Below are 57,671 nucleotides of genomic sequence, written 5' to 3' on the forward strand. Positions count from 1 at the left end.
CAATGAAATTTACGGACAAATCCGTCGCGTAAGTGTCTACTTTCTTGACATAGGTCCATGGTGATCGTTAGAATTTGAAAAGCCCTCTTTTGCTCCAAATAAGGCTGCTGGTGATCGTTAGAAAATGAGCGCGTGTTAGTTATTTGGTTCGTTGGTTCGTTGGTTCGTTGGTTGGTTGGTTGGTAAACCCGAAAAAACGCAAATCCATTGGGATTGTGCGTTCGTGGGATAATCGCGCTGCTTTGCCAACTTATGACCAACGTATGGTCATTGAGAGGACATCGAAAGGACATTGAAAGGAAATGGATTAATGATTATATCAAGAGTGAACCCAGACAGATTGCTCCGTACGCCGGGACGGAGAATATGCTTATGAAACTGCCATGCTATCCTTAATCCGGCGAGGATACTGGCTTTCTGACCTTTTTCATGCGAGAGTTGATTAGCGTTTCCTCTGTTATAACGATTTTCTGCGGAATTTTGTATGGAGGGAGTTTATCTTGGCAATAGACCCAAATGGCTCTGCGAAGCTCAGTCAAAGAACAGGGGCTGGAGATTCGGACTATGGCCTTCACCTGCTGGCCTGTAATTCCGCTCACCTCGCCCGTGACCACCGCAGCCTCAATGCAATCCATCATTTCGAGCACATTCTCCACTTCAGCAGGGTACACTTTCCAGCCGCCTACGTTAATGATCTCGGAACGACGACCCAGTATGCGGATATATCCTTGCTCTATAACTGCCTCGTCTCCTGTTCGCAGCCATCCATCTTCAGTAAAAGGAGAAGGGGCATTCAGATAACCTATCATCGCCGTTGCGGTGTGAATCTGCAACTCTCCGTCCACAACCCGGTACTTCACCTCTTCATCCTGAATGGAAAATAACAGCGATCCCGGTTCTTTGGAGCGTGTCGGCAAAATGCCTACTTCGGACATGCCGTAAGCCTGAATCGTTCTAATCCTTGGGAACCGCCGAGTCCAGGCAGCCAGAACCGATTCTGGCATCACTTCCGAACCATAGGAGACAACTTCCAGACTCGACAGATCATAAGTCTCATCTTGTTTTCCCAGAAGCAGCAGATTCATAAATGTCGGGGAGACCGGCAGTGCCTGTACACGATGTTTTTGAATGGTACGACACACTTCGTCCGGAGTACGATTCGCCAATATACATAGGCAGCCCCCGCTGGACAAAGATTGCAGCATCGTGTTCACCCCGCCGATGTGATCAAACATCATGAAAGGTATCGTTCGCAGGGAACGCACCTGACGCCGAAAGGAGTGTAATAGCAGATCTGCCCGGTGCACGGTTGCTTTGCTTACCCCTGTAGATCCTGAGGAGAACAGCACTAGACCGCCCAGCTGCTCCTTTCCCAATTCAGTCAAAATGGGTGGTGTCACGCCTTCGCTATGAGGTTCGTACATTTGTTTTACGACGAGCCGGTCTGCATTTCTTTCTAGTCGTACAGCCACATGTGCCAGCTTCACGTACTCATTCCGTTTGGCCTCGACCAGATTCCGATCCATGGGCAGCACGATACAGCTCTCTTTAAGCAATGCGAGCAATGCCGCAGCTGCATAAGGAGAATAATCCTCTTCCAATGTGACAACCTGCCTGGATATCCCCTCTCTTGCGATCCATTCTTCCATGAGAAAAATCTGGTCAACTAGCCAGTCGTAGCTGTACTCCTGATCTTCCCAAATGAATGCAGGCTGCTGTCCATGAGTGGCAAATCGCTCCAGCAAAAAGTCAATCATCACCTCCACCCTCCCCATCACTGCCCAGGGTCTGCTGCTGTGCAAGATAATTCACCAGCGAGCCTACGGTCTGATACGGACTTTCAGGCAAGGAAGCAGCGGCAATCTCATCGAGAGCGTTGCCCATACCTGTTCCCCAATGCTCTTCCATCCCCTGCTCGACCACAGCTAGCAAAGACACCAGTTCCAGTGAATTCAGTCGTCCGTCCCGACCATATAGTGGAGCGTTACCGCCCTCATCCAAGGCAATGAAGGTGTTATGATACGCATTCAATTCCCGGCAGCTATCCAGTACGATGCGCAGCAGGGCTGCCTTGTGTTCATTTTCATTGTCTAGAACTGTTCGGGATTGCCGTGGATATGTGGAAGCTTGAGGCAATACTCGTCTTAACGACTCATACCAGCGCCATTCATCTGTGACCAGCTCTTGCACTACGCCTGATAACTGTGCTTGCCACCCTTCACGCCGCTTCATCCGTCCCACCTGAAGCAGGCTATTGGCCTTTTCCCACCGGAGAATGATGTTCTCATATTCCCTGGCATATTGGTCAAGCGGCGCACCCAGCCACTCAGCAGACTCCTTGAGCAAATCCCGGAAATAATATCGACTCCACCGCATATCAAAAAGCAGACCCGAAATTCGGGCTTCGTTCTCTGCATTCCCTCCTGTATTTCCTTCCAGCACATTGACCAGACTTGTAGATACGGCATGTCCAAAATAAAAACGCCGGGTTCCCTCCGTGACCGTTCTACCTGTCAAAAATTCATGGACCTGAGTAGTCAGTGCTTGAGCGAGCATCTCCCGGTAACCCTGTGAATTCAGCAGCACTTTGGCCTGAATGTCCGTTGTTCCGTAGGTTCGCAGCGTCTCCTTCCGTTTAACACCCGCAAGTTCAGGAATGGTCTGATGCCCTCTCCAAAAATCATGGAAAGCTGCATGCTCCACTTTGCCTTTAAACTTGTAAAAAACAGGGTCGTAAACATACATATGCTCTTCATCCATACCATACACGGCAAGCCAATGATCCATCAGGTAATGTCTTGATCCTTCTTTGACATGTTTGTTAATGTATTCAGGGTTGCGATAATCGTCACAATAAGGCAGATGGTAGCTGGTGCCTGTCGCCAAAAAAAGTCTGCCCGCTTCAAGCTGTCGCCGAATCTGTACTTTCCCTTCCTCAAAGCTACCCAGCTCCCGCTGGTCAGTGATCTTCCAGATCGGTTCCTCATAATCCAGTTTGTGAAAATAAGTCTTTACCAAGCCGTTATCTTCGCATGACGGCAGGGTATATAATCGGCTGGCAGCCAGCATGGCAAGACTTGACACGGAGCCCTGCCGCTCGAGCACTTCATGAATCAAAGGGAAGTTGCATGGATAATAGTAAGGGATGTCCAGTGTTGGAGCGAAGGAATGGATTATCATCTGAGGGAGCCTCCTGTTTCTGCTTTGGCAGATGTACTGCCCCAAGCCTGAATATGATAGTGGAGAGACATGTCTTCGGTTGCACGAAATACTCGATTGGCTATGGGATTGCCATTCTGATCGGTCTCAAATTGCCGGAAACCACGTGTAAAACGGAAGGCGAAGCCACTGTCTCTCGGAATACGATAACGACCTTCGTAGTGACCATCACCTGTATGCATGAGCTTCATACCCATCCCGCCGTAGATGAATTCTTCCCATTGCTCCGATAATGTGAATGTTGATGTGAACTTTGCCTGCATACAGACTTGTACAACGGGAGCAAGCTCAGGTATAACACTGTAATCTCGTGTAGCCGTCAGCTCACCGACCTGCAACGTGATCGTTGCATTCCCTGTGGTATGAGGAATCAGCGTACCATCTGCAAGAACCTGAAGAACTTCGGGATGACTTGAAACATATTCTCCGCTAAGCTTTGTCAAAATCAGACCATTATCACAATAAAGCCGAGCCTGAACCTTTACCTGCATCCCGCCTTTCAGTCCCACGACATTTCTGCCATACAGCTCCATTGAGACCGGTTTCCCTTCTTGACCGAACATGTACAACAGGGGCAATTGCACACGCGCTCCCCAATCCGCTTCCTGATGGCATGCATCCGGCTGTTCGAAGTAAGCCAGCTTTTTCACATCTGCTCCCCGATCCTGCATCTCCTGTACGACTTTTCTTACCTGTTCAGGCAAGAACAACCCTTCGGTATCTCCGATATCCACCCACATTTTCACATCCGGAATGATATCCGGCAGTCGGTATGTGTTTTTCTCCCGCAGTCCAAACTCTGCTTGTTCATCCAATTGCACATCCACAAAGTACGGAGACATCATAATCAGCTTGCCAAATACATCGGGATGACGCATTCCGATATGCAATGTGCATAATGCAGCTGCCGAGGAACCAAGTAATCCCGTGTTATCTCTATCTCTCTGTGTCCGGTATTGCCGATCAATCATCGGTTTAAGCTCATGAATGATAAAATGCTCGTATTCCTTTCCTGAGCCTCCTATGCCGGTAATTTCCTTCCCAGCGTCAACGTGGTGGTAGAACTCGTTGCGGGTAACCGGACGCACATGTGCGATGGCAACGATAATGATGGGTTCAATCCGGCCAGCAGAGATAAGTTCATCTGCTGCCAGGTCAAGTTGCCACGTTTCGTTCCCCAGACGGGATGGCCCAAAAACCCGTTGTCCTGCATGAACGTACAGCACCGGGTAATACCGTTCAGTCTGCTCCTTATACCCTGGCGGAAGATATACGTAGATGTTGCGCCTGTTGCCAAGCTGCGATGCCTGAATGTTTTCCAGACACTCCATAATCGATCCTGATCTCATTGCCATCAACCGCCTTTCTTTTCCATCAAACAAAGTAAATAAGCAAACTTCCCCCGGATCCTGCTGTGGATCGCAGGTAACAACAAACAACCCCGCCTCAGGAGAGACGGGGTTGTCCCGGATAAGTCAGCCGAATGGCAAGCTGATCCGGAATGCATGGCCCTTAATTTGATTGAATCTGCGAATAGTTTAAATCGAGTGGCATACTTTTGTAAATATAAAAATAGAAAAAAAATACTTAGAAAAAAGTTATTGACACAAAACCCAAATTTTCTTAAGATAGCGATGTGATCATAACTCGAGGGCTATGCTTTTAAACCCCAGCGGTTTAGGACAACCCCGGTAACTCCCCAAGGAGATACCGGGGTTGTCTGCGTTTGCTCCTGGAAGGAGGAATCCAAACAATTCAGTGAATAAATCTGCACTATTGTAAGCGCTACAATTCAAAGCCAGTTGGTTGTTTATCAAAACTACTACATTCACGAAGGGTGGATCACCATGTTTCAAATGGCCAAACGCGCAATCCTCAGCACCACACTGACCCTCGGCTTGCTTGCCGGCAGCGCCCTGCCGTTCTTGCCAGCTTCCGCTGTTTACGCCGATCCGGATACCGCTGTAACCAACAAGCAGAGCTTCAGTACAGATGTGATCTACCAAGTGTTTACGGATCGCTTTTTGGACGGCAATCCCTCCAACAACCCTACCGGAGCCGCTTATGATGCCACATGCAGCAATTTGAAGCTCTACTGCGGCGGAGACTGGCAAGGGTTAATCAACAAAATCAACGATAACTATTTCAGTGATCTGGGTGTCACAGCGTTGTGGATCTCCCAGCCTGTCGAAAATATTTTTGCAACGATCAACTATAGCGGTGTAACCAACACAGCCTACCACGGCTACTGGGCTCGGGACTTCAAAAAGACCAATCCATACTTCGGCACGATGGCGGATTTTCAGAACCTGATTACGACGGCTCATGCCAAAGGCATCAAGATTGTCATTGACTTTGCACCGAACCACACCTCTCCAGCGATGGAAACGGACACGTCTTTTGCCGAAAATGGCAGATTGTACGATAACGGTACACTGGTGGGCGGTTATACCAATGATACCAACGGGTATTTCCATCACAATGGCGGCTCCGACTTCTCTTCCCTGGAGAACGGCATCTACAAGAACCTGTACGACCTGGCGGATTTCAACCACAATAACGCGACCATTGACAAATACTTCAAAGATGCAATCAAACTGTGGCTTGATATGGGCGTTGACGGCATTCGGGTGGATGCGGTGAAGCATATGCCTCTCGGTTGGCAAAAGAGCTGGATGTCATCCATTTATGCACACAAACCGGTATTCACTTTTGGTGAATGGTTCCTGGGATCGGCTGCATCCGATGCAGATAACACGGATTTTGCCAATAAATCTGGTATGAGCCTGCTTGATTTCCGCTTTAACTCCGCTGTGCGTAATGTGTTCCGAGATAACACATCCAACATGTACGCGCTGGATTCCATGATTAACAGTACCGCTACAGATTACAATCAAGTGGGCGATCAGGTAACGTTCATCGACAACCATGATATGGATCGTTTCAAAACAAATGCAGTTAACAATCGCCGCCTGGAACAAGCTTTGGCCTTTACATTGACTTCACGTGGTGTGCCTGCCATCTACTACGGTACAGAACAGTATCTGACGGGAAATGGCGATCCGGATAACCGGGCCAAAATGCCTTCGTTCTCCAAAACTACGACAGCATTTAACGTGATCAGCAAACTGGCTCCTCTGCGCAAATCCAATCCGGCCATTGCCTACGGTTCCACACAACAGCGCTGGATTAACAATGATGTATATGTTTATGAGCGCAAATTCGGCAAGAGTGTAGCCGTTGTTGCTGTGAATCGCAATCTTTCCACATCAGCAAGCATTGCAGGATTGAGTACTTCGCTGCCTACAGGCTCATACACGGATGTACTTGGCGGCGTGTTGAACGGAAACAACATCACGTCTAGTAACGGCAGCATCAACACCTTCACCCTTGCTGCGGGCGCAACGGCAGTATGGCAATATACCACAGCCGAAACGACACCTACCATCGGTCATGTCGGTCCGGTCATGGGTAAACCAGGCAATGTCGTCACGATTGACGGCCGCGGATTTGGCTCCACGAAAGGCACGGTATACTTCGGCACTACAGCCGTTACTGGAGCAGCCATCACATCATGGGAAGATACACAGATTAAAGTAACCATCCCTTCCGTTGCCGCTGGCAACTATGCGGTCAAAGTCGCTGCTAATGGGGTAAACAGCAATGCGTATAACAACTTCACCATCCTGACCGGCGATCAGGTTACGGTTCGCTTCGTTGTAAACAATGCCTCCACAACACTTGGACAGAACCTTTATCTGACAGGCAACGTAGCAGAGCTTGGCAACTGGAGCACCGGATCGACCGCCATCGGACCCGTGTTTAACCAAGTGATTCATGCGTACCCAACCTGGTACTACGATGTCAGCGTACCGGCAGGCAAACAGCTGGAGTTCAAGTTTTTCAAGAAAAACGGCTCAACCATTACATGGGAAGGCGGCTCCAACCACACATTTACCGCACCAGCGAGCGGAACAGCCACCGTTACGGTAAACTGGCAGTAAGAGCTTCATATCATGAATACACAAGCTAACCCGGAGTACGCAAATGCAGCGTATATTCCGGGTTTTGCTGTGTGATCCGGATTTTGCGGTAAACCCGTGATTTGCTGTGTGACGGACAAGCTTGGAGCCTTGGCTATATGTTTAGCTATGTGCTTGTCTCCATGCTTGTCCATCCTGATACGCCAAACTCATTGCAGCTCAGTGACAACGGATGTTTCCTCACATCCGTGTTGAACGATCCCTCTTCTTCTGTATGAAAATCTAAGTATAGGTTCGAATGGACTTCAAGGCTGTGATTGCAACGATCCCCGTTGCAAGGAGTAAGACACCTACGCTTTCCAAAACCGTAGCTGCACCCCATTGATCGGCTAAGATTGAGACTACGGTCAGGCCAAGGATCGGCGCTGTACTTGTGATGGTTCCAACAACACCGTAAACACTCCCTTGCATCTCATCGGGTACGGCGGTGCGTAACATAATCTGGGTTAGCATCGTGCAGCAGGCAAACATGGCTCCTCCGCCTATGATAAGTGGCAAGGCCATAACAGGCGAGGATACATGGGCTAGAAGCATATAGACTGGCCCCAACACCAGCAGACCAATAAAGACCCATCTCCCGCGATGTTTCAGTCGTTTCCCCGAAGCGATCAGCACCCCTGATCCAATCATATACCCCAGAGGAATACACATTTCAATCAAACCAAATTGAACCGGATTCGCCTTCCATACGTTAACAGCCATCACCTGAATGAGCATCATGGCCGACATGAAAAACAGCAATAAGAGCGGATTAAGCAATACAATCGAACGAATGAGCGGACTGCGATAGATGTAAGCAAATGAACTTCGCCATGCCTGTGCAAAAGATTTCGAGTCACCGCTGGCACGCATCACCTGCGGAAAACGCCCTGCCAGTAACACACAGACTGCAGACAATAGGAAAGTTGCCCCCGTAATCAGGATGGCGACAAAACCGCCAAACGCAGCTACAGCGACCCCGGCAGCAGCCAAACCACTGATACGAGCCAGATTGTCCACCAGATGAATGGTACCCGTTGCCTGCTGGATGTGCTGCTTGCCGACCATGCTCGCAACGGAAGCGTGAAATGCGGGTGCTTGAAAAAGACTCGAAAACATCGATAAAGAGAGCAATAACAGCAAAACAGGAAAAGGTGCTTGCCAGCTGAATAGACTAACTGCAATCAGCAGGGCGATGACACCGCGAAGCACGTCCGAAGCCAACATTAGCTTCCTTCTATCAAACCGATCGGCTACCGTGCCCGCTACCGATCCAAATAAAAAGCTGACTGCCATATTACAGATCTGCACAGCAGCCATGCTCTTGGCGCTGCCAGTCGTCTGAAGTACCCATAGACTGATGGCAATGCTATTAAAGCAGTCGCCAAAGACAGATATGCCATACCCATACAGGATTCTCCGAAACGTCTTGTTACGCGACAGGGTTCCAGGTACTTCACTGCTTTGCAAAACAGCTTGTCCCCCTGGATAGGCTGCAGCCTCAGGTTCACTGGAAGGGTTCATCCCCATACAACACGTTCCTCCTTTTTCTTCATTAGAAGCCCTAACCCTGTAAGCACAAGCAGGCACTTCCGAAGCATTGCCAGTCAACAAAGACATGACGTTGCGGAAGTGCCTGCTTGAAGTAGCGCAAGTGTGGCTCATCTCTCCCATACTGCGACTGACTATGCTGTTGAAGGCACGGTGTCATCTTACCCTTTGTATGCTATGAAGTGATGTTGATCTCTGGAGGTCATAGAGAGATGTTAACCTTTGGACGCACCTGTCGTCAGACCCTGCACGAGGAATCGCTGCAGGAATACAAACAGCAGAGTAATAGGAATGGCGATCAATACCGCGCCCGCAGCAAACATTGTGAAGTTACTGTCCTGATACCGATTGACCAGATCCCACATCCCCACGGCCAGAGTCCAGTTCTCCTTGGTACGCAGCACCAGCCGGGCAAAAATAAAATCCATCCATGCCCCTGTGAAACTGGTTAATGCGACGTACGTCAGCATCGGTTTGGATAATGGCAGAATGATGCTGGTGAACACACGCAGATGGCTTGCACCATCGATGCGAGCCGCTTCATCCAGGCTGCGCGGGATCGTGTCAAAGAAACCTTTGACGATGAATCCGCCCAGCACTGCGCCTGAGGAATAGACCAGAATAAGCGCAGCATGCGTGTCGAGCAGCTTGATTTGCAGCAAAATAATATAGATGGCAATCATGCTCATGAAACTTGGAAACATGCCCAGAATGAGCATGGTGGACAGAATCGTTTTACGCCCCCGAAAACGGAACCGCGACAATGCATACATCCCCAGCGTTACCATTAATGTTGAAAAAATCATCGTAAAGAAGGCAATCTTCAGTGTATTCATATACCATCTGCCATACATAAAAGACGGATTGTTAAACAGCTCTCCATAATGGGACAACGTGAAACTTTCCGGCCATAAGCGTTCACTGAACAATGCGGCGCCAGGACGCAAGGACGATAGAAAAATCCACAATACCGGATAGACAGACACAACAGCAATAATGAGCAAAAGCACGTAACTAAGCGCCAAACGAATCGGATTGTTGCGTTTCTTCATTGGATCATGTCCTCCTCCTTGAATGATTTGGAGCGGCGGAAGTTCCAGATGGAGAAGGTGGCGATAATCAGGAAGATGATGATACCTACCGCGGAGGCCATATTGAATTTGTTATTGTCGAGCGTGAGCTTGTAGAGCCAGGTTACCAGCAAATCCGTTGCCCCTGCGTACTGGTAGTCGCCGCGAAGCGGGTTACCGTTCGTTAACAGGAAAATCACGTTGAAGTTGTTGAAATTTCCGGCAAACTGCATGATTAGCACCGGCGTTGTGGCAAATAAAATGAACGGCATCGTAATAATTTTGAACTTCTGGAATGCAGAAGCGCCATCTACTTCGGCTGCCTCATACAGATCACGCGGAATAGCCGTAAGCACACCCAAGATTAATACCATGCTGACCGGGATACCAATCCACATGTTGACGACAATGACAGTAACCTTAGCCCAGAACGGGTCTGTCAGCCACGGTAATCCTTCAAGCCCGAATGCTCGCATATACGTATTGATCGGTCCAAATTGACCGTTGAACAGATTGCGCATCAGCAGCAGCGAGATAATCTGTGGAATGGCATAAGGTAAAATAAAAATCGTGCGCCACAGCTTTTTGAAGCGAATGCCCTGCTGTTCGATCAGCAAAGCCACCAGTACCCCGCCAAAATAGGTGGTGACGGTCGCCAAAACGGCCCAGATGACTGTCCAGGTCAGCACGCCGTAGAACGTCTGACTCCATGATTTGAGCTGAATCAAATCCGTAAATGTTTTGAATCCTACCCAGTCCACCAGTTTCGCTGGCGGGATATGATCCGGTGCAGAATAGTTGGTAAACGCAATCGTAACGGTGAACAGAATCGGCATGATGGTAAAAAACAGAATACCGATTGCCGGGATCGACAAGAACAGATACGGAAAGTTCTTGTCCATGACATGACGTATCGTCGCCGCAGCTCCAAGCGTCGGTTTCCCCTGTTCTCTTGCAAGTCCGGTCAGATACGCATCCCGAATGTTCAGGATGTACACAAGTACAAACACAAAAAAAACCAACAGCACAATAATTCCGTCCAGCAGCAAAAAGATGGAATGGTCTCCCTTTTGAAGCACCGTTGAACCATTTACTTTCACAAACCGCTGTGTGTTCTCCCCCAGTGTCCATATTCCCCATACTGCCTGGGATAGCCGTGGAAGCAGGTATGCAAGCCCTGCTCCCTCCAGTAGCAACAGAACAATTCCTTTAATCCATTGCCGATTATATAACTGTCCAAGACCTTGCAGTATGATGGAGCATATGGCTGCTGTCATCCGGTGCTGCTTTTCCCTGTTCGGCTGGGCAGATACCGGCACATGCTGTTGTGGCATATGCTCTCTCCTCTCCATTTGGTATGATTCGTCGCTTCATCATTATTTCGTTGATTCGTTGTTATTGCACGGTTGCCAGACTCTCCTTAATCTGCTTAACAGCGTTGTCGAGTGAAGCTTTTACATCCTTGCCGCTATCCCAAATGTCGGTAATGGCTGACGAAATCGGTCCCCATACACTGTCCATGGCTGGAAGCGAAGGCATCGGTGTAGAGTTGTTGAATTGTTCAAGGAAAGCTTTGTTGATCGGGTCTTCCTGTACTTTGGCGTCCGCTGCCACATTTTTGTTCGCTGGAAGCGTGCCGTTCATATCAAAGTTCTCCATCTGGGCTTCTTCGTTCGAGAGGAACGCGGCCAGCAGCTTGGAAGCATTCGGGTACTGGGTAAATGCATTGACGTAATAGGCTTTTACACCAGAGAAAGAGGTCATTGGCTTGCCATCCATAGCTGGAAGCGGAGCGACTCCAAAATCAATCCCGGCGTTGCGATAGTCGGCAATGGTCCAAGGTCCGTTAATATCCATCGCCAGTTTGCCGCTGGAGAACAGTCCTTTTTTGATATCATAGTTCACATCACCCATCTTGAGCGGTAACACCTCAGCCTTCAGCTTTTGAAGAAATTCCCCACCCTTCCGGGCCCCTTCGTTGTTCAGACCGAGATCACTACGATCCATCCCGTTATCGCCGAATATATATCCACCCTGGGAAGCCAGGAAGGCATAGTTATAATAGAATTGCTGGAGCTCCCACATCAGTGCATACCGATTAGACTTGGTATTGTTGAACGTTTTGGCAAAATCGATGATTTCATCAAAGTTTTTCGGTGCTTCGGGGTACAATGTTTTGTTGTAAAAGAGGGCGTATGTTTCGACGCTGTATGGATATCCGTACAAAATGTCTTTGAACGTCACCGCCTTCAGCGCATTCTCGCTGGTATTGGCTGTAGTTTCGGCTTCAAAGATATCATTGGGCAAAATAAGTCCTGCTTCCGAGGCGCTGCCAATCTTGTCATGCGGGAACACAACAACGTCCGCGGCAAGCCCGGCGGGGCCATCCGTCGTTAGCTTGGTTACCTGGTCTGTTGGCGGAAGCTCCTCCATTTTGACCATGACACCATATTTTCCCTCGAATTTTTTGACTCTCTGCTCGATAAAGCTGCTCTGGTTTTTATCCTCCCAGATCACCAGTGTTGCGCCCTCCTCGGGCTGGAGATTCTCAGCGGTCAGCTGAACCGTGTCCTCCGGACTATCACTTGGCGTTGCCGGAGAAGAACTGCCACCTCCCCCAGTGGAGCATGCAGCCAATGTAAACGCCATTCCGATGGACAATACTGCGCCTTGCCATTTTCTCATGTAAAATGTCCCCTTTCCCTCTGCGTGATGCAACTCAATTTTCGCGCTTTTCACCCTATAAAATGTGTAGATTGTCAGGAGTTTGTATTCCATGTGAATTACTGTACAAACGTTTGCTCAAAATGGAAGACAAGATCGCTTCGATATCCAGTATGTAGGGGGAAACAAGCCCATAATGAAGTATTTACAATGATGTAAGCGCTATAATATCTTCCACATCATACAACACTGAACTTTCTTTGTACAAACGTTTGCACAAGCTATATTTCTTCAAATTTAACCATATCCTGAATTTTAATCACAGTAATTTCCTGTTTCCTTGATCTACCTCTTTCTTCCTTTATTTTGCTCCACTTGCATTCTGGTTCATTTCGTAAACAATTGATTTCCAGTACCCTTTGCATTACCATAGGAGAATGTTGAAATGATTGAATCAGAAGGGGTTTTTTACATGATTACGATCAAAGATATTGCCAAATTGGCGGGTGTTTCCCCTTCTACAGTGTCACGGGTGATTTCGGGTCATCCCAGAATCAGTACGGAAACATCTCTTAAAGTTAAACAAATTATGAAAGAGCTCAATTATCATCCCAATATGATGGCAAAGAGCCTTGTGTCCAAAACAACGCAAACGCTTGGAATTATGCTGCCTCGTCCTGCGGAGGAACTTTTTCAAAATTACTTCTTTGGAGAATTGCTGCGCGGTATTATTACCTATGCGACTCGTAACAACTATGAATTGCTGCTGTCTACCGAGACGTCCTCCGACGATGAGTTACAGGCTATTTCCCGTCTTGTGCATGGGCGCAGGGTCGATGGTATCTTGCTGCTAGGTTCGAAACGAGACGACCCGATCATCTCTTTTCTGGAAGAGGAAAAATTCCCCTTTGTGCTGATTGGCCGAAGTGAAACCCATCCAAATGCTCCGATGGTGGACAACGATAATGTACAGACCGCTTATGATGCAACCCAGCATCTTATCGCTCAAGGTCATACTCGCATCGGATTTGTAAGCGGCCCGCCGGATATTACGTTATCGCATGATCGCATGCGCGGATATCGGAAGGCTCTTGATGAATCTGGACTAACCGCCACGAACGACTGGATCGTGGAGGGTGAATTTCTGCAGGAAAGCGGCTTCCGCGCTATGTCCTTGTTCATGTCGCTACCCGACAGGCCTACTGCCATCGTCGTTATTGATGATAATGTGGCTTTTGGTGTGTTAAGAGCACTTGCAGAACTTGGATATCGAGTGCCCGAGGATATCAGTGTAGTTAGTTTTAACAATATCGCTTTGTCCGAACTTGCTTCGCCTCCGCTCAGTTCCATTGATATTGGAACCTATCAGCTCGGGTATACCGCAGTTCAGGTTCTGTTAAAAATTCTCGGCAACGAGCCTCTCGCTCAGAACCCTGTTATTATTCCGCATCGCCTGATCGTACGTGAATCATCTCTATATTCGAAGGTTAAGCCTTTCCTGAGTTAAGCGCTCTACCTTATATTTTAAAAATGCAAACGTTTGTCTAAAACGCCCTTTCTTCAGAACTTGAATGTTGTAAAAGGAATCCTTGAGCGCATGCCAGAGATAACAAATGGCGATGCATTACCAATGACAAAAACAAAGAAGCCGTAATTATACGGCTTCTTTGGTGATCTTATAATATCTTATTTATCGTCTTATATTGACGACTCACGAATCATCGTCCTGTTTGACGATTGAATCAGAAAGAAAAGCAAATTAATAAGAACTCCAGCCTGCGTCAGCGGTAATTACGGTACCATTTACAAAACTGGATTCGTCCGATCCGAGGAACAAAGCCACTTTGGCAATCTCTTCACTCGTTCCTACCCGTGGGTTGATGGCCATCCCCTGTTGCTGTCGTCCCGCACCGAACGGGTTAATGCCCGTCATGGATGCCCCGATGTTGGTTGCAACCGCTCCGGGTGCAATCGCATTACAACGAATGCCTTGCTCGGCATACATGTATCCTGTATTTTTGGTAAAACCCACCACAGCATGTTTGGAAGCGGTATAAGCGGCTCCTGCCCGTCCACCGTGCAAGCCACCTGCTGAAGCAATATTTACAATAACGCCTTGCTGTTTCTCCAGGAAAATTGGCAGTACTTTGCGTGTTGTGCGCATAACACTTGTTGTGTTCACGGCAAAAACCTTGTCCCACCGCTCATCGCTAATATCCGCAGCCGGCTCCATCCCATCCATAATCCCCGCATTGTTGACCAGAATGTCTACTGTACCGTATTGGCTCACCGTTTGATCAATAAGTTGCTGGACGTCTTCCTCTTTCGCAACATTCGCCAGAAGAACGAATGCTTCCCCACCCTTTGCCTCGATCTCTTGCACGACTGCCTGGGCAGCTTCTTTGTTGATATCGGAAACAACGACTTTGGCTCCTTCTTGCGCATACAATGTGGCAATGGCTTTCCCCATTCCCGATCCTGCACCTGTGACAATGGCCACTTTATTTTGAAGTTTCATTGATTTACGCCTCCTTCAATGTATTCGTTTGCATAGAGATAACAAACAAATGTTTATTATCTCTTATCCTTAGTATAATAAGTCATAGCTTTTCGATACAATCAGTAAAAACCTGTCCAAATGTACGTTAAACAACAAGATCTCTCCTGTTTGTACGTTATCTTTTATAAATATCATCAGGGAGGAATTCCAATGCCCGAAACATCGGACACGATGGATCGAAGAATCCGCAAATCCAAAGCTGCGCTGAAGGAAGCCCTCCTTCATTTGATGCAAAAACGTAATTTTAAGGAAATCTCCATCTCGGATATTGTGCAGCAAGCTGATCTGAATCGGGGAACCTTTTACAGACATTATCAATACAAGGAAGACCTGTTCAACGAAATCCTGCATGATGTGACTCAGGATCTGGTGTCCTCATTCCGCAAGCCGTACGAGGGGATGCAAGAATTCGAGGTGGGGCAGATGCCCTCTTCTGCCATTATGATCTTCGAACATGTGCATCAGCACGCCCAATTTTACACACTCGTAGTGCAATCCGAAGCTTCATCCAGCTTTCAGCGTATGATCTGTGATGTACTGCGTGATCTGTCTTTGCAGGACCTGAATCATGTATTCCCTCCACATATTAACCCGGAACTGCTCGCAAGTTATCAGTCCCATGCCATATTTGGCATGATCATGGAGTGGATCAGACAGGATTTCAAACACAGTCCCCATTACATGGCGGAAGAGTTGTTCAAAATTATTCATTACACCCCCTCACAACGATTGCAAAACTGAATAATTTCTCAAAATATGGGTATAATAAAAAGAGTCCTTATTCAACTATTTACACATTAACTAGTAAATTCAAATTAGAAGCAGGAGGAATGATGATGAAATCTTTCAAGTATCGTCTTGAGCAAAAGGAACCCCGTACCGGTCCCGGCGGTATCACTCGCGGAGCCTCGGTCCATGATTTCCCCGCATCCATAGGTATCGCTGGAGTGTCCATGCGCCTTGCGCCAGGCGGCATGCGTGAACTGCACTGGCATGCAAATGCGGCCGAGTGGGCATATGTTATTAGTGGTTCCTGCCGCACAACCGTTATTCATCCGGACGGACATTCATATACCGATACCTTTGAACCCGGAGATGTATGGTATTTCCCGCGTGGATATGGTCATTCCATTCAGGGTCTCGGACCGGACGAGTGCCACTTTATTTTGATTTTTGATAATGGGGATTTCTCGGAGGATCACACGTTCAGTATTACCGACTTTCTGACTCAGACACCAGACGCCATTGTTGCCCAGAACCTTGGCATCTCCCTCGAGCAAGCAGCCAAGCTCAATCAGGGGGAAGCCTATTTTGCCAAAGGTCCGGTACCCGATGACAGCTCCTCCTCAGCAACTTATCGTCGTAATTCTGAGCTGACCACCCCACACCGTTATCCATTACACGCCAAACAGCCGCGGCGGGCACCAGGCGGCGGTACCCAGCGTACGGTAACCGTGGAAGACTTCCCGATCTCCACTACGATGGCGGGTTCTCTGATCGAGCTTCAACCAGGCGCTCTGCGGGAACTACACTGGCACCCCAATGCGGATGAGTGGCAGTACTATATCAGCGGCACTGCAGAAATGACCGTATTTCTGGCCGAAGGGCAGGCTGTTACTGAACAGTTCGAAGCAGGAGACATTGGTTACGCCCCGATGGGTGCGGGGCATTACATCAAAAATACGGGTGATGACGTCTGCCGTGTACTGATTGGATTTAACAGTGGACACTATGAAGCCATTGACCTGAGTGAGTGGATTTCAGGCAATCCGGTAGACGTGCTCTCCACGAACCTGGGCATTTCCCGCGGGGAGGCAGAACAGCTCCCTGACGATACGTTGTTTATTGCCCCGGATCAGATCAAGGGAAAATAACGAAGAAGACTATAAGTGAGTGTGCAAGGTTCATTCCAGAAGATTAGCTCAGTTAAGGGAATGGTAACTTAAACTTAAGCGAGATTGAGCGAACCTGATGTTTACCTGAAAATGGAGGACAGATGCCTATGCATTCCGTACATGACTCGTCTTCCGCGAAAGTTAACAACGAGAGTATTGGACATACCCTAGAACGTCTGGAGCCGGGACTTTCCCGGCTTTTGTTATCATCTGTGCTGGTGCTGCTTGCTGGTTTTATCGATTCAATCGGGTATCTGGGAATGGGTAAAATTTATTTATCCTTTATGAGTGGCAACAGTACCAAGCTGGGTATCGCGCTTTTTGAGGCAAATTACGGGGTGTGGGCTACAACCGGCACAGTCATTTTGTTATTCATTGCAGGAGCCTTTGTCGGCACGTTCATTACAGAATGTTGGAGCAGGAAACACATGACGCTGATATTAACCGTCGAATGCATCTTGTTTCTCTTCGCCGTTGTACTACTCTTGCAGTCCCACAAACCATATATCATGTTCCCGATTGCTATGGCGATGGGCATGCAAAATACAATGCACCAGATGGTCGCCCATGCAGATGTAGGCAAAGGTTTTGTTTCGGGTACGCTATTTGGTATTGGTCAAGCCCTGGCCAAAGCTGTACGTGGTAAAGCTCCGGCGTCCGAGTGGGCCGTGCTGGCACTGTCCTGGTTTATTTTTGTCATTGGTGCGGCACTGGGCGCCTTGATGCTTGCCTATGGCGGTCTGTTCCTGTCGCTCCTTGCGGCTCTGTTGTTTCTTGTCCTGGTTATCCCCTATGTAGTCTATATGCAGCGTACAAAAAACGGTTGACCCCGAATCTGCGGGTCAACCGTTTTTTTGAGTTCTTTAATATAAATAATGATAACTACAAACCAAGCTACGGATCACAAACCAAGCTTCTGTCCTTTTTCCAGCCGCTGAATCTGTTGTTCCCCGGTCTCTGCCAGTTCACGGAACTGACCGATCGTCTCGCGCATTCTTGGCAACGCCTCCTGTTTGTAGACCGAGATGGAGTCGAGCGCAGACAGCACATCCGTAAAGGCTTGCTTCATCGTATCCACCGAAATACTTGCTTCGTAAGCCTGCTTCTGGATCGCTGTTCCCTGATCTTTCAGCATTTTGGATGTGCCAGCGATCAGATCATTCGTGGTACGGTTAAGCAATTCGATTTTCTGCAAGACGATCTTCTGGTTGTATAGTGCACTGGCAACGGTGACTGCAATCTTCAGCGCGGAGATCGTCACATTTTTCGCCCGATCCACACCGCGAATGAGTTCCTTGTTGTTGCGAATGACCACTTCAATCGCCATAATCCCCTGCTGGTTTACGACCAGCATCTGTTGCAGATCCATGACTCGCTGACGCAGTGGGAACAATACTTCTTCGGTAATAAAACGAACCTTCTCGTGGTCTTCACCGCGAACCTTGGCTGTCTCAATCTGTGTATCGATAGACTCATCCATCAACATGCCGAGCTGGATCTCCTTCTGCAGCCGCTTGGTCAGTTCGCGCAGGCTCTGCTGCTCGATCTCAAGCGTGGTGTTGTCATTGCGCAGCGTGGCGCGGCCCTTGTCGAGTGAAACGACAATGTCGGCGATGACAACGTCGGCTTTCTGGTACTTGAGGAAATACGCGCGCAGCGGATTAAACAGCTTGCCCAGAAAGCCTGTTTTGGCGAAATCGACCACGCTCGGGTCGAGATCCTTCAGTTGCATGTGCAGCTCGGTCAAGCCTTTGGCGACCTGACCGCCCTCGTCTCCGGTCTTGGACAGATGTCCAACGGAGACTTGAAGCAACGCGTTTTTCTCGGAAGAGGATCGCATGGTGTTCATGCCGAAACCGTCAATGGATTGCAAAATTTCTTTGCGCTTCTCCAAGGATTCGAGGTCCAGGTTCATGATCATATCCACATTCGAAGTTGCTACCTGTTGCAGTTCCGCGACCTCAGCCGGCACCGGTTTGATCTCTTCTTCAATCACCTTTTGAATTTCCTTCTGGCTAGGTATTTCCATCGTAAACGACATCCGCTGTTCCCCCTTTTAGTTACATCCGTACATGCTTACATCTGAACGTTAATATAAACTTACATCTGTACGTTAAACAGGTTTCCGATTTTGTAGACGACATCGTCAGTGTCCGCGTTAATGCTGGCTGCCTCGTTAATGCTGGAGATGCTCTCCAGCGCTTTGATGTCGGCGTTATATCCGATGGTGTAGATCGGTACTTTGTACGTTTCCACCAAGTCTCGAATATCCTTAAGCGAATGTCCTTCGTTCGTCTCCCCATCACTCAGGACAAAGATCAGCGGTTTCACGTTAGGGTTTGCCGCTTTGTAATCCTCCAGCATCTTCATCGCAACCACGATGCCGTCAAATGTCGCTGTCCCCCCGCTAGCTTGCAGGCTATCCACCGTTCCGACAAACATGGATTGCTGGTTCGTATCATATTTGGCAATCGGCAGGTTCACGGTTACATCGCTGGAGTAAGAAACCAAGCCAATGCTGTTGTCGGTACCCAGATACTTCTGGCCTTTGCGCAACGATTCTTTAAGACGGTTGAGTGGTTCCCCCGCCATACTTCCGGATACATCCGTAACAAATACCGCGGCGATTGGATTATTGCCGTTTTTCTTCTCTTTCCAAACTTTCTGCGCAGACAGTAATGTATTGCCATCCACCGTAGCCAGCTCGGATTTGTAATCTTGCAGACCGTTGAATCCAAATTCCACTGCCTTTTTCTGATACTGATCTTGCGTGACAAAATCGGCAAACTTCTGGATAATCTCCTGTTTGTTCTGCGGCAATTGACCAAGGGCATACAGCGGGCTGTCATGCCTTACGCCAAATGGGGTAAACACATATCCGCTCTTCAGATCGGCTGTATTCACATAGGTCTGATACTCCAGTACAAAAGCATCGAGTCTGCCCGACTTGGCCGCTTCCCGCATCTGAATCGTGGTGGACGCTGTGAATGGCACATTCGCCTGGAATTTCTCAAAGCCTTGAATGGCTTTGTCACCCAAAGGATTCGCGCTGTCATACGTATTTAATGCGGTAACCAGGAAGTTCAGTCCTGTGGAGCTGGCAAATGGATCGGTATATCCCATCGTAAGCTCGTTATTCGCAATGGCCTCGGTTATCGTTTTTACATTCACGGAACCGTAGGTGTTCACCAGTGCATCATATTTGGCTTTGGAGATGACAATGCCCGGTACGTTGCCTACGAGCCGTTTCGAGATGAGCTTGGTCTTCACTCCACTGGCTTCCACCATCTCGCCCCACAGCTCATTGGAAGGCGTGAACGCATCTGGAACATATTTGCCGGACTTGATGTAATCCGTGGCTGTACCAGAAGCAATGTTGCGGATTTTGACCGATATTTGTTTGCCGCCGGCTGTAATCTTTGCTTGGTTAAAGGCCTCTGCGACCTCGGTTAACCATCCATCTACTCCGCTGCCTGATTTCTCGGTGGAGGAGAAGATTTCAACGAAATCATTGGTGGTGTTCTCCACCGCAACCTGGAATTTTGATATATCTGGCAAGGATTCTGCGACATCTACGGGATCAAGGTCAATCTGTCCTTTGACCGGTTCTGCTGTAGCTGGTGCAATGTCCGCGTACAATTTGCCAAGTTCCTTACCTGCATTTTCGGTTGTGACCTGTGTGGTAGACTTGCCAAAGTTCGATGTCAGTGTGATTCCTGCATAAACGAGACCAAACACAAGTACCAGCATGATGATCGATATGAGAAAAAACTTTCCTTTCTTTGCCATAGGTGCAACCCCTCACTGTCTATATAATTTGGTGTGCTTGATTAACTCATCAATCTCCTGCATACAAGGCATCCGTTCAATATCTCCGGCTTCAACACTGTCCAGGCGCGATATCTCCAGCAATAGTTGATCCAGCTTCAGTAAAATCTCTTCATTTGTGTGAAGGGAATCCTTCACATAGGTCAGATAATCGTTGTAAACTTTCGTTTTTTCCTGAAAAAGCTTCTGCGGAATCGTGGAGGATTTGGCTTTCAACATGCTCGCATAATCGGCTTCATCAAAGACGTTCAGTCGATTCAATATGCTGCGGATGTTCAGATATAACAGCTTCTCTACCTCTTCCGTGACCATAGCGAATTTCTTAAAGCTCAGCTCGCCGGGATCAAACCGTTGATGAAGCACGTTCATCAGGGTCTCTTTCTTCTTTTTCATCCGGTTCAGTTGGGACAAGCCGAGCGTAATATCTTCTTCAAGGATTTTGATGCGTCTGTAAAAAGATAAAGCTTCCACATAATCTTCATGGGTTTCGATCTGTCTCACAGGTAAAACCACTGGCTGTTTGAACAATAAATTGTAACTGCCATAGAAGAGTGCAAGCACGCTACCAAAGAGCACCGTGACGGAAAGTGCTGTCTGGAATGCACTCTCTCCGAATCCCATTCCGGCAAAACCGGGTGAGAAGGCCAGAACATTCACCGCCACGATGCCGAGGATGAGTCCAAAGAATTGTATGTACCTGGTCATGGTCGATTCTAAGGCCTCCTTTCATGTTAGATAATAGAACTTCCTGTCGTTTATTTCCTGTCATCCTTATTGTTATTGTACATGATGTGAACGCTCTCAGGTGGATAGGATTGGAAAATAGATAGGGTATTTACGTTAATATTAGAATGGTTATTGATTAGATTGAAATGATGGTTACGTGATCTTTGACTGGTGTTTGAGAATTCTTGACTGGTACATGTTGAACTCTTGATTGGTTTTTGAGTAAAACCTCGCGCTGGTAAGGGTATTCCATAGGTTATGGATGCCGGAACAGTAGTCATAATAGTAATATACGTGGCTTGAGCTTATCCCATTATCCTTTTCAGGGACAACACAGAACGAGCTTTGCAACTTGGTAGATCAGAAGAACTGCTGTACAGCCAGGAATTCCAGAGGCGCGTTCGTGGTAAATGAAATGTTATCCGGTAATACGTGGAAGATGGGGTTGCGTGTCATTTTTTATATAAGACTTGTCTTGGCAGGCTGAAGTAGAGGAGCTGGGAGAAGGGAATTTAATGAAGGAATCGCACACCAAAAAGACGAAACGGCGAATACCTCCCATTTCGTCTTTGTTACGTTAATATGCGTCGCATCCATATCCGAATTCACTCACCAGGCATCAGGCTAACGATCACAGATGACGCTATTTGGTGTTTTTTAGCCCGACTCCATACGTAACGATCATGAGGAAAGCTATATTCACATTTGAGATGTGATTTCGTTAATTTTGACCCGTTTTGGCTGAAATAACGTCGCTGGTGATCGTTAGAATTCTCAACATGCCTAAATCGCTCAAATAAGCTCCGTACGGATCGTTAGAATTTCGAGCATTGCACCGAGCAGCATGACAGGACCAACATGACTAACTATAGCTAGAAACCAACTAAAAAACAGATATTCTCTACCCAGCCAATGACTTATCCAAGTTTGAAGAGTACATCCGGTGAAATGCTCAGGTCGGGATATAATACAGACTGTATCTTTTCTTTTTCAGAGAACAAGTGACGCGTCTGATATCGCCCATCCTCTAATGTATACACGTGAACCGTCTGATTCCCTGGATCAACAATCCAATATTCATTCACGCCATAGTTCTGATATAGATTAAATTTTTCATTAAAATCCTTAAGTGCCGTTGAAGGCGATAACACCTCTATAATAAGTGAAGGTGCTCCAAGGCAACCTCTTTTGGAGATCTGATCGTTGGAACATACCACGGAAAGATCGGGTTGCACGACATGATCGGGCATATCATATTGCTCACTTTCGCTGAAAAAAACGTCAAAGGGGGCAACAAAAACATAACATCTCCGATTTTGAAAAAACGTTCGTAAAGCAAAGTGCAGCTCGCCCACAATAAACTGATGTAAGGAGGTAGGTGCAGGAGACATATTATATGCCTTTCCATTAATCAATTCCCACGCTCCATCCCAAGTTAACCAGTCCTCAAAGCGGTAAACGCCAGTATTATCAGGTTTTGACACAACCCCACCTCCTTTAATATTTTCTTTGTATACCTTTTGTTCTATAACTCATGGTATGCACTTGCACTGCATCCATTATATCACTGCAATAAAGGTATTTCATATGGATCATCGAACAGATGATGGTTACTGGACGCTCACACGAAAAACTCCGGTCTGCTGCGTGTTGTGCGAACCTCCGTTACTTTCCCGGCGCAGCCGTTGTCCCCGATCGCCTGGAATGTTACCGTCACAATCTCTTTGCCTCTCGTGATCTCTTCCGAAATCTCGTAGCTGACACGAAACACCTCTCCGATCTTGTTCATGTGAATGCGCTGTTCCCCTACAACAACATCTTCCACCAAAATGTTAAACTGCCGCTCATACCGGATTCCCTCTCGGTCAAAATGTAGGTAATCCCCACCCCAATAGGCTACGCACAAATGATTCAATGCGTCCGGCTCTACAGCCAAGCGGTAGCTGAATGCCGCATCTTTCATCCCATATGCCTCACGCCACATATACAACCTGTTACGGCCGTCTGTACCTGAGCCATTGTACTGCTCTCCGCGGCAGTTACTCTCCAGTTGATGCCCAATCTCATCCTGCTGACCATCTGGCTGCACGCTGTCGATGGTGATATCGTTCAGCGCTTTCTCCACAGCATCCCCTTCATCGTTCAATGCCCAATACACGGTGTAGAATTCATGATGCACATCATAGAACGGAATCAGCTTCACAGCTTCCCTGGTGGACGTCACTTCCTCGCTAAGTTCAAACGTAAGCGTCCCTTTATCAACAACCCTGATCCATTGGTTCACATCCTCTTCTTCCGTTCGGATAACGGGCACCGGAGCTGTCTTCGGATTCAGTGCAGTTTCGTCGATAATGGTATCCTCGGGAAGCCCTTCGTTACCTAGCGCACCAGCAAGCACAATCGGGCCATACTGGAATGCCACCTTGTGAGCGTCATCCCTGGCTGTATATTTACGCAGAGCCATCGGCAGCGTAATGGAGATGACATCGCCCGCTGACCATGTGCGGTCGATAGACAAGTAGCCGGGTTCCAGGCGGGTATACGACTGGGCCGAATCCCCGTTTACGGTTGCCGTCATCGGCTCCCGGAGCCAGGACGGCACACGTAGTCTTAGACAAGCCGAGGCGCTGCCTTCGGTGATTGTCAGTGTACCTTTTTCCGAATAGGGGAAGTCGGTTTCCAGCATTAGTACCAATCCCTGTGATGCCCATTCCAGCTCCGAAGCGATGTAGAGGTTCACATAAAGATCTTGCTCATCCTCATAATAGATAGCCTCTGCATACTTTCCGGGGTTCTCCATGCCTGATCCTGTGCAGCACCACCAGGCGGTATCGCGTGTACCGTAGATTTTGTAGTGGCCTTGAAGGGTGGAAGCAAAATAGGTTTTGTTGCCCGTAACCGGGTCTTGTGTGCCAAGGATATGGTTATAGACCGCGTTCTCATAATAGTCCATATAGGCACTGTCCGGGCTCCAGGCAAATAGCTGCTTCGTCAAATGCATCATGTTGTGGGTACAGCAGCTCTCTCCGGTTTTGATGCCAAGGCTCTCCATACCTTTTGCCTCATAATGCTCGGATATACTCGTTGCGCCAAAGACATAAGAACGATGCTTCACGGTTGTATCCCAGAAAAATTGTGCCGCTGTCCGGTACGATGTCTGTGCAGGGTCTTGGTTGTAGATTTCGGCTGCACCGATTACTTTGGGAATCTGGGTGTTCGCATGCCTTCCCTGCAGCTCATCCCGCTCCTGCTCCAGCGGCTCCAGAATGAGTTGATGCGTGAAATGCCGGGCCGTTTGTAAATAGGCTGAATTTCCTGTAATTCCGTACAATTGGGCAAACACTTCGTTCATCCCGCCATGCTCAGACATCAGCATCGTCTGGATCTGCTCCTCGGTCATGGCACTCAGTCCTGTCACTGCCCAATCCGCGAAACGTGTAACCACCGCAAGCGCCTGCTCATTGCCCGTCTTTTGATAAGCGTCAATCAGACCACGATAGATTTTGTGCACGCTGTACCACGGAACCCAATATTCACCGATGTTGAATCCGCCAATGTGCTCCGCACGAAAAGCCATACGGAAAGCCTCCTCAGACAAACCTCCGACATATCCGCTGCCCGTCGTCTGTTGAATTGCTGCCAGTTCATTTACAGCATAATCGAGCGTTTGCTTTAAAGTGGAGTTGCCCGTCGCCTGATACGTTACCGCGAGAGCCGACATGTAGTGTCCGAGGGAATGTCCGCTGATCGAGCGTGCCTCCCAGCCTGCATAACGTTCCTTACGTGATGTTAACCCGTGAACTTCATAACAGGGAGCCAGAAAACGGTCAATATCCAGAGATAACAAGTAGTGTTCTCCGGTATGCTGTGACGTTTGAAATGGGCCTTTTAGCAAATTAACGTGCGCGGGGCTTAAAAATCCTTTTTTCGTAACGATCATGCGGCTCGCTCCTTTGGCATTCGGAATGACTTCAAATGATTTCTTTTTCATATAGGACCAGGGATAAATTCAGCAATAAAGGGTAAAATCCGTGTTCTACTCAGACCAAGACTTATCTCCGCCTTCTCATTCACACCCTTGAATGTCCTCATATTATCAAATAAACTACAGTTATATCAGACCCAGAATCCAAGAAAAGGTGGATAAATCCGTCCTATGTCAAAGCCACTTGAACATTACCTGTGCGGGAAATTCATATCGGAAGGGAACTGGAGCCATATGCGGCGCAGCATGCCCGTTCATGAGCTGATTTTGATGCTGGAAGGTGAGATGTACATCGCGGAGGATGAGGCCAAGTATGTTGTTCGCGCGCATGATCTGCTATTTCTAAAGGCCGGACAGACTCACTACGGTTACCGGATCAGTGACACACCAGTCAGCTTCTATTGGATACATTACGGGGCAGCGCCTGGCCTATTCTGTGACTTTCCAACCCATTCGACCATTCAAGTTCCCTCCATGGCCAATCAGCTGTTCAAACAGCTGTTGCACGTATCCTCCTTCTCTTCGGAAGAGGCGAATGCCGCTGCGTTATTGCTGTTCAAAGAAATAGAACGTAATCTGCGCACCGATTATCGCTCGCATAATGCCGTGGTGGATCACATCTGTAAATGGGTCGATATCCATCTGCATCTGAATATTACGGTGAGTGAGATTGCGGAGAACTTTAATTTTAACAAGGACTATATTTCCAAAATGGTGAAGCGAGAGAAAGGGATCGGACTCAAAGCATACATCCTCACCGAACGCATGCATCGAGCTAAACAACTGTTGCTAAACACCAACGCCAGTGTGAAGGAGATCTCGGCACAGTGCGGCTTCGCGGATTACAAACTGTTTTTGCGCACATTCAAACAGCACGAGGGCAGTACGCCCACCGAATATCGCAATCACCTGTACAGCACACAGCTGAATCGTTTATAGGCTCCGCATAGATCTGCATAGAGATGAATAGTTGTATAGACTGATTGCATAGATGCGTAGAGCTGTATAGCCTGGCATAATGGTTACTATAAATGATGCTTGATGATACTTAGTGAGATCCCCACACACATGGGCACTTTAACACTTCAGTACTTGGATACTTGAGCACTTGAGCACCGGAGCACCTGAGCACTGAGCACTGAGCACTTGGGCACTGGGCACTTGAGCACTGGGCACTTGAGCACCGGAGCACCGGAGCACTTGGGCAATGGGCACTTGAGATCGTGCTTGGGCCAATTTCTAACGATCACCAGGAAGCCTATTTAGCCCAAACTAGATAGATTGAAAATCTAACGATCACCAGGAACGTTATTTGGTTTAAAAACAGTCTTTGCAGGTGAAAAAGAGGCGATTTTCCCAAAATAAGCTCTCTGGGGATCGTTAAATTTCTTGCTGCCTAAAAAGCGGCAAATAGCGTCTGTGGAGATCGTTAGATTTTTTTCATCCCTTTTCCCCCTCCTCTCTTCTGCTTTTATTCTAGCAACAGATCAAACGTCCTTATCCTTAGATACCTCATATCCAGGTATAGAAATGTTAAACGTTCATATAGAACATTCCAATTATATTGGTTTGAACCCGCTATGCTATAATGCATAGAAACATCATTTCCCACTTTACTCATAAGATAAGGAGAATTAAAATATGACAACGGCTTCCATTACGACTCACCTTGCTTCCCCAGCTGATCATGCTGAAATTGTTGATATTCTGGTTGCCAGTTATGCGGAATACCAGCATTCGTTTGAGCAATCGGATCGATGGGAAGCTTATCTGAAAGATATCCGGGAATCATTGGACAATCCGTACCTGACTGAACTGTGGATAGCTAAGATCGGGGACCGGATTGTCGGCACCGTTCAGTTGTTTGAAACGGCGCATAACGCCTACCCCAACTTCGAATTGCCGATTGATTATCCATTTATTCGTCTGCTGGGCGTTGATCCCGCATGGAGAGGACACGGTATTGCGCGAGAACTTCTTCAGCGGTGTGTGGAATCGACTAGGCAGCTGGGGAAAAATATAGTGTATCTTTATACCGGCGGTCAGATGTCGAATGCCATCCGGTTATATGAGCGTTTTGGCTTTAATGAGGATCTCGAATTCAGTTCCGTGGCGGGCGGGGGCCAGGCGATCTGTTATCGTTACGAGATAGAATAAGGAGGAGTCTTAACAGAAGACATATACTAGGTTTTTTCACCACTACTTTCAAAAGAAATTATGCATTCTGGAGAATTCTGTGTCTGTCTCTTTGTATCCATAAAAACAAAGGGCTGTCCCCCAGCCATCTTGTAGATGACAAGGGGAACAGCCCTCTCGTTTAGACCTAACGGTTCAATCTCGCATTATTTACGTCCTTAGACCATCCTTAGCCCCCAAATTAACCGCCAATCTCAATCAGAATCTTCGCATGACTCTTGTCGCTCATCAGCAGCTCAAGTCCATCTTGAACAACATCATGCAGCTTAATTTTCTTCGTAATAACTTGCTTCACATCGAGTGCGCCTTCAGCAATCAGTGCAATGACCTCAGGGAAGATGTGGCGGTACGCCAGCGTAGCTGTCAGATTCGCTTCTTTCACCAACATGTCGATGAAATTCACATGAAGCGGGGTCGGAATTGCGGCGATTACCACAACTTCTCCGCCCTTTTTAATCACCGAAACAGCACTGTCCATCGTCGGTTGCACGCCAGCTGCTTCATAAGCAACATCAATTCCGCCCGATTGCTGCGTAATGACCTGTGTTGCATCCACCTTGCTGCTGTTGACCGGAATTGCACCAAGTTTGGCTGCCAATTGAAGACGATCCTCGAATACATCAACGGCGTATACCTCGGAAGCTCCGGCTGCTTTTGCCGACAAGATCGTTAACAAACCAATCGGCCCTGCTCCGTATACGGCTACCTTATTTCCGACTTTTAACTTACTATGACGTACGGCATGGAAAGCAACGGCGGTCGGCTCTACGAGCGCTCCTTCTTCAAAAGATACTTGATCTGGAATCGGGTGTACCATATAAGCCTCGACCACTACATATTCGGCAAAACCGCCATCCCCGTTCAATCCGACAAATCCAAATTGTGTACATTGATTATATTTACCTTGAATACAGTACTCACAAGTCCCACAGTGGTAGAGAGGCTCAACCACCACGCGATCACCAATATTGATTCCGCTTACATGATTACCTAGAGCACTTACTGTTCCTGCAAACTCATGTCCTAGTGTCAGTGGTGCTTTTTGTCCGGATAGCGGGTGATTTTCTCCCTCTTGAATACCTACACCGTGATGATACGCATGTAAGTCACTACCGCAAATTCCGGCATACTCCACTTTGATCTGAACCTGTCCTGACTGAGCAACCGGAACCTCGCGATCTTCCACACGCACGTCTTTATGACCATACCATACTGCTGCCTTCATCCTGTACATCCCCTTTTATTTAAACTGTTAATACAAGAATGTTCTGCTTGTCTATATATTATATCGCCGTTCACTTATTATTCATATTTATAGATACTTATGTTAACATTACTTATACTAATGTTAAAAAGGGTGATCCGCATGAATCTGGAACAACTTGAATACGTCGTCGAAATCGCCAAAACTCAGTCATTCTCTGCCGCATCAGAGCATCTTCATGTCACTCAATCCGCGATCAGCCAGTCGGTTCAGCGCCTGGAAAAAGAGCTGGGGCTGGTTCTATTCGAGCGATCCAGACAAGGGACTCATCCTACAACGGAGGGCAAACAATTTATCGCCAAGGCGCTGGACATTTTACAACGAATTGATGAATTAAAATCCTTAAATGCAGCCACCTCTACATTGACCGGTGATCTTCATGTGGCTACTTTTCCGAGTGTTATGCCTTACTTGGTGCAATCGGCTGCCGACATGAAGCGGGAGCATCCGCAACTAAGGTTATCGATTGAAGAGAAAGGTTCCATGGAGATCATCGAAGATATTCGTATGAACAAAACACACTTGGGCTTTATTGCCATCTACGCGAAACAACTGCGCGAATTGGATGGGCTACATTTTACACCGATGTATTCAAGCAAACTTGTTGTATGCACGCATCAACATTCAGAACTGGCAAAGTACACACGCATCGCCCCTGAGCAATTAAAAGAACATAAACTCGCGTTATATCGGGACGGTTTCATTGAGGATTTCCTGCAGGAGTTCTCCTACGAATATGGTTCTCTTTCCATCTTGTTCAAGACCAATAATTCAGAAGCGATTAGCACCGTTTTAAAGAATAATATTGCTGCGACCATCGGACATGACTTTTCCTTTCACCAGCATCCGCTCTCGAAGGATGGTTTGATCAAGATGGTCGAGATCACCGAGATCCAGCAACCCAAGATGCAGATTGGCTTCGTGCAGACCGAATCCAGAGAGGCTGCGGCTGCGGCGGAACAATTTGCCCGGCGCTTCAAACAAGCGATAGAACTGGGTCATCTGTGATCTGTGGCTGAGGACGGTTACCCATGAACTGCTGTCTCTACGATGATACTATCTACATGAAGCAAAAAAAGTGTTCCACCACTTGGGCAGAGCACTTTTCTTGTTTCGATCCTGTTTCGTATTTATTTCTTTTTTTACACCTTCACTTGTTTTACAGCTTCACTCATCTCGTTCGTCTGCTGTTCCAGCATCGTAGACGTTTCCGCTACCTTCCCGAACATCACCGATTGATCCTGCATCAAACGATAAATCTCATCCGAATGATCCGACACGCCTGCGGAAATCTGTGAAATGGTGTTGACCGAAGCTGCCGCCTCTTCCGAACCAGCCGTAATTTCTTCCGCCGCTGCAGAAACCTCCTGAATGCGCTGGGTGACCAGTTGAAACGCATCCACAACTTGTGAGAATGCCTGCTCTGCTTCAGTTGTAAATAAAACACCCTGGCCAATCTCCTGAGCAGTAACACCCATTCGGGAACCAATCTGCTGTGACTCTTGTTCAATACGAAGTAATAAGTCAGAAATTCGTTCCATAGATGTACTGGAGGCCTCGGCCAATTTCCCCACTTCTTCCGCAACAACGGCAAAACCCTTCCCATGTTCACCCGCATGTGCCGCCTCAATGGAAGCATTCAGTGCGAGCAGTTTGGTTTGACTTGCGAAGTCACGTACCGTATGCAGTGCACCACCGATTTCAGTCGAATAGTTGTTCAGCACCTGCACCATCGTGGTAACCTCTCCAGATACTGTCGAGATGTTTTCCATCTGTTTCTTCATCACCGTCATGCGCTGCTGCCCGGATTCCGCCGTAGCCAGTGCCGTTGTTGCTGCATCTGACACCACATTGGAGGATTCAGATATATCGTTAATACCTTTTGCAATCTCTTCCATGGCATGTGCACTGTCACTCGCGCTTTGCTTCTGGGTATGGGCACCTTGCCTGATCTCCTCGACAGCACGATCTACCTTTTGACTCATAGCAAGCATTTCTTCGGTACTTCGGTTAAACTCTTTGGTGGATTCGGATAACAAGTCTGTCGTTGAAGCCACTCCTCCAACCATATCACTTATGATTTTGTTCAAATTCCCTGACATATGTATCATCGCTTGATACGTTGTTCCGATCTCATCTTTGCTCTTCAAACGATATGTTGTCAAAATGCGATTTGCCTCAGCAAGCTCACCTTGTGCCATCTTTTCCACACTCGATTTCAGCGGATGCAGAGGACGTAGTCCCCTAACGATAAACCACATCACTATAGCAATACCTACCAATGTAGCGACCAGCAGGATCACATACAACGGAAGACTTGATTTCAAAATATCCGTTTCAATACCTTCGATAACAGATATCCCTGTATCAATACCAATCACACCTGCAAGAGCACCGTTGTTATCCAGTATGGGAGCATAGGAAGAAATATATTTACCATACTCCGGGTTATTAAGAATTGGCGAACTTGCTGTTTCCCCTCTCAGTAACTTCTGTACCGCATCTGCAGGAATATCCGTCACTTCGTTGATTGCTGAAGCTTTATCCGGATCCTTCATGCCATCCACTATGATAAGTGGAGTTCCTTTATCGTCTATTTTAACGAAATACAAATACTTGGCACCAATACGCTCTCGGAAATCGTCCAATTCATCCCGAATGCGGAGATACTCCTCATTTTCCTTAGGATCTTTGGCAAACTCAACATACGCTGCTGTGTCCAGCTGCTTCACATAACTCTCGGCAATCTGAATATTGTAACTCGTGATAGCCCCCTGCGCAGCAAGTTTCACATTAGCAATCTGCGTCAGCATACTTCCCGCTGCTATAATCGTAATGACCAGTGTAACAATAGCCGCAATGCGCACAACCAGACGTTTCCTGAAAAAACCGATCATTTGCTCCCTCTTCCTCCCCACGAACCCAAGCCTTTTTGACTAGGCCGTACCCAAAAAACACATGTTTGAAGCACTAAGTATGGGAAAATAGTATATGAATATGTCGAAATACGCAAGAAAATATTGGATTTAAATAAAAACGCTATCATTGATGTGTTAGCTTTGGGATTTGGTACCTTGAAAAGGGTTTTGGAGAGAGAGGATTTAGGGGATTGCAGGCAAAGATAAACCTCCAACATGGTAGTTAGAGGTTTGTCGTTATGTACATAAAAATCAAACTTACTATTGCCATATAAGATGGATTCGTCTATATTATTAATTAATTGATCAGTTAATTAATTAATGTACGAAAAAGAGAAAGGAGAATTGGGATGGCTAGAACTGTTAATGAAGAGAAAAGGCTTGAGCGACGTAAACACATCTTGGAAGAAGCTGTCGTCTTGTTTGCGGAAAATGGGTATTCGAACACCACAACGGCTCTTATCGCGAAAAAAATCGGTGTGACCTCTGGAACCATATTTCAATACTTTCCAAGTAAAGAAGCTTTGTTTCATGCGGCTGTCTTGGAACCACTTGAAGATATCCAGATGAAGTCCCTTGCTTTACTCCAACAAGATGAATCACCAGCAGTATTGATTAAGAACATGGTAGAAGAACAATTCAGCCATATTTACTCTTACACCAATGAGTTACGACTGGTCCAGTCTGTCCTGGGACAACGAATAAGGTTCCCGGAGCTTACTCAACAGGTTCTGGACAGTATAAAAGTAATGACAGATACGATTGAAGCCGTTTATGCAAAGGGGCAATCCATAGGAGAATTCAACCCCGGTTTCTCACCGGCCATGATCTCACGGAGTTACATCTCCTTCTTAAATGGAGTGGCGCTGACGCTCGGAGAAGAAATTGTTCATCATCCGGAATGGGAAAACCTGAAGGCACATGCCTATTATTTGTTTGCCCCCGTACAACACAGCAAGAACTAACACTGGAGGAACTAAAATGAATCCAACACAAACATCGATCGAACTCGAATCGACATTTAAAGATCGCATTAAAAAATATAAGAAACTATTGTGGAGCCTGGCAATTGCACTCGTACTTATCTTAACTGTTGTGTTCTTCATATCTTATAAAGTCGTAGACATCCTGTTACACCATCCACGAGATACCAATGTAAGCTATGAACTGAACATAGAGAAAACACCTTATGAAGAAGTCCAATTTAAAAGTCTGAAAAATGACAATACGATACGTGGAACCTTCTTCCCGGCAAACGTGTCCGGCAAAGCAAGTAACAAAACACTCATTGTTGTACATGGGTATACAAGTAATCGCCTCGTCAAAGGACGTACGCCAAAGTTGGCAGAGCATTTTATCCCGAAAGGTTATAATATATTGGCCTTTGATCTTAGCGCACAAGGTAAATCCGATGGTGAGATGATTACACTCGGACTACGTGAGAAATATGACCTGCTTGCAGCTGTTGAATATATGAAATCCAGAGGTGTGGAAGGCGAACACATTGGAGTCATCGGCTTCTCTATGGGGGCTGCTACGTCTCTACTCGCTACAAGTGAAAGTGATGATATCGAAGCTGTCGTGGCAGATAGTCCGTTTCGTAATGCCGGTTTATTTTTAAGAGAAGGTCTGCCTGTATTCTCCGGTTTGCCTGCATTCCCATTCGGTTATACCTCCACATGGATGGCTAATTGGGCCTTCAACGTTGATCTTGATTCCGTGTCCCCTATGGATGCAGTTAAAAAGATGCAAAATAAACCGGTTATGCTCATTCACGGTACTGGAGATCAACAAATCAGTTATACAAATTCAGAAAAGATCTATGAGAACTTGAAGGATAACCCGAATGCAGAGGTATGGTATCCAGCCAATACGGAACATATCGATGCTATTAATCATTATCCAACGGAATATTTTGCAAGAGTAGACCGCTTCATGGATAAGGTTGTAGGTAAATAAATACTAAATAAATCCGTAGTTCGCGTTATAATCAGACATCATCTTTCTCTAAGAAACAGCATGCATATGCTTAACAAAGAAGGTACAGACATCTCATCGATCTGAGATATTCTGTACCTTCTTTTCGTACTAAGCTCTTTAAGCTGATTTTCTATTCATCTTGCGGAATCGAATCAATGACCAGATCGTCAGGAATGCAAGTACGCCGAGACAGATGCTGATACTGAATCGATTTCCCTCATCGAATACAAACATCAGAGCAATGACACTGAGTATCAGAACAACCGCTCCGGTGATGTAAGGGAATCCCCATACCTTAAATGTAGGCTGAACCGGGTATTTCCTGCGCAATTTGAGCTGTGAAGCGGCGATGCAGATCCAGACCAGAATTACGACAAACCCTGGGACAGCCAGCAACACTCTGAACAATTGATCTTGTGCAAACAGTCCTAACATAGAACCTGCCAGCAGAACAACGGTACACACCAGCAACGTATTGATCGGGCTTCCGTTGCGGTTGGTTTTGGCAAGTCCTTTAGGAGCTTCGCCTCCAATAGCCATGGAATGCATCATACGAGATGCTCCATAGATGCCCGAGTTCGCCGCGGACAGCACCGCAGTCACCAAGATAAAGTTCATAATATGTGCAGCGCCCGGCAATCCGGTGGATGCTAATACCTGCACAAACGGGCTGCTTTCCGGCCCAATCTCATTCCAAGGGATCAGACCACAGATGATCAGAATCGGTAATGTGAAAAATAAAATGATTCTGAACATGAAATTGCCTACGATTTTGGGCATCACTTTCTCTGCATTTTCTGTCTCCGTCAAGGTCAGGCCGATTAGCTCCGATCCCCCATACGAGAACATAACTACCAGCAGCGCCGAGAAGATCGACGTCAATCCATTCGGGAAGAACCCGCCAGATTGTGTGTAGTTTTGCAGATAAGGTGTGTTATCACTTGGAATAATACCAAAGATCAGCCCTGCCCCGAGCACAATAAAAATAATGATCATGGCAATTTTGATCCCGGCTAACCAAAACTCGAATTCCCCAAATACACCCACGCTGAGCAGATTCACCAGTATAATGAATGCTGCACACGCCAGACTGAGCATCCATAACGGTACGTCGGCAAACCAATATTGCAGAAAACTGCCCGCCGCGATGACCTCGATGACACACACCGATAACCACAAGAAGCAGTACATCCATCCCATAATAAACGAAACTCTGCTTCCAAACGCTTCCTGTACAAAATCTTTCATATTTCTATTTTTGTACACCGTAGCCATCTCTGCCATGGCAGCCATAACTACAAGCAATAATAATCCGGCAAAAATATACGTCACAACGACACCTGGGCCTGCAAGCCCAATCGTGCCAGCACTGCCTTTAAAAATGCCTGTCCCAATGACACCACCCATCGCCATAAAGGTAATGTGTCTGGGTTTTAATTTTTTCTGTAATGATTCTTCCGTCTGAGTCTGAGCCAATTGAAATCCTCCTGAGGTACAAAAACGTTTGTAATCCTTGTCTATTTTTCGAGCAATATAAAGTCCAGTATACCCTATCCATGATGAAACAGCCCACCCATTCTGTATGGACAATTCATCCCAAACATATGACATGCCTATGATTTATACCCTTTAAGTGTACAAAGTAATCGGTATGTTGCCCATGTTACCAAACTATATCCCACCCCACACAAATAACGGGAACAACGGGTTCATTCCCCCAAACCACCAGTAGAGCATGTTCCATGGCCCCTCCAATCTCTGATGCGTCACAGCGTTCCAATCCCGAATTTATTTATTTTACCACTTTTTCCACAGTGTGAACTGTATCAAATGTTTCATTTTTTATTCATATCCAAAATGGAGAGTAAACTAAGCGAATAGATGAATACTTCAGTTGCTTAAATATAAAAGACCAGCCTCCCTACACTGAGGAGACTGGTTTCCATAGGAATTTATCTATGATTTCATCCGATAACTTTGGTCATAAATGTACTGTTCGGGTCTAAAATGTAATCCGCAAACGGCCCGCAATATTCAAAACCAAAATCTTCATACAGCTTGCGTGCCGGGATAAACGAGTCCATTGAACCCGTCTCCAGACTGATGCGCTGATATCCGCGAGATGTTGCTTCTTCAATAATATGAGCCAAAATTCGGCGAGCTACCCCTTTGCGCAAGTGGGCGGCAGCCGTACGCATCGATTTCAGTTCAGCATGCTCCGCGTTTAGTTCCTTGATCGCCCCACAGCCGAGCAGTTCCTCTCCGTCCCATGCACACCAGAACGTAATCTCGGGTTTCTTCAGTCCATCCAGATTCAGTGCATGTATACTTTCCGGCGGCGAATCTGCTGCCATACCTAGCAAATGCTCCGCGATCAAACCCTTTACCTGAATCCCACTCAGATCATCCACTCTTATTTCCATCGTATCCACTCCTGCCGACATATTGTAAATTATAAATCTATGCGGAGATCATCAATGAATTTATTCTACAACGATGTGAGGTTTTATGACAACTGGAGTGGTACGTTCTTTCCAATTCAATTAATTCATTCATTTCAGCGCTATGCAGCTTAGTTCACATTGAACATCATGACTGCTGATACGATACGGCCGTCATCTGGCATGGCTCACACGCAAACATGTAATACACACCTTCACCATTTTCCTGAATCAACTCACCCTCCAACTGACCGATGGCCTTCATCGTAGCAGAGCAGGCAGGACATACTGGATAATCTGCATCTTGCACCCAGCCGGGGTGACCCCCAACCTGTGATATGGAAGGTTCCATCGCCCACTCACTACCATGGAAAGGCTGACGCGGTTCAGACGCAATACGGAACAAACGCTGTTGTACCTGTTCCCGTGCTCCTTCTGTCCTTTCTCCCTCGCCAGCAAGGCTACCTACGTCTAAGGTGCTTGAGCCAATTCCCGAAACATCTACTCGCATCTCTTCCACATCAATATCATCAAATCCATCCGGTTTCACATTATGTCTACTCCAGATCGGATTCCCAGTTGCATCCATCTCCATGTACACTACGCTGTAAGCGCTACAGACTAGACAAGTCTGCACATCCAGGTGTGAAGAGTTCCAATGAACAGTCTGAAGCCCCGGATGTTTCAGCTGTAAATTCATTAAGCTAATGAATGGATTACTGCACCACGGACAATGATTGGAGCTTGGTACAAGTAAAGAAATCGGAGCACCATCAAGGTTTTCCCTCTCACTTCCCGCTAAGTTACTCTCTCCTACTTCATATAGTGAATAACTCGGGGTGATAAACAATTCTCTGCGTTGGCCATCTGCGGTTAACTCCCAGCCTGCTTGTAAGGTATAACGCTCAGGTGCCACGTACAGCTCGCTAGCCCAGTCAGGCGGAGACAGCTTCCACTGCCAGAATTGCTGTACAACAACTTCGTCACCGATATAAGCCAGCATGATCAGGATATGGTTGCGATTCTCTTCATCCGTGTTCACCTGTTGTAACAGATGATCTCGCAAATCCCCGGAGGCACTCTTGAACAAAACCGCTGGATAAACGATCTCCCGCTCCAAAAGCTCCGGAATCTCCGCAGTCAGCGCCAGATCATGGTAACACACAAGGTACAGCAAAATGTCCTTGCCCGTGTCCTCATCACCTGAGCGAATCAGTTCCATCGCGTATCGTTTCATCTCATGTTGCTGCTCTGTTGATAGGGACAGATACACCTGTTCCATGGAGTTTTTATACGGTACATACCGAATAAGTTCATCGTATGTGCGGGGTTCATGCATGATTTTCAAAATCTGCACCGCATCCGTAACGCCCGCGTACAGATCCACATCACGTCGATGCGCCTCAATATATCGCTGGTGTGCCTCACGTTCCATCTCCTGCTTGCAAGGCATGCAGTACCCGCCCGTTTTGGCTGCTGTCGCTGGTAAGATCATATGGTCGCATCCTTCACGTACACATGGAATACGTTCTGTCATGCTTCAGCCTCCTTCAACCTTTAGGAATGGTGTCCAAGTTGCTCCTTGGTGAATTCGTAAAACGCAAGCGCATCCTCACTGCTCGCAAATCCTGCCTGAGCCAATTTCTCACTGCCACCACCTTTACCTTGGTAAGCTCCCAGATTGCCTTTGAAAAACGGCCCGCACGCCCATTCCGGCGGCTGTCCGTTCTGTGCCAGCACAACCTTCGCTTCCGAGAGGCTGGCAAACAGCACTAAACCTTCATGCTCTGCGGTAAGCTTGGTGGCAAGGCTTTGCATGTCCTTGAGTGATTTGTCCTCGAAGATCCGGGCAATGACCAGCCCTTCCCGTGCGGCGAGCAGTTCCTCGGCATAGTAAGCGTCATTCGTTGCTTTTAGCGCGTTCAGCTCGCTTTGCAGCTGCTTCTGCTCCTGTTCCATTTTCTCAATACGCTCCAGCAGTTCGTCGCGGCTTGTCTTTAATTTGGCCGTAATGCCATTCAGTACTTCCTGCGCTTCCTTGAATTCGTTCAAGGCTCTTGTGCCGCATTTAAAATAAATCCGGGTGCTGCCCTTTACCTTCTCGGTTTTCAGCAGCTTGATGATGCCAATCTCACCCGTTGCCGCCACATGTGTGCCGCCGCAGGCATTGTACTCCACACCTTCAATCTCCACGATGCGAATGTCCTCCGTCACCGTCGGCTGCTTCACCAAAGGCAAACGCGCCGCTTCCTCGGCGGTAACCCATGACGTACGAACCGCTGCGTTGCGAACGATCTGCCGATTCACCTCTTGTTCAATCCCCGTGATCTGTTCCGCGCTGAGGGTCTCCGCAGCCACATCAATCGTTGCGTACTCCGTGCCCAAGTGAAAACTGAGTGTCATCGCATCCGTCAGCTTCAACGTCACTGCCGACAACAAATGCTGGCCCGTATGTTGCTGCATGTGGTCGAACCGTCCCTCCCAATCCAGCTCACATTGCACTTCATCCTGTTCCGGAGAATGCTCTAACTTGTGCCATACCTCTCCGTCTTCCAGATTCACATCCAGGACAGCTATGCCGCCAATCTGTCCCAGATCACACGGCTGTCCGCCTCCATGCGGATAAAATGCCGTCTCGGCCAGCGTAACGTACACGCCATCCTCTCTGCTCATGCGGTTTGTAATATGTGTATTCCACTCGCGTGTATACGCAGAGTCATAGTAAAGTTTTTGAGTCATTGGAATGATTCGTCCCCTTCTCGTTCAAGTGGTTAGTTCTATCCTCAGATTACACTATTTCCCACAGCTAACGCCAATATTGCTACTTCGCTCTCCACTTTCATGTAATTGAGATCTTTCTGTAGACTATAAACTATCTATTAAATTTTATGGTTCCGGGTCTACTCAATATAAAAAAGACCGCTCTGTAAGCCATAGCCTACAGAGCGGTCTATATTCTATCCAACGTTTCATCTGAAAATGTTGGATATGTAGCCCTTTGATTACACCGGAACGGAGATGACAGACTAATGCTGGAGAAGCGGAGCGTTCGCCTTTATAACCCGATTTTCCCCTAAGGAAAAACTTCAATAAAATCGGGGGATAACAGCGATCGAAAGCATAGTCAGTCATCGGAGTGGTCAAGTGTAATCTAAAGGCCACGCCATATCTTTTTTCACATTAAACCAAGTTCCAGAAGAGAACTGTATTCGCCACCGTCACCATCGTAAACAGCAACGTATTCACAAATGCCGCGAGCCATACATTGTTCGTTTTCTCAAACAATTTGCGTGCGTATACGGCAGCGATAATCAGACATGGCACCAGCGCGAACAACAGAATGCCGTTCAGAGCTTGAGTTGGATACAACGCCACACCTGTCATAAAGTCTTTGCCATACTGTGCCAGCATCCACAATACCAAGCCACCAACGTTCAAGACGATGGCAAGGAACATACCGCCGCGTTTACCGCGGGTATTTGCATTCAGGGCAACGGCACTCACAAAGTAATAGATCAGGAACAGTGGTGCATAACGAAGTGCAGTCACGAAATGCTCCTGTTCAAACGTACGTACCGCAAACGTCCAGATCCGGAAGTCCGTTCCGAAGATGGCCTGCACCGCGAACAACAGTGCATATCCGATGACAATAGCGAGTACCGCTGTTACAAGGCTGGCAATGATCGTTCCGATATTCAAGCTAATACCGTAATCACTGAAACGGGTGCCTGCATCTTTTTTGGAGAAATAGTGGAATGCAAAGGTCACCAGAATCATAATCAACGCCGATACCAACGCCCAGTATACAATCTGGTTCGTCGTTGGTTCATTGAAATATGTGCCTGTAACGACAATTTTGTTTGCATAGTTGAACACAATCCACATCACCAGGGATACAACAGCCAGTAATACGCTGCCTACGCCCATGTTTTTCATCCGGCGACTTGCCGTATAATCATTCTTTTTGCTTCCAGCCAAGACAAATCCAATCACTGCACCAAGCACACTCACAATGACCAGGATCAGAGCGATGATACGCAATACATTCAATCCGTCAGCCGATTTATCCATTAACGTTGGGAAAAGAATGGCCGGGATCAACGTGCTGAACGCAATCGCGAGCCAGTAGATCGTTTTTTGCTTGCCGCTTACGGCTGCGGATACGGTTGCAGTCTCGTTGCTAACCGCCTTACCAAGCAATGGCAGTCTGAGTAACAACGTAATCAAAGGCACGATCATCAGAAAGAAACCGATCAATGCTACGAAGTTAAAAGCTTCCTTCGCCCACCAGATTTGATTGCCCGATCCCAGATCCACATTCGTCTGGTTTGGTGACGTTACGCCATTGAAAGCATGTGCGTAAAAGTCGATTAGATGTCCTGTCGTGGTTGGCGAGAAGTGGTTCCACGGGTGAGTCTGATTCGGTGTGAACATAATGTGCTCACCCGTCTGCGAAGGGCGTACCACTTTGCCATCAACCATCAGGTCACCGGACGGTACTTCTGTGAACTTGTCCGTTTCCGCTCTTGGCGCGTCTGCCGCCAGTCCGAGGAATGCCTTACCCGAAATGGTTGCAGCAAAATCCTTACGCATCACGGTACCTTTGATTTCTTTTTCAGCGGCTGTCTTCTCTTCGTCGGATTTATTGAAGAAAAACTCGTCATACTTACCCGCAATCATGCCTACTGTACGGCTACCAAAAGCAGCTTGCAGCTGATCCTGCGGAGCTACGGCAGCGGCATACGAATAATCTGCCCCAACAGAGATCCCTGTATAGATCATACGATGTCCTGTTTGCAACGAAGTCATCTCATCCATGTACATGGAGAGCAGTGTTGAGAATCCCCCCATGGAGTGACCGCTCACAGCAACATACGCGTTGCCTTTATCATCTTTTTTGGTAAAATCCTGATCATAGATATATTTAGCTGCATCGAATTGAGAATAGATCCAGAATGTGCCGAACATATCTTTCACCGGAATTGGGGCACTCCAGCGAGAATCCCCGTGATCATACATATCGAGCGCCAGCACGATGTAACCACGTCTGGACATCTCAATGGCAGGTGCATCCTGCATTTCTTTGGTGTTCAAATAACCATGCGTTGTAATAATAACCGGTCTTTTGTCGTCAGCACCCGCGCCCTTTGGCATGTACAGCAGACCCGACAGCGTTCCGTGGTCGGCCTGGAATTTGATCTCTTTAACCTTGACGGAATAGAAGGATGTGTTGAACATACCGGCAAACAAACTACCGAAAATGACCAGAACGAGTGATAAAACCAGCAACCCCTGCGGTTTTTTCAAGAATGATGTGACTGTTCTCATTGGTTGGCTCCTTTAGTAATATAAAATGCGATATAACTTGAAATCCATATATTTACACATACACTTCGATGACAGAATAACCTTCCGATCGCTGTTATCCCCAGATTTTTTGATTCCCTTTTATAAAGGGAAAATCCGGTGATAAAGGCGAACGCTTCGCTTCTTCAGGTTTTTTCTGTCCTCTCCGTTATTGTGTAATTTAATAGTTCAAATTATATAGATAAATAGATATCACTATGCATACGCTTCCGCTTATATAATGAGCGAGACAGCATGTCATAATGCAGTTAACAATACAAGCCACAATAAATCTAAATTTAATTATTCAAATTCGATGTAAATGAGTACATGTAAATATTGACTCAATATGGCCTAAAAAAAGCACACATAACGACGCCGGACTCCGGCGCCGTCACCTGTGTCAGTTCATATCAGTATAGTCCTGTACATCTATATCGTCATGCAAGCAAATTTTAATGAATTCTATCCTACTTCAATGACTCGGACAGTTCCGTGAAAATAACACCCAGCGCATATGCGCCAGCATCCGGATAACCCAAGCTGCGGTCACCGACCGTACCTGCACGACCCATACGTGCGACGATATCTTCCGTTTTCTTCGCACCTTCCACCGCTGCTGCTGCACCTTTCGCAAATGCGGTTTTGAAGTCTTCTCCAGACGCAGCACTTTGCGTCCAGGCATCTGCGCATGGTACGAGTGCATCGATCAGTGTTTTGTCACCTACAACAGCACCACGTCCGAAGGAGCGCTCACCTGTTGATTGAATGCCTTGTACGGCTGCCTGCAACATTTCAGCAAACTCAGCTACGTTCAATTGCTGTTTCTCGCCTACTACTTTGCCAGCCGCACGGAAAGCTGAACCCCAGATTGGGCCGGATGCTCCGCCGCAATACTCCATGATGACGAGAGAGCATGCATCGAGGAATGAACCGATATCTTTTTTCTCTTCGTTAACGATGTGGTTCCACTCGCGCTTCAATTGACGGAAGCCCTTGGCTACACTCATTCCGAAATCGCCGTCACCGGCATGGGAATCCAGTTCACAGAACGGTACTTCGTTCTTGATGATGATCTCGCCCATTTTATCGATCAGGTAGACTACGTTGTCCAGCGTGAACTGATTGTTGTTAATCACAGCCGCTGACGCATCCGTTTGAACCTCATAGGATACCGGGACATCTTCCGTTACAACTGCTTCGAGCGCTTCGGAATAAGCAACTTGTGTCACTGGAGGACCGGATACTTTAAATGCTGGCGTGTCGCTTTCCTTGAACAACAACGTTTTCAATTCCTCATCCAGCTTCAGAATCGTTACCGATGCACCCGCCATGTCGATACTGGTCATGTAGTTGCCTACAAACGTTGTAGCCACATTCAGACCTGCTTGTCCTGCAATCTCACGTTGAACCGAGTTGTTCAGCAAGTACAGTTCTTGCAGAGGTGTCGCACCGAAACCGTTCACAAGCACAGCGATCTCGGCAGACGCATCCTGATCCAGCTTCATATCTTTGAGCAATGCGGACACCATACGTCCCGCAAGTTCGTCTGCAGAGACGATTTTCTCCCGGCGAATACCCGGCTCACCATGGATACCTACCCCGAACTCCATCTCGTCTTCTGCGATCTCAAAAGTTGGTGTTCCCTTGGCAGGAACCGTACAAGACGTGAATCCAAAACCGATACTGCGCACGTTCTGTGCCGCTTTCTCCGCAACGGATTTCACTTCTTCCAGACTACGTCCTTCTTCTGCTGCGGCGCCAGCAATTTTATGAACCAGAACGGTTCCGGCCACACCGCGGCGTCCTACCGTGTACAAGCTGTCCTGCACAGCGATGTCATCTTCCACACGTACATACTGCACGTTGATGCCATCTTCTTCAGCCAGATGTGCTGCGTTTTTGAAGTTCATCATATCGCCGCTGTAGTTTTTGATGATGAGCAGTGTACCTTTGCTGCTTGCCGTTGCTTTGATCGCTTGATATACCTGGATTTGCGAAGGCGATGCGAATACATCTCCGCATACAGCCGCATCCAGCATACCTTTACCCACATACCCTGCATGTGCTGGCTCGTGACCGCTACCTCCGCCGCTGATCAGGCTGACTTTATCCGCCTGAATCTCTCTTCGCTTGATCACTTTATATTTTTTCAGGAATTCCAGCTCCGGGTGCGCAAGCGCAATCCCGTTGCACATTTCCATAACAACATGTTCAGCTTGGTTGATGATTTTTTTCATTTATTTTGCCTCCTGGCGTGCTTTGTACTCCCGTCCGATTCGGTCAGCTGCTGCAATCGCTGCGGCTACTTCAGGAACAGTAATCGGGAATGGCATCGCGTGGATAGATTCCTCTGGAATGCACGCAATCTCTGCTACTTTCAACAATTCTTCTTGTGTAATGGTTTCTACGCCGATATCTGCAAGACTTACAGGCAATCCTACGGAAAGACAGAAATCCATCACTTGGTGCAATTCTTCGGTCGGTGCATTTTCAAGGACGAGCTGTGCAATCGTACCGAAGGATACTTTTTCACCGTGGAAGTAGTGGTGTGTACCTTCCAGAACCGTCAGACCATTGTGGATCGCGTGTGCTGCAGCCAAACCGCCGCTTTCGAATCCAAGACCAGACAATAAGATGTTCGTTTCTACGATGTTTTCCAGGGCTTGGGTTACCACGTTGCTGTCACTCGCTACTTTCGCTTTGGCACCGTCCGTAAGCAACATTTCGTAACACAATTTAGCAAGAGCCAGTGCTGCGTTGGTTCCTACAGCCGAAGGCGTGTACCCTTCACGGGAGCCCATTGGCAGACTTGCATTCACACGGGAGTAGGATTTTGCTGTTGCTCTTGCCTCGAAGTAAGTAGACAGTGCATCTCCCATACCGGATACGAGGAATCGTGTTGGTGCATTAGCAATAACGGTTGTATCTACGAGCACCACGCTTGGGCTTTGTTTGAAGTATGCATAATCGTCGAAGGAACCTTCTGGTGTATACAATACAGCCGAGTGACTTGTCGGTGCGTCTGTTGCTGCAATCGTTGGGCAGATGATTAATGCTTCGCCTTCGGCAACACATTTCGCAGCGTCAATGGCTTTACCGCCACCGAGACCGATGGTGCATGTGCAGCCTTTTTCTTTCGCGATTTCTTGCAAACGAGCAACTTCCTCACGTGAACATTCGCCTCTAAAACCGCTTTCAACAAACGTGATATTGAATTTTTCTGCTGTTGCATCCAGCTTGGCTTTGACACGCTGTACATCGTCCGGGTGTGCAATCAGCAATGCAGAATCTCCGAAGGATTTTACGAAATAACCCAGGTTCAACAATTCGTCTTCGCCTTGCACGTACTTGGTTGGGCTGATAAATGCTTTTCTCATAATATGATATGCCTCCTAAAAGTAGATTCGATAGAATGTTGTGCGTAACAATGCTTCCTTGTTGACTGACATTCAGATGTTAAGGTCCCTTGCACCTTGTTACATCAAATTTTAATTGTTGCAATTGACCTAAATATAACGCAGAAACGAGAGGTTTACAGTGGACTTTGATAACAAATTATTATAATTTGCAATCGTAATTTTTTGCTTTTTCGCATAATCGTGGTATGTTATTGTCATGAGATGGTTGAATTTTGACCTCTCATTTTCCATTACCCGCTGTGTTCACGTTTTAATATGTACAACTTTCAACTTTTTAACGACTCTCCGATCGATGAATTCGGTCTGTCACGGAGGTTAATCACATGATTAAAGAATATCTGCACATCAATAAAATACTGGATCTGGACAAGTGGAAACGCCTTCAGGATTCCCTTGCCACCGTCACCAAACTTGCCATTCTTACCGTTGATTATAAAGGCATACCCGTGACCAGCCATAGCAGCTGTCAGGCATTCTGCCAGAACGTTCGCAAAGATCCCGAGCTTCTTCCCTACTGCCAAAAATGTGATTCTCGCGGCGGTCTGGAGGCGGTTCGCCTTAATGAACCTTACGTTTATCTCTGTCATTTCAATATCATTGATATTGCGATTCCGATTACGATTGACGGAAAATATATTGGCGCGGTCATGGCTGGACAAGTCAAGCTCGCTGATCCCGAGAAGGGAAACGATCTGGAGCAGATCGTGACGTCCAAAAACGTACCGATGCATGATGCAAAAATGAAGGAGTTACAGGCCGAATATGATCAATTGCCCGTCATGACCTATGAGGAGATTGTAAAAATTTCGAATATGTTGTCGCTACTGTGCAACTATATTGTCGAGGAAGCGCTGAACAAAAACTTGCTGGTGGAGATGTTTGAGAAAGCTTCCGGCAATCAGGAGTCCGTCAACTTGTCCACCATCCTGCCAGGGTATTCAATCCGCAACATCGAGTCGATCAAAAAGGAAATGACCAACGCTATCGCAGATGCCTATCTCAAAAATAGCCCCAGTGATACGGAAACTGTGAATCCCGTACTCCAGCCTGCTTTTGAATATATTCATAGCCATAAGAGCGAACAAGTGTCGCTAAAACAAGCGGCGGATCTGTGCCACCTGAGTCCAAGTTACTTCAGCAGGTTATTCGCCCGGGAGACCGGTGAGAACTTCACCACCTATCTCGCCAAGCTCAAAGTCAAGTGGGCCAAGCAGCTGCTGGAGGTCACGGACATGCCCGTTTCACAGATCAGCGATGAGCTGGGTTTTAATGAAGCGGGGTATTTTATTAAAATTTTCAAAAAGTTCGAGGAAATCACGCCCGCCCTCTATCGTAAATATATTCAGGAGAGCTGATTAACCTGTGATATGTTTTTCATATCAATCATGCGCTTAATAGATATTTCACCTAATTATCTGCACTTGCTACAATGGAGTCCAGATGAGTAAGGAGGCATGACAAATGGAATATCGCAAATTGGGAAACAGCGGTTTAACCGTCAGTGAGATTTCGCTGGGCAACTGGATTACACATGGAGCACAAGTTGATGATCCAACGGCACAAGCTTGTGTCCAAGCTGCATTGGAGGCAGGTATTACGACATTTGATACGGCAGACGTATATTCGGATACCAAGGCGGAAACTGTGTTGGGACAGGCTCTCAAGGGAGTACCAAGAGAGAGTATTGAACTATGCACCAAAGTCTGTCATCCAACCGGCCCAGGCCACAATAACAGAGGACTTTCCCGCAAACATATTATAGAAGCCTGCAGTGCTTCATTACAACGATTGCAAACAGATTATATCGATGTCTATTACGCTCACCGCTATGATACACACACTCCACTGGAAGAGACATTCCTTGCGTTTGCTGATCTTGTTCGTCAAGGCAAGGTTCATTATATTGGGGTTAGTGAATGGACAGCTGCTCAGATTGAGCAAGGCTCCGCACTAGCTAAAGAGTTGCGTGTACCTTTCATCGCAAGTCAGCCGCAGTATTCGATGTTATGGCGTGTAATTGAGCAAGAAGTTGTGCCCGCAAGTGTACAGGCAGGTCTGGGACAGATTACATGGTCTCCACTCGCTCAAGGCATACTATCGGGTAAATACCTTCCGTATGAAGCAGTGCCACCCGGATCACGAGCAGCAGCCCAAGCAGGGAAACCCTTCTTCAACAAGCTCGCCGGTCGTTGGTTACACGATGATGTGCTGACTGCTGTACAACAGCTTCTTCCTCTAGCGAAGGAACTAGGTTTGACTCTTCCTCAACTCGCTGTTGCCTGGGTTCTTCATCATCCCTACGTCAGCTCAGTGATTATTGGGGCATCCGGGCCAGAACAAGTACTGGAAAATGTGAAAGCTTCCGGTGTGAAACTGGATCAGGATATCCTCACTCGAATTGATGAAATATTAGGAAAATGGATTGAGAGAAATCCTGTCCTGACGGGTTAATATAGTTTAGTCGCTCTTGTCCATGTGTATAAAACGGGTGACCACACCCTGATTCATGTCCGTCCGCCATGCCATGTATAAGGGCACGGAGGGCGGTTTTTCTATTAAAGGTAAAAATACCACACCTCTGCGCTGAAACACCTCCACCGAAGAAGGAACAATGGAAACTCCCATGCCTGCAGCAACGAGGTTCACAATCGTATACATCTGGATTGCTTCCTGCGTAATTCGCGGTTCTACCCCATGCTCCCTGCAAAACTCCCGAACGAGACGATGAAATGGTGAGCCCAAATGGCTAGGGAACAAAATAAAATCCTCTTCCGCCAAGTCAGTAATCGACACTTGAATCTGCTCTGCCAAAGGGTGATCGTCTGGAACCACCACCATTAACGTTTCTTCCTGGAAGACCTGGAAGGATACATTTGGCGTGTGCTCCTGATATCGTAAAAACCCAATATGGATTTGTCCATCTTGCAGTGCCTGCAGTTGTTCAGAAGATGTCATCTCACGCAGTGTAATTTCGATCTGTGGGTACGCTGCTCGAAATCGCCTTAGCACATCGACCATCATACTGCCTGAAGCCGAATCCACAAAAGCTACCGTTATATGACCAACGATGCCTTGGTCAACCTTCTGTGTGAGATGGATCGATCGTTCAAGCTGAGCCAAAATTAGTCTTGCCTGATCTAGAAATACGGCTCCCGCAGGTGTTAGCCTAACCATCTTTTTCGTACGTTCCAACAGCTTTACGCCAAGTTCTTCTTCCAGATTTTGAATCTGTTGACTCAGCGGCGGCTGAGTCATATTTAATCTTTCGGCCGCACGATGGAAATGGAGTTCCTCCGCCACGGCGATAAAGTAGCGTAATTTTCGAATATCCATTACACCTGATACACCTCCCACTAACCTCTCCCCGTTACTTCATCTGCTCCTCCACCCAGATTGCAGACTCTGCATGCATCGTCATGAGTGCACAAAAATCAGACTCGATCTCTACTAACGGAACATCCTCCCCGCTGTCATGAATGAGCATCATCACTTTGCCAGAGGTCTCATCCAGAACGGCTATGCTGCCCTCACCGAATCCGCCAATTGGAAAAAGATGGATCTCGCCGGGCAGGTCGTATTCTTGCTCGTACTCTCGATATGCATCCAGAAACTCGGGATACGCCCAGTCCAGCTCTTTAACAGAATATAAGGCAGGATCACCGAAGTTACATGCTCCAAATTCAAGCAGCAGCGCGCGATATGCCGCAGGGAGCTTCACTTGGTATTTTTGCTCGAAACTCTCGATGTCCTGCTCAGTTTCAGGTTTACTGCCACTCCCCATCGTTGTACCATATGCCTGCACCAAAAAATCCCGAATCGGGTCTAGTTCTACGGATTTCATCTGTTTTGCAACTCCCCGTCCAGCCAAGTTAATGCGGCTCGCAGCTTGTCCTGCGGCACCGTATCATATCGATCCCCTGTCGACATTTCGAATGAGCAGCTATTGCCTCCGGTTTTGTTCAGATACGATGTAATGGCGATATCAAACTTCTGCGCCATCTGCACGAGCAAGGGTTCAACCTCGGAAGCTGCGAGCGTAAAGTGAACATGAAACATATTGGACACGGGAATTTCGGGAACCGTGCGAATCCCGTGGCATGCATTAAACAGTGAGGCCAGTTCCTTGGCCTGCTCGTAATAATGTCCCATTTTGCCAACACGTTCATTGTAATAATACCGGGAGCTGAGAATATAAGGGTACAATCCAATCAGATCGCCGCCATGCCGCCGTTTCCATACCTTGGATTCCTGCATCATATCCGTATCCCCAGCCAGAATCGCACCTGCAATGCCGCCAATGCCTTTGTAAAAAGAGATGTACACACTATCAAACAAACCGCAGATCTCCGCTGGTGTTTTCTCGTAATAAGGCGTGATCTCAAACAGGCGCGCTCCGTCCAGATGCAACTTGATCCCGTGCTCACGGCAGTATGCCGAGATCGCCTCCAGTTCCTCATAAGCCGGCAATTGCCCACCTATCTCTCGCTGTGGCAGCTCAAGTAACAGACAGGCGTATTTCTCCTTGATCCCTCTAACATCGTCAAGAGTAATCAACCGATCCACTTCACCCAGCAAAATACTTTCGATCTGATGCAGCTCTTTTAACCCGTCTTCCTCATGAATCTCAAGGTGAGACAAGGGATGATACGCTACCCGCTTGATACCTGCACGGTCACACCAGATACGAAGGGCAATCTGCTGTGCCATCGTGCCGCTTGGGAAAAACACCGCCGCTTCCTTACCCAGCACCGCAGCCATTTCCTGTTGAAACTCATCAATAATTGAGCCATTCCCGTAGTGGTCACTGAACGTCTCTCCATCCACCTGCTCCAGCGCCTCCTGTAGCACTTTCACTTTGCGGCTACCGTGCCCGCCTATAATGTACGTTGCCTGAGTGAATGCATCCGCAAGTGTTACTTTGTTATTTTGTTCTACATCATTATCTTTTTGAGTGCCTGTACGTTTATACATAATCAATCACTCCTTTCATTATTCCGGTACGGTCATGATCTCCACCAACGCCCGAAGTGCATTAGATATATGTTCACCGTGAGCATATACAAATCCTACTTCCAGACGAGAATACGGATCAGGCAGTGATACAATGTCTACCTCACCTCTGGCTGCTGCTTGAGCCACCGAAGAACGGGGCAGCAAGGACACGCCTAAACCGGCAGTAACACCATCGATAATCGTGCCCAATGTTCCATATTCCATGACATTTAATGAACGCACCCCTTGGGTTTTCAAAAATTCCTCCGCCTGAGTTCGATGCGTGCATCCAACCTCAAAAAATAACATCGGTCTGCTGAACAACACAGACATGTCATGTTCACCCGGTTTAACAATCAGCACCAGCTCATCATCGTACATTTTCATATAATTCAATTTGGCATGATCAACCGGTCCGTACACCAGAGCACCATGTAATTCATGCTCGATAACCTTCTGGTTCAGTTCGTGCGTCCCCCCTGTGACAAGGGAATACTGTACCTTCGGATAACTGGCGCAATACTCCGCCATTAGTGGCGTCAGGAAACGGGAGGCTGCGGTCTCGATTGAGCCTATACGAAGATTGCCAGCTGGTGGACTTCCATCCTGTGCAGCCTGCTCTGCTTCAGATAATAATTCCAATATCCTGTCTGCATATCCTAGCAGATTCTCCCCTGCCGGAGTGAGTAACATCCCCCGATTGGAGCGATGAAACAGAGGCACCTGCAACCGGGCTTCCAGTTGTTTGATTCGTGTGGTTACGTTGGACTGCACATAATTAAGTGCAGTTGCAGCTTTGCTGATACTGCCTTCGCGGGCAACCGCCTGAAATATTTTCAAATCACCAGCATCCAAAATCTTCACCTGCTTATTCGTTATATGAAAGCTTTATGACCTATTGAGATCTCGTACATCAAGCTAAATGCTCTTCCATTCTTCACGTATTCTTATCTATCATTTTTCATGATACTGACCTTCATTTTTGTTTATTTTACGTTTTTCCCTCTCACCTGTACAATGACTCGGTAATACGTAGTCTATCTATTTCACAAGAACACTACGGTGACAACTTAACCTATATTATACAGGGAGGTAACATCCATGAACGTATCCAAAACGATGAACGCCATCATACACTCCGGTCATAGCGGCCTTGAAGGTCTTCAATATTCAACCTGTACGGTGCCTGGTGCAGAACAAGGCCACGTTGTTATAGAGCTTCGCGCCGCCGGGCTTAATCATCGTGATCTCTTCATTATGTCAGATCGAACGTCTCAAGACACTTCTCTCATTCCCGGATCGGACGGCGCAGGCATTGTGGTAGAGATTGGGGAAGGTGTGCAGCATATTTCCGTAGGTGACGAGGTAATTATCCATCCTACGCTCGGCTGGGAACATACCGCAGATGTGCCAGTGGTTCCGGGCATTGTTGGCGGTCCTTCGGATGGAACGCTCGCACAATATATCGCACTGCCTGCAAGCAATGTGCTGCCCAAGCCCACTCATCTCTCCTGGATCGAAGCTGGTGTGTTATCACTGTCCGCGCTAACGGCTTATCGTGCGCTGTTCACTCGTGGCGGGCTGAGAGCAGGCGAACATCTTCTCATTCCTGGCATCGGAGGTGGCGTCGCAACATATGCCCTGCTTATGGCTTTAGCTGCAGGAACGAAGGTCACCGTCACATCCAGAAGTGAGGTTAAACGAGCTGAGGCGTTACGTCTCGGGGCATATCAAGCTTTGGACAGTCACGCCGATTGGAAGAGTACGATGAATAGTGACGAGCCTGTAGATATCATTCTGGACAGCATTGGACAAGTGATGTTTCCCAAATACGAGGAAATTATCAGGCCCGGAGGGCGAATTGTGATGTTTGGCGCAAGCTCAGGCGATGACCTGCATCTGCCGATTCGTTCGATCTTTTTTCCGCAAATCAGCTTGATTGGCACTTCGATGGGCAGCCGTGAAGAGTTTGTGCAGATGCTGGAATGGGTAGATAAACATAAGATTCATCCCGTGGTAGACAGCATCTATCCATTGCGAGATACGGTAAAGGCATTTGAGCGTATGAAAGATGGCGAACAGTTCGGCAATATTGCTATTACGATAGAATAAACAACGACCTTTTTACCATGAACTTTCCCCTTATCAATGATAGACTAATGCTTAGGCATGGTATCAGATAGGGGGATTTGTTTTTGACTCGTTTTCTTAAACGTCACATGAAACGCGCTATCATTGTGCTGATTGTATTTTTTCTTGCTGCTCAGATCCCTGTGGTAAAGGAATTGCTGGCTAGAGGAGCTACAACTTTATACGTAGCTGTCAAATATCCAGATCAAACGATCACATTTGAACACTTTGAATATGAGCCGCACTTTGGGGACTATATCATCACTTATAGGGCGTCAAAAGGTGCTGGGCCAGATCTCACATTAGCACCAAAAATGCTACCCATTTTCGTAAAATATGATCCGTGGGATGAGCCTATGTCAGACTAAACAGGCTTGCATCACCTAAATCGTTCAAAACATTTCATTATTCAGGAGGTACAGTAATGTCCAGTCACGAACATCTCGTCTTATTCGTTCGCAAAGTTATGAACGCGGAAGGAACTGAGCAAGAGTTGGATGATATGTTGACAGAAGTGCAGAAGGCTCTTCCTTATGCGGAGGTCAGTAATTTGATTTTCTGGAATGAACGTGAGTTAACTGCGGAGCAGATTGTGGAGGAGGCCCTTCAATCCCGCCCCAATCTTGAACTTATTCAGGAGGTAAATAATATACATGTCTAATGAAGAAAAGGATTATGCAATTGGGACTCTTGATTTCGCCTCAGCCACTTCAGAGGAAAAACAGGAAACGCTCCGTCAGATCATCGAACTACATGATGCAGATTCAACTCAGCAAGTCCTTGCGCTTGGTATGAACACACAGGAGCACGATTTGGTACGTATTGAAGCTTGGCGAGCCCTCAGTATGGCGGAAACTTCTCCACTTCTGAACAAAATTCTTGAAGCAGCAGCACAACTTGTACGTAACTCGGAAGAAGACGAGGATGTGCAAATTTATGCTTTACAGGCGCTAAGCCTGCTCCCCGTTACCGAAGCTGAAATCCAGCTGGCTCAGGATGTGATTGAATCGGATGCCTACATACTGGTGCAGAGTGCCGCTTTCGCTACTATAAAAGCACACAAAGAACTCCCCCGAGCTGTACTGGCACTAGAATCACTCCAAACGCATCCCGAGTTCGGGACTTCGGCAGCACGGGAACTTCAATCTCTCTAGGGACGTGATACTCAATGAGCTCAAACGACAAACCACAGTCACCAGAACAAGCTGGTGAATATTTAACAGAGGAAACAACTCAGGCGGTGCATCTTACTCAAGGTGAGCTTCATGCTATCCAGAAGGCACTGCTTTTTCTCAAATTTGAATGCGAAGAGACCGCCTCTTTGTTGTACGCGGGCAGTCCTTTATTAAATAGTGCTCTTAGCAAGCTGAGAGAAGCAGACATTCACGGCGAATTTTCCAAGGAATTTCACTCTCGCTCTAATCCTCATGCAGAAATATTTATGCGTGAAAAGCTGGCGCGTTCCTATGCCGAAGAGCATGTTCCGCATGAACGGACAGAAGCACAGCTGAATGAAATTTGGCAGAGTTGCATGTTCCCTTTTCCCGCAGACCTATACAAACAAGACTCTGATCCCCAATAATCAAATCTCTTCCCTTGCGGAGGGGGATCCTGGGTTAAGGTTTTCCGTGAATCGTTTCCTTATTGATTTTTTTGCAGGATCATACATACGCTGGCTCTCACGTATTCTCGAATAACTTATGATGTATAGTTTAAATTCTTTCATTTCGGTCAACTATTGAAGCAAATTACAGGTATAATGTAGAAAAGTTGGATGATCCATTACATACAGGAGGAGAATTATGGAAACGGAAGGTTTACGTGGTGTCGAGCAGCTTGCTCTCAAGAAACATAAGATCTACAAACAGAGCCTGATTCGATATCTGGCGCGTTCCATGCTAGCGAGCATGTTCATTGGCTTCGGCGTAATTGTAGCATTTAAGACAGGTAATTTCTTCTACATGGAAGATTCCCCGTTTACATACCCTATGGCAGCCATTACGTTCGGTGCGGCCATTATTCTGATTGCCTATGGCGGCGGTGACCTGTTTACAGGTAATACGTTCTATTACACCTATGCGGCATTACGCAAAAAGCTGCGCTGGTTTGAAGTGGTTAAGCTGTGGATTGCGAGCTACAGTGGAAACTTGATGGGCGCGGCGGTATTTGCCCTGCTGATCTATCTGACGGGGCTGTTCGATTCGGCACAGGTAAACGGTTTTCTGCTGAGTGTGGTCGAGCACAAAATGGAAGCTCCAGCGATGCAACTCTTTTTCCGCGGCATTCTCTGTAACTGGCTCGTGTGCCTGGCGTTCTTCGTTCCGATGTTTATGAAGGAGAATGGTGCCAAAATGTTTGCCATGATGCTCTTTGTGTTCTGCTTTTTCATCTCGGGATACGAGCACAGCATTGCGAATATGTGTACGTTTGCCATCGCGCTTGTATTAAATCACCCGGGCACGATCTCCTTTGGCGGCGTAATTCACAACCTCGTACCGGTGACGCTGGGCAATCTGGTGGGCGGCGTGCTGCTGATGGGATTTATGTATCATGCGGTCAACAAACCATTCCTGGACGATGAAGAGACACATTAATTTTCGAAAAAAATCCCCCCTTCCTGCCCAGTCTAACGACAGAGGCCCACGGTAAGTGGGACCCCACCCCCGGTTGCATCTCTCCTATTCTGGAGATACCACCGGGGGTTTACTTTACTTGTTGTCAATCCGGAGATAAAGGCGGCGCTCCAGGTTGTTCTATCATCGAAGTTTCCTGTACAACCTTCTTCATCGCCTATTGATATAACAGATGGTTCACCCTGAATTAAGCCCCTGCTCGCTTCATCTCCAGATGCAGCAACGGAAAAGGATTGCCCGAGCTGTCCAGTTCAGATCGTCCGGTCTGCACAAAACCCAGCTTTTTATAAAACCGCGCTGCATCCTCATTCTGCTCATTCACATCTACTCTAAGCTCTGTGCCTTTGATTTTCATCGTTTGATGGATCAGAAATCGCCCGACGCCTTGTCCCTGAAAATGCTCGTCCACAAACAACATCTCGATAAAGCTATGATCCAAACCAATGAAGCCAATCGGCTCCTGCTCGATATCCAGTACTTCCCATACCTCGACTTGCTTGGATTCCAAAGCTTCACTGACCATCTTTTTATAAAATAAAATGTGATGCTCTTCCAGAAATGTATGCGTCGCTCGAACAGCACGCTCCCAGATCGCGACCAACTTCGCGTGATCCTGATCCCGATAAGGTATCATTAACATGTTCAATTCACTCTCCTTTGTCAGTAAACATGGTGTGGGTGCAAACTCCTGATCCGTTCCAATGCTGAGCAGGTTACACCTGATAATCCTGTGTATATCTTAACATGTGCAGCTTCCACAGGCATCAACGTACCAACGTCAGTATATGGTTGGCTAATCCTCTAATCATGCCGTCTGGCTCATACAACTCAACGTTATCCTCAAGAGGCCGTCCCTAATGAGACGGCCTCTGCTTCCTCTACATGATCGTTATTATTCTACATGATCGTTAGTGCTGCAACTGTGCGAGAATCTGTGGGTCTTTGATTTTCTTATCCTCAGCAAGCAGTGCAATCTTGGACAGAATCTCGGCGGTTCTTGGATCCTCATCCAGGAACGGCAGGAAAATCCGTCCCCGATGCTGGCTATGCACGGGCACAATATACAGCGCACCAGCGGCCTGCTTGAAGACATTACCGCTTCCCAAATGAACGGCATATTCACCCAGTTCACCATCAATTCGTGCGTAATTCCCATCCAGCCGCACATTATCGATTTTGAGTAAACGCAGTGACTCCTTCACAATAACATGTCGCATCTCTATGGTTGTAAGACTTGCCTCTGGGTCAACTCCGCCAACGTGGGCAATGCTAACCACCAGATCAACATCGCGCATGACTTCGGAGAAGAACACTTCCGGTACATCCTTCAACTCCACTGGTTTATAGGTACGACGATCATAGAATTGAACCGTCTCCAGCGTAGGTGCTTCGGTATCCGCCGGAGAGAACCAGTCAGCCATCGCATACAGATTGGCTATTAAGTTATGTTCATAACTCACCTTTTGCAGTCCCTCTTCATAACTTACCGTCCACTGACGGCCTTTCAGCAAGCTTACCGTTTTATTCGGTTGAATCTGATAGCCTGCGTAACGGCGTGATACCGTACCTTGAGCAAGCTCATCCTCATTAGGCAGATACAGTTCACGGAAAACCTGCTTGAACGGCTGACGCTCCTGACGATTGAACAGATCCCGCTGGAATTCGCTCCACTTGCCGCTCTGATACAGATGCAGCGGGTGTGCAATCAACAGCTGATCCTCTTCCTTCAAGGCGTAAATAACTTCTTCAGCTCCCGGAGCAATAAGTCCACCGGATGCGGCATCGAATCTTCCCAACGGTTCACCCGATTTGAAAATCAATGTTTTCAACAACGGACGGATAACCGGATTGTTCATCAGACTAGCAATCTCCTGACGTGTGAAGGCCGTGCCTGCGATCATGGAGCGCTCCAATTCCTGTCTAGCCCGTCGATACTGATCCACAAGATCGGATTTCAACTCTTTCAACTCTGCAATGTATCCGTCCTTTTTGAGACGAGCTGGTACAGATTTCAGCACTTTGCCTTTGCTGACAATAACCAGATCGGACTGCCCCTCCTCATCAATCACAAGGTGAGCCGTCGTATCTTCATCCAGTGCACGTGGTTCGAAATAGGATTTCACCTCATCCAGCTTGCGCGCCTCCATGTCCCACATCAGACGTGTTACATCGGCATACCCTGCGTTCCGTGCGAGATTACCCAGTGCAATCTGGGATGCCAGTCCTTCACTAGCACGTCGCTGCGCTCCAAACTGCTTGCTCTGAAGCTGGAACTTCTGGATAAAGTCATACCGTTCTCTTACATCCTGATCCCGTTCCTCTGCCAGCGGAATCAGACTGTAGGTCAATAAATGATCCTTGTTACGCTTGTCTGCAACCGAATCATACATTTCCTTCAGACTGAGTTTGCCAAGTGCCGCATCAGCAAACAATTGTGATCTTCGATGATTGGCTCCACCAGAGATGTACTTGGCACAATCGTACAGCAGGTTGAATCGTTCTTCTCCAACCGCATCATAAGCCTCCTCGAACCAAGCGATATCGAAGGCTCCATCATTAAAGTCCTGCGGTGTAATTGGGGAGTAGTGCGCAACAATAGTTTCTTTCTCTGCACTGAACTGTTCATTGATATGTGCATGGAAGTACCACGCAGCACTACGAAGCCCTTCCCAGCCCAGATGCTTCGCCACAAGTTCCATCCATTGCGGCGCATACATAGCGGCCTCCAAAAGCTTTTTCTCCTTGACCGGATACTTCTGGAGCAACTCTGCCAGCAGCTGTTCATCCTCCCCGGCCCGAGGATGACAATGCTTAATTAGATAGCTAAAC

The 57,671-nt window shown here is 47.3% G+C and carries 46 protein-coding genes (1 of these 46 running past the window's edge); 18 read left to right on the top strand and 28 right to left on the bottom strand.

Annotation, left to right across the window (positions count from 1 at the left end; all coding sequences use genetic code 11):
* Nucleotides 1-392 precede the first annotated feature (392 nt).
* The 3 genes from ACUTVW_RS24200 to ACUTVW_RS24210 are packed head-to-tail and all read right to left on the bottom strand — an operon-like array spanning nucleotide 393 to nucleotide 4,568.
* Nucleotides 393-1,757 (bottom strand): ANL family adenylate-forming protein, encoded by a 1,365-nt coding sequence (locus ACUTVW_RS24200; protein WP_445648115.1) that lies wholly within the window; start codon nucleotides 1,755-1,757, stop codon nucleotides 393-395.
* Nucleotides 1,750-3,180, bottom strand: a complete 1,431-nt coding sequence (locus tag ACUTVW_RS24205) for a hypothetical protein (RefSeq protein WP_445648116.1) — start codon at nucleotides 3,178-3,180, stop codon at nucleotides 1,750-1,752. The genes ACUTVW_RS24200 and ACUTVW_RS24205 overlap by 8 nt, the downstream gene beginning before the upstream one ends.
* Complete coding sequence (locus ACUTVW_RS24210; RefSeq protein ID WP_445648117.1) at nucleotides 3,177-4,568, bottom strand: alpha/beta hydrolase; 1,392 nt, start codon at nucleotides 4,566-4,568, stop codon at nucleotides 3,177-3,179. The genes ACUTVW_RS24205 and ACUTVW_RS24210 overlap by 4 nt, the downstream gene beginning before the upstream one ends.
* A 498-nt stretch (nucleotides 4,569-5,066) precedes the next feature.
* Between ACUTVW_RS24210 and ACUTVW_RS24215 the strand changes: the two genes are divergently transcribed.
* On the top strand, nucleotides 5,067-7,223 hold the full coding sequence (locus ACUTVW_RS24215; protein ID WP_445648118.1) for an alpha-amylase family glycosyl hydrolase: 2,157 nt from the start codon (nucleotides 5,067-5,069) through the stop codon (nucleotides 7,221-7,223).
* Between the two features lie 261 nt (nucleotides 7,224-7,484).
* Here the strand turns inward: ACUTVW_RS24215 and ACUTVW_RS24220 are convergent, their stop codons facing one another.
* From ACUTVW_RS24220 to ACUTVW_RS24235, 4 genes are all read right to left on the bottom strand, one after another.
* Complete coding sequence (locus ACUTVW_RS24220) at nucleotides 7,485-8,771, bottom strand: MFS transporter (protein ID WP_445648119.1); 1,287 nt, start codon at nucleotides 8,769-8,771, stop codon at nucleotides 7,485-7,487.
* A gap of 236 nt (nucleotides 8,772-9,007) precedes the next feature.
* Nucleotides 9,008-9,844 (bottom strand): sugar ABC transporter permease, encoded by an 837-nt coding sequence (locus ACUTVW_RS24225; protein WP_445648120.1) that lies wholly within the window; start codon nucleotides 9,842-9,844, stop codon nucleotides 9,008-9,010.
* A complete protein-coding gene (locus tag ACUTVW_RS24230) occupies nucleotides 9,841-11,196 on the bottom strand; it encodes a carbohydrate ABC transporter permease (protein ID WP_445648121.1) in 1,356 nt (451 codons plus the stop codon). Before ACUTVW_RS24230 ends, ACUTVW_RS24225 begins: the two co-directional genes overlap by 4 nt.
* A 61-nt stretch (nucleotides 11,197-11,257) precedes the next feature.
* Nucleotides 11,258-12,547: a sugar ABC transporter substrate-binding protein gene (locus ACUTVW_RS24235; protein WP_445648122.1), complete on the bottom strand. Its 1,290-nt coding sequence runs from the start codon at nucleotides 12,545-12,547 to the stop codon at nucleotides 11,258-11,260.
* Between the two features lie 451 nt (nucleotides 12,548-12,998).
* Here ACUTVW_RS24235 and ACUTVW_RS24240 point away from each other — a divergent pair, with 451 nt between their 5' ends.
* The gene (locus ACUTVW_RS24240) at nucleotides 12,999-14,033 is read left to right on the top strand and encodes a LacI family DNA-binding transcriptional regulator (protein ID WP_445648183.1); all 1,035 of its coding nucleotides are present in this window, start codon (nucleotides 12,999-13,001) and stop codon (nucleotides 14,031-14,033) included.
* Nucleotides 14,034-14,285: 252 nt separating this feature from the next.
* Here the strand turns inward: ACUTVW_RS24240 and ACUTVW_RS24245 are convergent, their stop codons facing one another.
* Nucleotides 14,286-15,044 (bottom strand): SDR family oxidoreductase, encoded by a 759-nt coding sequence (locus ACUTVW_RS24245; protein WP_445648123.1) that lies wholly within the window; start codon nucleotides 15,042-15,044, stop codon nucleotides 14,286-14,288.
* Nucleotides 15,045-15,236: 192 nt separating this feature from the next.
* On the opposite strand from ACUTVW_RS24245, the gene ACUTVW_RS24250 reads away from it, so the two are divergent.
* The 3 genes from ACUTVW_RS24250 (at nucleotide 15,237) to ACUTVW_RS24260 (ending at nucleotide 17,808) form a co-directional block, all read left to right on the top strand.
* Nucleotides 15,237-15,827, top strand: a complete 591-nt coding sequence (locus tag ACUTVW_RS24250; protein WP_445648124.1) for a TetR/AcrR family transcriptional regulator — start codon at nucleotides 15,237-15,239, stop codon at nucleotides 15,825-15,827.
* A 95-nt stretch (nucleotides 15,828-15,922) separates the two neighbouring features.
* The gene (locus ACUTVW_RS24255; protein WP_445648125.1) at nucleotides 15,923-16,960 is read left to right on the top strand and encodes a cupin domain-containing protein; all 1,038 of its coding nucleotides are present in this window, start codon (nucleotides 15,923-15,925) and stop codon (nucleotides 16,958-16,960) included.
* A 128-nt stretch (nucleotides 16,961-17,088) separates the two neighbouring features.
* Nucleotides 17,089-17,808: a YoaK family protein gene (locus ACUTVW_RS24260; protein WP_445648126.1), complete on the top strand. Its 720-nt coding sequence runs from the start codon at nucleotides 17,089-17,091 to the stop codon at nucleotides 17,806-17,808.
* A 74-nt stretch (nucleotides 17,809-17,882) separates the two neighbouring features.
* On the opposite strand, the gene ACUTVW_RS24265 is transcribed toward ACUTVW_RS24260, so the two are convergent.
* The 5 genes from ACUTVW_RS24265 to ACUTVW_RS24285 form a co-directional block, all read right to left on the bottom strand.
* A complete protein-coding gene (locus tag ACUTVW_RS24265) occupies nucleotides 17,883-19,022 on the bottom strand; it encodes a toxic anion resistance protein (protein ID WP_445648127.1) in 1,140 nt (379 codons plus the stop codon).
* 59 nt (nucleotides 19,023-19,081) lie between these two features.
* Nucleotides 19,082-20,770 (bottom strand): VWA domain-containing protein, encoded by a 1,689-nt coding sequence (locus ACUTVW_RS24270; protein ID WP_445648128.1) that lies wholly within the window; start codon nucleotides 20,768-20,770, stop codon nucleotides 19,082-19,084.
* A 12-nt stretch (nucleotides 20,771-20,782) separates the two neighbouring features.
* Nucleotides 20,783-21,514 (bottom strand): hypothetical protein, encoded by a 732-nt coding sequence (locus tag ACUTVW_RS24275; protein WP_445648129.1) that lies wholly within the window; start codon nucleotides 21,512-21,514, stop codon nucleotides 20,783-20,785.
* A gap of 938 nt (nucleotides 21,515-22,452) precedes the next feature.
* Nucleotides 22,453-23,019, bottom strand: coding sequence for a Uma2 family endonuclease (locus ACUTVW_RS24280; protein WP_445648130.1), 567 nt, complete (start codon nucleotides 23,017-23,019; stop codon nucleotides 22,453-22,455).
* A gap of 137 nt (nucleotides 23,020-23,156) precedes the next feature.
* Nucleotides 23,157-25,475, bottom strand: a complete 2,319-nt coding sequence (locus ACUTVW_RS24285; RefSeq protein WP_445648131.1) for a beta-L-arabinofuranosidase domain-containing protein — start codon at nucleotides 25,473-25,475, stop codon at nucleotides 23,157-23,159.
* 216 nt (nucleotides 25,476-25,691) lie between these two features.
* Here ACUTVW_RS24285 and ACUTVW_RS24290 point away from each other — a divergent pair, with 216 nt between their 5' ends.
* Nucleotides 25,692-26,459 carry an AraC family transcriptional regulator gene (locus ACUTVW_RS24290; protein ID WP_445648132.1) on the top strand — a complete coding sequence of 256 codons (768 nt, stop codon included), beginning with the start codon at nucleotides 25,692-25,694 and terminating at the stop codon, nucleotides 26,457-26,459.
* A 702-nt stretch (nucleotides 26,460-27,161) separates the two neighbouring features.
* The gene (locus tag ACUTVW_RS24295) at nucleotides 27,162-27,677 is read left to right on the top strand and encodes a GNAT family N-acetyltransferase (RefSeq protein WP_445648133.1); all 516 of its coding nucleotides are present in this window, start codon (nucleotides 27,162-27,164) and stop codon (nucleotides 27,675-27,677) included.
* 220 nt (nucleotides 27,678-27,897) lie between these two features.
* Here the strand turns inward: ACUTVW_RS24295 and ACUTVW_RS24300 are convergent, their stop codons facing one another.
* The gene (locus tag ACUTVW_RS24300) at nucleotides 27,898-28,941 is read right to left on the bottom strand and encodes a 2,3-butanediol dehydrogenase (RefSeq protein WP_445648134.1); all 1,044 of its coding nucleotides are present in this window, start codon (nucleotides 28,939-28,941) and stop codon (nucleotides 27,898-27,900) included.
* Nucleotides 28,942-29,082: 141 nt separating this feature from the next.
* Between ACUTVW_RS24300 and ACUTVW_RS24305 the strand changes: the two genes are divergently transcribed.
* Nucleotides 29,083-29,988 (top strand): LysR family transcriptional regulator, encoded by a 906-nt coding sequence (locus ACUTVW_RS24305; RefSeq protein WP_445648135.1) that lies wholly within the window; start codon nucleotides 29,083-29,085, stop codon nucleotides 29,986-29,988.
* 134 nt (nucleotides 29,989-30,122) lie between these two features.
* On the opposite strand, the gene ACUTVW_RS24310 is transcribed toward ACUTVW_RS24305, so the two are convergent.
* Nucleotides 30,123-31,877, bottom strand: a complete 1,755-nt coding sequence (locus ACUTVW_RS24310) for a methyl-accepting chemotaxis protein (RefSeq protein WP_445648136.1) — start codon at nucleotides 31,875-31,877, stop codon at nucleotides 30,123-30,125.
* Between the two features lie 371 nt (nucleotides 31,878-32,248).
* Here ACUTVW_RS24310 and ACUTVW_RS24315 point away from each other — a divergent pair, with 371 nt between their 5' ends.
* Entirely contained in the window at nucleotides 32,249-32,863 is a 615-nt protein-coding gene (locus ACUTVW_RS24315) for a TetR/AcrR family transcriptional regulator (RefSeq protein ID WP_445648137.1), read from the top strand.
* Between the two features lie 16 nt (nucleotides 32,864-32,879).
* On the top strand, nucleotides 32,880-33,857 hold the full coding sequence (locus ACUTVW_RS24320) for an alpha/beta hydrolase (protein ID WP_445648138.1): 978 nt from the start codon (nucleotides 32,880-32,882) through the stop codon (nucleotides 33,855-33,857).
* A gap of 138 nt (nucleotides 33,858-33,995) precedes the next feature.
* On the opposite strand, the gene ACUTVW_RS24325 is transcribed toward ACUTVW_RS24320, so the two are convergent.
* The 7 genes from ACUTVW_RS24325 to ACUTVW_RS24355 form a co-directional block, all read right to left on the bottom strand.
* Nucleotides 33,996-35,354 carry an amino acid permease gene (locus ACUTVW_RS24325; RefSeq protein WP_445648139.1) on the bottom strand — a complete coding sequence of 453 codons (1,359 nt, stop codon included), beginning with the start codon at nucleotides 35,352-35,354 and terminating at the stop codon, nucleotides 33,996-33,998.
* A 488-nt stretch (nucleotides 35,355-35,842) separates the two neighbouring features.
* Nucleotides 35,843-36,301 (bottom strand): GNAT family N-acetyltransferase, encoded by a 459-nt coding sequence (locus ACUTVW_RS24330; RefSeq protein ID WP_445648140.1) that lies wholly within the window; start codon nucleotides 36,299-36,301, stop codon nucleotides 35,843-35,845.
* 166 nt (nucleotides 36,302-36,467) lie between these two features.
* A complete protein-coding gene (locus ACUTVW_RS24335) occupies nucleotides 36,468-37,856 on the bottom strand; it encodes a DUF1963 domain-containing protein (protein ID WP_445648141.1) in 1,389 nt (462 codons plus the stop codon).
* A 20-nt stretch (nucleotides 37,857-37,876) separates the two neighbouring features.
* The gene (locus tag ACUTVW_RS24340; RefSeq protein WP_445648142.1) at nucleotides 37,877-39,058 is read right to left on the bottom strand and encodes a hydrolase; all 1,182 of its coding nucleotides are present in this window, start codon (nucleotides 39,056-39,058) and stop codon (nucleotides 37,877-37,879) included.
* Nucleotides 39,059-39,499: 441 nt separating this feature from the next.
* Nucleotides 39,500-41,647: an alpha/beta hydrolase family protein gene (locus tag ACUTVW_RS24345; protein ID WP_445648143.1), complete on the bottom strand. Its 2,148-nt coding sequence runs from the start codon at nucleotides 41,645-41,647 to the stop codon at nucleotides 39,500-39,502.
* Between the two features lie 488 nt (nucleotides 41,648-42,135).
* Complete coding sequence (gene dhaK, locus ACUTVW_RS24350) at nucleotides 42,136-43,905, bottom strand: dihydroxyacetone kinase subunit DhaK (RefSeq protein WP_445648144.1); 1,770 nt, start codon at nucleotides 43,903-43,905, stop codon at nucleotides 42,136-42,138.
* Complete coding sequence (locus ACUTVW_RS24355) at nucleotides 43,906-45,045, bottom strand: glycerol dehydrogenase (RefSeq protein ID WP_445648145.1); 1,140 nt, start codon at nucleotides 45,043-45,045, stop codon at nucleotides 43,906-43,908.
* Nucleotides 45,046-45,410: 365 nt separating this feature from the next.
* On the opposite strand from ACUTVW_RS24355, the gene ACUTVW_RS24360 reads away from it, so the two are divergent.
* Nucleotides 45,411-46,442, top strand: coding sequence for a PocR ligand-binding domain-containing protein (locus tag ACUTVW_RS24360; RefSeq protein ID WP_445648146.1), 1,032 nt, complete (start codon nucleotides 45,411-45,413; stop codon nucleotides 46,440-46,442).
* A gap of 106 nt (nucleotides 46,443-46,548) precedes the next feature.
* On the top strand, nucleotides 46,549-47,538 hold the full coding sequence (locus tag ACUTVW_RS24365; RefSeq protein ID WP_445648147.1) for an aldo/keto reductase family protein: 990 nt from the start codon (nucleotides 46,549-46,551) through the stop codon (nucleotides 47,536-47,538).
* 6 nt (nucleotides 47,539-47,544) lie between these two features.
* Here the strand turns inward: ACUTVW_RS24365 and ACUTVW_RS24370 are convergent, their stop codons facing one another.
* Genes ACUTVW_RS24370 through ACUTVW_RS24385 form a run of 4 tightly spaced genes read right to left on the bottom strand, consistent with a single transcriptional unit; the run spans nucleotide 47,545 to nucleotide 50,934 of the window.
* Entirely contained in the window at nucleotides 47,545-48,420 is an 876-nt protein-coding gene (locus ACUTVW_RS24370; protein ID WP_445648148.1) for a LysR family transcriptional regulator, read from the bottom strand.
* Nucleotides 48,421-48,454: 34 nt separating this feature from the next.
* A complete protein-coding gene (locus tag ACUTVW_RS24375; RefSeq protein ID WP_445648149.1) occupies nucleotides 48,455-48,928 on the bottom strand; it encodes an SMI1/KNR4 family protein in 474 nt (157 codons plus the stop codon).
* Complete coding sequence (locus ACUTVW_RS24380) at nucleotides 48,925-50,058, bottom strand: threonine aldolase family protein (protein WP_445648150.1); 1,134 nt, start codon at nucleotides 50,056-50,058, stop codon at nucleotides 48,925-48,927. The genes ACUTVW_RS24375 and ACUTVW_RS24380 overlap by 4 nt, the downstream gene beginning before the upstream one ends.
* An 18-nt stretch (nucleotides 50,059-50,076) precedes the next feature.
* On the bottom strand, nucleotides 50,077-50,934 hold the full coding sequence (locus tag ACUTVW_RS24385; protein ID WP_445648151.1) for a LysR family transcriptional regulator: 858 nt from the start codon (nucleotides 50,932-50,934) through the stop codon (nucleotides 50,077-50,079).
* A gap of 264 nt (nucleotides 50,935-51,198) precedes the next feature.
* On the opposite strand from ACUTVW_RS24385, the gene ACUTVW_RS24390 reads away from it, so the two are divergent.
* From ACUTVW_RS24390 to ACUTVW_RS24415, 6 genes are all read left to right on the top strand, one after another.
* Nucleotides 51,199-52,191: a zinc-binding dehydrogenase gene (locus ACUTVW_RS24390; protein WP_445648184.1), complete on the top strand. Its 993-nt coding sequence runs from the start codon at nucleotides 51,199-51,201 to the stop codon at nucleotides 52,189-52,191.
* Between the two features lie 83 nt (nucleotides 52,192-52,274).
* Complete coding sequence (locus tag ACUTVW_RS24395; protein ID WP_445648152.1) at nucleotides 52,275-52,577, top strand: hypothetical protein; 303 nt, start codon at nucleotides 52,275-52,277, stop codon at nucleotides 52,575-52,577.
* Between the two features lie 56 nt (nucleotides 52,578-52,633).
* Nucleotides 52,634-52,870 (top strand): bacteriocin immunity protein, encoded by a 237-nt coding sequence (locus ACUTVW_RS24400; protein WP_445648153.1) that lies wholly within the window; start codon nucleotides 52,634-52,636, stop codon nucleotides 52,868-52,870.
* On the top strand, nucleotides 52,863-53,363 hold the full coding sequence (locus ACUTVW_RS24405; protein WP_445648154.1) for a hypothetical protein: 501 nt from the start codon (nucleotides 52,863-52,865) through the stop codon (nucleotides 53,361-53,363). The genes ACUTVW_RS24400 and ACUTVW_RS24405 overlap by 8 nt, the downstream gene beginning before the upstream one ends.
* A gap of 14 nt (nucleotides 53,364-53,377) precedes the next feature.
* Nucleotides 53,378-53,791, top strand: a complete 414-nt coding sequence (locus ACUTVW_RS24410) for a hypothetical protein (protein WP_445648155.1) — start codon at nucleotides 53,378-53,380, stop codon at nucleotides 53,789-53,791.
* 220 nt (nucleotides 53,792-54,011) lie between these two features.
* Entirely contained in the window at nucleotides 54,012-54,803 is a 792-nt protein-coding gene (locus ACUTVW_RS24415; RefSeq protein WP_445648156.1) for a formate/nitrite transporter family protein, read from the top strand.
* Between the two features lie 226 nt (nucleotides 54,804-55,029).
* Here ACUTVW_RS24415 and ACUTVW_RS24420 read toward each other — a convergent pair whose 3' ends face one another.
* Nucleotides 55,030-55,488 carry a GNAT family N-acetyltransferase gene (locus ACUTVW_RS24420; RefSeq protein WP_445648157.1) on the bottom strand — a complete coding sequence of 153 codons (459 nt, stop codon included), beginning with the start codon at nucleotides 55,486-55,488 and terminating at the stop codon, nucleotides 55,030-55,032.
* A gap of 262 nt (nucleotides 55,489-55,750) precedes the next feature.
* On the bottom strand, nucleotides 55,751-57,671 hold the final stretch of the coding sequence (locus ACUTVW_RS24425; RefSeq protein WP_445648158.1) for a DUF4132 domain-containing protein. The gene runs 3,053 nt beyond the window's last position; the window shows 1,921 of its 4,974 coding nt (coding positions 3,054-4,974); its start codon lies off the right edge, out of view — the gene reads right to left on this strand; the stop codon is at nucleotides 55,751-55,753.

Source organism: Paenibacillus sp. TSA_86.1 (genome assembly GCF_052691815.1).

Bases quoted from the DNA above. Each gene is read 5' to 3' on its own strand.
- ACUTVW_RS24200 (WP_445648115.1), bottom strand. From the start codon at position 1,757: ATGATTGACTTTTTGCTGGAGCGATTTGCCACTCATGGACAGCAGCCT.
- ACUTVW_RS24205 (WP_445648116.1), bottom strand. From the start codon at position 3,180: ATGATAATCCATTCCTTCGCTCCAACACTGGACATCCCTTACTATTAT.
- ACUTVW_RS24210 (WP_445648117.1), bottom strand. From the start codon at position 4,568: ATGAGATCAGGATCGATTATGGAGTGTCTGGAAAACATTCAGGCATCG.
- ACUTVW_RS24215 (WP_445648118.1), top strand. From the start codon at position 5,067: ATGTTTCAAATGGCCAAACGCGCAATCCTCAGCACCACACTGACCCTC.
- ACUTVW_RS24220 (WP_445648119.1), bottom strand. From the start codon at position 8,771: ATGGGGATGAACCCTTCCAGTGAACCTGAGGCTGCAGCCTATCCAGGG.
- ACUTVW_RS24225 (WP_445648120.1), bottom strand. From the start codon at position 9,844: ATGAAGAAACGCAACAATCCGATTCGTTTGGCGCTTAGTTACGTGCTT.
- ACUTVW_RS24230 (WP_445648121.1), bottom strand. From the start codon at position 11,196: ATGCCACAACAGCATGTGCCGGTATCTGCCCAGCCGAACAGGGAAAAG.
- ACUTVW_RS24235 (WP_445648122.1), bottom strand. From the start codon at position 12,547: ATGAGAAAATGGCAAGGCGCAGTATTGTCCATCGGAATGGCGTTTACA.
- ACUTVW_RS24240 (WP_445648183.1), top strand. From the start codon at position 12,999: ATGATTACGATCAAAGATATTGCCAAATTGGCGGGTGTTTCCCCTTCT.
- ACUTVW_RS24245 (WP_445648123.1), bottom strand. From the start codon at position 15,044: ATGAAACTTCAAAATAAAGTGGCCATTGTCACAGGTGCAGGATCGGGA.
- ACUTVW_RS24250 (WP_445648124.1), top strand. From the start codon at position 15,237: ATGCCCGAAACATCGGACACGATGGATCGAAGAATCCGCAAATCCAAA.
- ACUTVW_RS24255 (WP_445648125.1), top strand. From the start codon at position 15,923: ATGAAATCTTTCAAGTATCGTCTTGAGCAAAAGGAACCCCGTACCGGT.
- ACUTVW_RS24260 (WP_445648126.1), top strand. From the start codon at position 17,089: ATGCATTCCGTACATGACTCGTCTTCCGCGAAAGTTAACAACGAGAGT.
- ACUTVW_RS24265 (WP_445648127.1), bottom strand. From the start codon at position 19,022: ATGTCGTTTACGATGGAAATACCTAGCCAGAAGGAAATTCAAAAGGTG.
- ACUTVW_RS24270 (WP_445648128.1), bottom strand. From the start codon at position 20,770: ATGGCAAAGAAAGGAAAGTTTTTTCTCATATCGATCATCATGCTGGTA.
- ACUTVW_RS24275 (WP_445648129.1), bottom strand. From the start codon at position 21,514: ATGACCAGGTACATACAATTCTTTGGACTCATCCTCGGCATCGTGGCG.
- ACUTVW_RS24285 (WP_445648131.1), bottom strand. From the start codon at position 25,475: ATGATCGTTACGAAAAAAGGATTTTTAAGCCCCGCGCACGTTAATTTG.
- ACUTVW_RS24290 (WP_445648132.1), top strand. From the start codon at position 25,692: ATGTCAAAGCCACTTGAACATTACCTGTGCGGGAAATTCATATCGGAA.
- ACUTVW_RS24295 (WP_445648133.1), top strand. From the start codon at position 27,162: ATGACAACGGCTTCCATTACGACTCACCTTGCTTCCCCAGCTGATCAT.
- ACUTVW_RS24300 (WP_445648134.1), bottom strand. From the start codon at position 28,941: ATGAAGGCAGCAGTATGGTATGGTCATAAAGACGTGCGTGTGGAAGAT.
- ACUTVW_RS24305 (WP_445648135.1), top strand. From the start codon at position 29,083: ATGAATCTGGAACAACTTGAATACGTCGTCGAAATCGCCAAAACTCAG.
- ACUTVW_RS24310 (WP_445648136.1), bottom strand. From the start codon at position 31,877: ATGATCGGTTTTTTCAGGAAACGTCTGGTTGTGCGCATTGCGGCTATT.
- ACUTVW_RS24315 (WP_445648137.1), top strand. From the start codon at position 32,249: ATGGCTAGAACTGTTAATGAAGAGAAAAGGCTTGAGCGACGTAAACAC.
- ACUTVW_RS24320 (WP_445648138.1), top strand. From the start codon at position 32,880: ATGAATCCAACACAAACATCGATCGAACTCGAATCGACATTTAAAGAT.
- ACUTVW_RS24330 (WP_445648140.1), bottom strand. From the start codon at position 36,301: ATGGAAATAAGAGTGGATGATCTGAGTGGGATTCAGGTAAAGGGTTTG.
- ACUTVW_RS24335 (WP_445648141.1), bottom strand. From the start codon at position 37,856: ATGACAGAACGTATTCCATGTGTACGTGAAGGATGCGACCATATGATC.
- ACUTVW_RS24340 (WP_445648142.1), bottom strand. From the start codon at position 39,058: ATGACTCAAAAACTTTACTATGACTCTGCGTATACACGCGAGTGGAAT.
- ACUTVW_RS24345 (WP_445648143.1), bottom strand. From the start codon at position 41,647: ATGAGAACAGTCACATCATTCTTGAAAAAACCGCAGGGGTTGCTGGTT.
- dhaK (WP_445648144.1), bottom strand. From the start codon at position 43,905: ATGAAAAAAATCATCAACCAAGCTGAACATGTTGTTATGGAAATGTGC.
- ACUTVW_RS24355 (WP_445648145.1), bottom strand. From the start codon at position 45,045: ATGAGAAAAGCATTTATCAGCCCAACCAAGTACGTGCAAGGCGAAGAC.
- ACUTVW_RS24360 (WP_445648146.1), top strand. From the start codon at position 45,411: ATGATTAAAGAATATCTGCACATCAATAAAATACTGGATCTGGACAAG.
- ACUTVW_RS24365 (WP_445648147.1), top strand. From the start codon at position 46,549: ATGGAATATCGCAAATTGGGAAACAGCGGTTTAACCGTCAGTGAGATT.
- ACUTVW_RS24370 (WP_445648148.1), bottom strand. From the start codon at position 48,420: ATGGATATTCGAAAATTACGCTACTTTATCGCCGTGGCGGAGGAACTC.
- ACUTVW_RS24375 (WP_445648149.1), bottom strand. From the start codon at position 48,928: ATGAAATCCGTAGAACTAGACCCGATTCGGGATTTTTTGGTGCAGGCA.
- ACUTVW_RS24380 (WP_445648150.1), bottom strand. From the start codon at position 50,058: ATGTATAAACGTACAGGCACTCAAAAAGATAATGATGTAGAACAAAAT.
- ACUTVW_RS24390 (WP_445648184.1), top strand. From the start codon at position 51,199: ATGAACGCCATCATACACTCCGGTCATAGCGGCCTTGAAGGTCTTCAA.
- ACUTVW_RS24400 (WP_445648153.1), top strand. From the start codon at position 52,634: ATGTCCAGTCACGAACATCTCGTCTTATTCGTTCGCAAAGTTATGAAC.
- ACUTVW_RS24405 (WP_445648154.1), top strand. From the start codon at position 52,863: ATGTCTAATGAAGAAAAGGATTATGCAATTGGGACTCTTGATTTCGCC.
- ACUTVW_RS24410 (WP_445648155.1), top strand. From the start codon at position 53,378: ATGAGCTCAAACGACAAACCACAGTCACCAGAACAAGCTGGTGAATAT.
- ACUTVW_RS24415 (WP_445648156.1), top strand. From the start codon at position 54,012: ATGGAAACGGAAGGTTTACGTGGTGTCGAGCAGCTTGCTCTCAAGAAA.